Below are 57,671 nucleotides of genomic sequence, written 5' to 3'. Positions count from 1 at the left end.
TTTGGTGATGAAGTTCGCCGCTTCTTTGACCGCGGGAATGGCGTTATCCATCGCCACGCCGACGCCGGCAAACTCAATCATCGCGATATCATTTTCCTGATCGCCAATCGCCATAATCTCTTCCGGTTTGATACCCAGCGCATCGGCCAGGGACTTCACGCCAGTGCCTTTATTGACGCGTTTATCCAGAATTTCGAGGAAGTACGGCGCACTTTTCAGCACGGTGTACTTCTCTTTCACTTCCGCCGGGATACGGGCGATGGCCTTATCCAGGATCGCCGGCTCATCGATCATCATCACCTTCAGCAGCTGGATCTCAGGGTCCATTTTTTCCGCTTCACAGAACACCAGCGGGATGGTCGCCACGTAGGATTCGTGGACGGTGTAGTAGCTGATATCGCGGTTCGCGGTGTAGAGCGTGTTGCGATCGAGCGCGTGGAAGTGAGAGCCAACCTCGCGGGAGAGCTGCTCGAGGAAACGATAGTCGTCATAGCTTAGCGCGGTTTGCGCAACGGTACTGCCGTCACCGGCCTTCTGCACCAGCGCGCCATTGTAGGTAATGCAGTAATCACCCGGCTGCTCCATATGCAGCTCTTTCAGATAGCTGTGGACGCCAGCGTAAGGGCGACCGGTGGTCAGCACCACGTTGACACCCCGCTCGCGCGCCGCGGCAATGGCGGCTTTCACCGCAGGAGAGATGGTATGGTCTGGCAGCAGCAGCGTGCCGTCCATATCGATTGCAATCAGTTTAATAGCCATAGGATCCCCGGGTAAGATGAGTCTTCCCTCATGCTAACGCGATTCCGCTCAAAAAACAGTAAAAGTGTCGGGCAGAAAGGGGGATGGAAGCGGGGGCGAAGAATCCCCTTTTAGCAGCAAAAAAAAGCCCGGTCACGCGATGCGACCGGGCTTACACATCCTGTTGCCCCGGTAAAACGCGTTACCGGGAAATACGCGGCTTAAATATCGATATTCGCCGCTTTCAGGGCGTTCTCTTCGATAAAGGCGCGACGCGGCTCAACGGCATCGCCCATCAGGGTGGTGAACAGCTGGTCGGCAGCGATCGCATCCTTAACGGTTACGCGCAGCATGCGGCGGCTGTCCGGATCCATGGTGGTTTCCCTCAGCTGATCCGGGTTCATCTCGCCCAGACCTTTATAGCGCTGGATGGAGAGACCGCGACGGGACTCCTTCACCAGCCAGTCGAGAGCCTGCTCGAAGCTGGCTACCGGCTGACGGCGTTCGCCGCGCTCGATGTAGGCATCTTCTTCCATCAGGCCGCGCAGTTTCTCGCCCAGGGTGCAGATACGGCGATATTCCGGCCCCATGATGAACTCGTTATCCAGCGGATAGTCGGTATCCACCCCGTGGGTACGGACGCGGATAATCGGCTCAAACTGCTGCAATTCACCGTTCTCGCGGACATCAAATTTCCACTGGCTGCCGTGCTGCTCTTTCTCATTCAGCTCGGAAACCAGGGTGTTCACCCAGCGGGTTACCTTCTGCTCGTCAGCCAGATCGGCCTCGGTCAGGGTCGGCTGATAGATAAGCTCTTTCAGCATCGCTTTCGGGAAGCGGCGCTCCATGCGGCCAATCATTTTCTGGGTGGCGTTGAACTCGGCAACCAGTTTTTCCAGCGGTTCGCCCGCCAGCGCCGGCGCATTGGCGTTGGTATGCAGGGTCGCACCGTCAAGAGCGATAGCGATCTGATACTGATCCATCGCTTCGTCGTCTTTAATGTACTGTTCCTGCTTGCCTTTCTTCACTTTGTACAGCGGCGGCTGGGCAATGTAGACATGGCCGCGTTCGACGATTTCCGGCATCTGACGGTAGAAGAAGGTCAACAGCAGGGTACGAATGTGCGAGCCGTCGACGTCCGCATCGGTCATGATGATGATGCTGTGATAGCGCAGTTTATCCGGGTTGTACTCATCGCGGCCGATGCCGCAGCCAAGGGCGGTGATCAGCGTCGCCACTTCCTGGGAAGAGAGCATTTTATCGAAGCGGGCTTTCTCAACGTTGAGGATTTTACCCTTCAGCGGCAGGATCGCCTGGTTCTTACGGTTACGACCCTGTTTAGCAGAGCCGCCCGCGGAGTCCCCTTCCACGAGGTAGAGTTCAGACAGCGCCGGGTCGCGTTCCTGGCAATCCGCCAGTTTGCCCGGCAGGCCTGCCAGATCCAGCGCGCCTTTACGGCGGGTCATTTCACGGGCGCGACGTGCGGCCTCACGGGCGCGCGCGGCGTCAATAATTTTGCCGACCACGATTTTGGCATCGGATGGGTTTTCCAGCAGGTATTCGCTCAGCAGTTCGTTCATCTGCTGTTCTACCGCCGACTTCACCTCAGAGGAAACCAGCTTGTCTTTGGTCTGTGAGGAGAATTTCGGATCCGGCACTTTCACCGATACTACGGCAATCAGACCTTCACGCGCGTCGTCGCCGGTGGCGCTGACTTTCGCTTTTTTGCTGTAGCCTTCTTTATCCATGTAGGCGTTGAGGGTACGGGTCATCGCCGCGCGGAAGCCCGCCAGGTGAGTACCGCCGTCACGCTGTGGAATGTTGTTGGTAAAGCAGTAGATGTTTTCCTGGAAACCGTCGTTCCACTGCAGCGCCACTTCCACGCCGATACCGTCTTTTTCGGTGGAGAAATAGAAGATATTCGGATGGATCGGCGTTTTGTTCTTGTTGAGATACTCAACGAACGCCTTGATGCCGCCTTCGTAGTGGAAATGATCTTCTTTGCCGTCGCGCTTATCGCGCAGGCGGATAGAGACCCCTGAGTTCAGGAACGACAGCTCGCGCAGACGTTTTGCCAGGATGTCATATTCGAATTCAGTAACGTTGGTGAAGGTTTCATGGCTCGGCCAGAAACGCACCATGGTGCCGGTTTTATCGGTCTCGCCGGTCACCGCCAGCGGCGCCTGCGGTACACCGTGCACATAAATCTGTTTGTGGACTTTGTTATCGCGCTGGATAACCAGCTCCAGCTTCTGCGACAGGGCGTTAACCACCGAGACGCCTACGCCGTGCAGACCGCCGGACACTTTATAGGAGTTATCATCAAATTTACCGCCGGCGTGCAGGACGGTCATGATAACTTCCGCTGCGGAGACGCCCTCTTCCGGGTGAATGCCGGTTGGGATGCCGCGACCGTCATCCTGTACGGAGACGGAGTTATCGCTGTGGATGGTGACAACGATATCTTTGCAGTAACCCGCGAGCGCTTCGTCGATAGCGTTATCCACAACCTCGAATACCATGTGGTGCAGACCGGTGCCGTCATCCGTGTCGCCGATATACATACCCGGGCGCTTACGCACCGCATCCAGCCCTTTCAGGACTTTGATACTGGAGGAGTCATAAGAATTCGACATCAACGTTTCTCGCTCATTTAATCTTGGGTTAATCCGTTATTTTACCTTTTTCCACGCGGAACATCTTCGAATTTTTGTCCGACATGTCCATAACGTGTTCAGCGCTGATCGCGCTGACGAAAACCTGCGACTGCGTCGCTTTCAGGCGGCTGGATAACAGACCGCGGCGGGCATCATCAAGTTCCGAGGCAAAATCATCTATCAGGTACAGGCAGCGCCGCCCGCTGACGCGGGTGAGGAACTCTCCTTGCGCCAGACGCAGGGCGCACATCAGCAGCTTAAGCTGCCCGCGCGACAAGGTATCTTCCACCGGCGCCCCGTCGGCGCGAATACGGAAATCCGCTTTATGCGGGCCGTGGGCGGTGTAGGTTAACATTCTGTCGCGCTCGAAATTCCGCTCCAGCACCTCCGCGTAGTCGGTCTCTTTTTCCCAACCGCGCTGGAAAGAGAAGGTGAGCGTGAATTCCGGTAAAAATTGCTGACAAGTATCCGCCATGTCTTCGACGATAGCGGCGCTGTATTCGGCACGCCAGCGGCTGATTTGTTCCGCCAGCGGAATGAGTTCCAGATCCCACGGTCGCAGCTGGGCATAGCGGCTGACCTGACGCAGCGCGGCGTTGCGCTGCTTGACCAGGCGCTTCAGGTTGCTCCAGGCGGTGAAGAATCCGGCTTCGTTATGAAAACATCCCCAATCGAGGAATGCTCTTCTGTATTTGGGGCCGCCGTTGAGTAAAGTAAACCCCTCCGGCGTAATCAGCTGCATCGGCATCAGGTGCGCCAGCTCCGCCACTTTGTGGCCGTCGGTGCCGTCGATGCGCACCTTGCTGTCACCCTGTTTGTCTTTGGTCAGGCCGATGGCGGTTTCCCGCTCTTCGCCCTGCAGGCGGCCGTGCAGGACAAAAGCCTCCTGCTCGTGGCGGATCACCCGGCCAATTTGCAAACTACGAAACGCCCGGCCATGACCGAGCGTATAGATAGCTTCCAGCACGCTGGTTTTGCCGCTGCCGTTCGCGCCAACCAGGAAGTTAAAGCCGGGAGATAAAGCGAGATCCGCATTTTCAATATTGCGGAAGTCTTTGATGAGCAAGCGCGTCAGTGACATATCAGCGTTCTTTGGGCCAGGGCGTTATCGGCGCAGCCAGTTTCAACGCGGACTGCGCGCAGACCCTGGAGCGTACACGAAGTACGTGACAGGGGCGAGCACAGCCCAGGTTGAAAATGGCAAGTAAGATAGCCTGATATTTTCCACTACAATCTCATAGGCATGACGACATAGGCGGCGGATTGTGAAGCCGCATCCTCAATCTGCACGCTCGACACCGAATCCGTCAGCAGAATGCGCACATTCTCGCATTTCAGCGCATTGAGCACATCCAGCACGTAGCTAACGTTGAAGCCAATCTCCATCTCCGTTCCGGCGTAGGTCACGTCAAGGATCTCTTCCGCCTCTTCCTGCTCCGGGTTGTTAGCGGTGATTTTCAGCTGATTTTCGCTGACGTACAGCCGCACGCCGCGGAATTTCTCGTTCGAGAGGATTGCCGCGCGGGCGAAGGCCTGCTTGAGAATGTCACAGCCAGCATCGAGATGTTTATCCGGATTTTTCGGCAATACGCGGCGATAATCCGGGAAACGGCCATCAACCAGCTTCGACGTAAAGATAAAATCGCCCACATGAGCGCGGATATTGTTGCTGCCAATCTGCACGCGCAGCGGGGTATCGCCGCCGTCGAGCATCCGCATCAACTCAATCACCCCTTTACGCGGCACGATCACCGAATGGTTCGGCAGCGACGCTTCCAGCGGCATCGAACAGACCGCCAGGCGGTGACCATCGGTGGCCACCGTGCGCAGTTCGCTGCCTTCGGTTTCAAACAGCATGCCGTTTAAGTAGTAACGAACATCCTGGTGCGCCATCGAGAACTGAGTGGCTTCGATCAGACGCTTCATGGTCGCCTGCGGCAGGGTAAATTCCACTTCGCTCTGCCAGTCATCCAGATTCGGGAAATCGGCAGCAGGCAGCGTCGACAGCGAGAAGCGGCTGCGGCCGGAACGCACCAGCATCCGATCGCCTTCCAGCTGAACCGCGATCTCCGCGCCTTCCGGCAGGCCGCGGCAGATATCAAAGAATTTACGCGCCGGAACGGTCGTTGCGCCCGCTTCGTGCGGCTGAACCAGCGCCACGCGCGCCACCATCTCCATTTCAAGATCGGTACCGGTCAGCGACAGTGCGCCGTCCGCGACCTGAAGCAGCAGGTTACCGAGAATGGGCAGCGTCGGACGACCACCTAACGGACCGCTCACCTGTTGCAGCGGTTTTAATAAATGTTCACGTTCTACGGTAAATTTCATAGCGTCACGAGGATAATGTTCTGATTAAATTGGAAAAATCTTCTTTAATGTCGTGGCTTTCTTCACGCAACTGCTCAATCTTACGGCAGGCGTGCAGCACGGTGGTATGGTCGCGGCCGCCAAACGCATCGCCGATTTCCGGCAGGCTGTGGTTGGTCAGCTCTTTGGCCAGCGCCATCGCCATCTGGCGAGGACGCGCCACCGAACGGGAGCGGCGCTTGGACAGCAGATCCGCTACCTTAATCTTGTAGTACTCCGCCACCGTCTTTTGAATATTGTCGATGGTGACCAGTTTTTCCTGCAGCGCCAACAGATCGCGCAGCGCTTCGCGCACGAAATCGATGGTGATCGCCCGGCCGGTGAAGTTGGCGTTGGCGATAACGCGGTTCAGCGCCCCCTCCAGCTCACGCACGTTTGAGCGCAGTCGCTTGGCAATAAAGAACGCCACTTCGCCCGGCAGGCGAATGTCGTTTTCATCGGCTTTTTTCATCAGGATCGCGACGCGGGTTTCCAGCTCCGGCGGCTCGATCGCCACCGTCAGACCCCAGCCGAAGCGGGATTTCAGACGATCTTCTACGCCGTTGATCTCTTTTGGATAACGATCCGACGTCAGGATGATCTGCTGATTACCTTCCAGCAGGGCATTGAAGGTGTGGAAAAACTCTTCCTGGGATCGCTCTTTATTAGCAAAGAACTGAATGTCATCGATCAGCAGGGCGTCAACGGATCGGTAGTAGCGTTTAAACTCTTCGATGGCGTTGTTTTGCAGCGCTTTGACCATGTCCTGGACGAAACGCTCGGAGTGCATATAGACCACTTTGGCGTTCGGCTTACGCGCCACAATGCCGTTACCCACCGCGTGCAACAGGTGGGTTTTCCCCAGACCGGTGCCGCCATAAAGGAACAGTGGGTTGTAGGCCCCGCCCGGGTTATCCGCCACCTGACGCGCCGCCGCGCGGGCCAGCTGGTTAGATTTACCTTCGACGAAGTTATCAAACGTGTGTTTCACGTTAACGTTAGAGCGGTAGGTCGGCTCCGCTGGCGCCGGGACATTATCCCAGCCTGGGCGCACGATCGTCGGCGCCACGCGCGCGGTCTGCACCTGCGCCGCCGGAATGGCCGCCGCAGCCGGGCTTACCGCTCCTTTCTGCAGCGAGCTGGCTGGCTTAGCACCCACCTCAAAACGCAGCTGCGGGGCATCAGCACCGCAAAAGTCATTGAGGAGTCCATTGATATTATTGAGATATTTGTCCCTTACCCAGTCGAGCACAAAACGGTTTGGCGCATACAGTGCCAGCGTGTTATCGCTCAGTTCCGCCTGCAATGGGCGGATCCACATGCTGAATTCTGTGGCTGGTAACTCATCCTGCAATCGGGCAAGACACTGCTGCCAAAGCGAAAGTGACACGGCGGACTCCACTCGAACATAAAATCGATATCAAAGAAAAACAGAAACAATCATGATTGTTGGCACACGTCGACAAGACCCTGCATTAGCCGAAAAGCCCCTGCACAAAAGGGGTGACGTGCGAACCGCTATCTGCGGTTATTACCCGTTGCGGATCCGTGGATCGCGATCGGGACCGGGGATCATAGCCTAAACTGAGAAAGAGATCTTGTGTTTCTCAACAGATTCTTCCCGATTTATCCACAGGAAGGATCGAAACCGGGTAAGTGTAATCGATCCTGGGGAGAGTGAAGCACGATTTCCGCCGCATATTGGAAAAATTAATGAGCTATGCTGGTTTTGGGCGGAAACGATCTAACAAAGATCCTTCAGGATCCTTGCGCTTTACTGGCCAGGCCGTATAATCCCCCACCCGGCGCGTAATGCCCGTTTTCGTCACGCGTCTCAGCTTATTTTTTGTGCGACGAGGTGCGAGAAATAAGGAAAGAGAATTGACTCCGGAGTGTACAATTATTACAATCCGGCCTCTTTAATCACCCACGCTGAGGCGTAAGTCGTTCGAAGTTCGTTCGGGTCTACGCAAAAGTCAGTGAATTTATTCAAGTTTAGGTAGAAATCGCCATGAAACGCACTTTTCAACCGTCTGTACTGAAGCGCAACCGTTCTCACGGCTTCCGTGCTCGTATGGCTACTAAAAATGGTCGTCAGGTTCTGGCACGTCGTCGTGCTAAAGGCCGCGCTCGTCTGACCGTTTCCAAGTAATAAAGCTAACCCTGCGTGGTTAAGCTCGCATTTCCCAGGGAGTTACGCTTGTTAACTCCCAGTCATTTCACTTTCGTCTTCCAGCAGCCACAACGGGCTGGCACGCCGCAAATCACCATCCTCGGCCGCCTGAATTCGCTGGGGCATCCCCGCATCGGTCTCACCGTCGCCAAGAAAAACGTGAAACGCGCACATGAACGCAATCGGATTAAACGTCTGACGCGTGAAAGTTTTCGTTTGCGTCAACATGAACTCCCGCCAATGGATTTCGTGGTGGTGGCGAAAAGAGGGGTTGCCGACCTCGATAACCGTGCTCTCTCGGAAGCGTTGGAAAAATTATGGCGCCGCCATTGTCGCCTGGCTCGCGGGTCCTGATCGGCCTGATTAGAGTTTATCAGCGCCTGATTAGTCCGCTACTCGGGCCGCATTGTCGTTTCACCCCAACCTGTTCTCAATACGGAATTGAGGCCTTACGCAGGTTTGGTGTGATAAAAGGCAGTTGGTTGACAATGAAACGCGTATTAAAATGCCACCCTTTACACCCTGGTGGTGACGATCCCGTCCCGCCTGGACCATTTGATACCAGAGAACACTAACGATGGATTCGCAACGCAATCTTCTTATCATCGCTTTGTTGTTCGTGTCTTTCATGATCTGGCAAGCCTGGGAGCAGGACAAAAATCCGCAGCCCCAGCAGCAGACCACGCAGACTACGACCACAGCAGCGGGTAGCGCCGCCGACCAGGGCGTACCGGCCAGTGGCCAGGGGAAACTGATTACGGTTAAAACCGACGTGCTTGAACTGACTATCAACACCAACGGTGGCGATATTGAGCAGGCGCTGCTTCTGGCGTATCCAAAAACGCTGAAGTCGACCGAACCGTTCCAGTTACTGGAAACCACGCCGCAGTTTGTCTACCAGGCGCAGAGCGGCTTAACCGGCCGTGACGGTCCGGATAACCCGGCGAATGGCCCGCGTCCGCTGTACAGCGTCGATAAAGAGGCGTTTGTGCTGGCAGATGGCCAGGATGAAATCGTCATTCCGCTGACCTACACCGACAAAGCCGGCAACGTCTTCACCAAAACCTTCACCCTGAAACGTGGCGGCTATGCGGTGAACGTCGGTTACAGCGTGCAGAACGCCAGCGAGAAGCCTCTGGAAGTCTCGACCTTCGGTCAGTTGAAGCAGACCGCGGCGCTGCCGACCAGTCGCGATACGCAGACCGGCGGCCTGTCCACGATGCATACTTTCCGTGGCGCAGCGTTCTCGACTTCAGATACGAAATACGAAAAATATAAATTCGATACCATTCTGGACAACGAAAACCTGAACGTCAGCACCAAGAACGGTTGGGTTGCCATGCTGCAGCAGTACTTCACCACCGCGTGGGTGCCGCAGAATAATGGAACGAATAACTTCTACACCGCTAACCTCGGCAACGGCATTGTGGCTATTGGCTACAAATCGCAGCCGGTACTGGTGCAGCCTGGTCAAACCGACAAACTGCAGAGCGTGCTGTGGGTCGGCCCGGCTATTCAGGACAAAATGGCTGCCGTTGCGCCGCACCTGGATCTGACCGTCGACTACGGCTGGCTGTGGTTCATCTCCCAACCGCTGTTTAAGCTGCTGAAATTCATCCACAGCTTCCTCGGCAACTGGGGCTTCTCGATCATCGTTATCACCTTTATCGTTCGTGGCATCATGTACCCGCTGACCAAAGCGCAGTACACCTCCATGGCGAAGATGCGTATGCTGCAGCCGAAGATTCAGGCCATGCGTGAGCGTCTGGGCGACGATAAACAACGTCAAAGCCAGGAAATGATGGCGCTATATAAAGCGGAAAAAGTGAACCCACTGGGTGGCTGCTTCCCGCTGATTATTCAGATGCCGATCTTCCTTGCGCTGTACTACATGCTGAGCGCCTCGGTTGAACTGCGTCATGCGCCGTTTATCCTGTGGATCCACGACCTGTCTGCACAAGACCCGTACTACATCCTGCCGATCATCATGGGCGCGACCATGTTCTTCATCCAGAAGATGTCGCCAACCACCGTGACCGACCCGATGCAGCAGAAGATCATGACCTTTATGCCGGTCATCTTCACGGTGTTCTTCCTGTGGTTCCCGTCTGGCCTGGTGGTGTACTACATCGTCAGCAACCTGGTCACCATTATTCAGCAGCAGCTGATTTACCGTGGTCTGGAGAAACGTGGCCTGCATAGCCGCGAGAAGAAGAAATCCTGATACTCTTCATTCTTCAAGCCAACGCATCTGCGACTTGGATAATTTAGAGTAGTTACGGTAACGTTAATGCCAGAGAAGGCGGTCAATGGACCGCCTTTTTTACATCTACATAGAGAGTCACCATGAGCCATAACGACACTATCGTCGCCCAGGCAACCCCTCCGGGACGCGGTGGGGTGGGCATCCTGCGTATCTCCGGCCTTAAGGCGCGCGATGTCGCGCAGGCGGTACTCGGCAAGCTGCCGAAGCCGCGCTATGCCGACTACCTGCCGTTCAACGACGTTGACGGTACGCCGCTGGATCAGGGAATTGCGCTGTGGTTCCCCGGGCCGAACTCCTTTACCGGGGAGGATGTGCTTGAGCTGCAGGGCCACGGCGGCCCGGTCATTCTCGATCTGCTGCTCAAACGTATTCTGACGTTGCCCGGCGTACGCATCGCCAGGCCGGGCGAGTTTTCCGAGCGCGCGTTCCTCAACGACAAGCTCGACCTGGCGCAGGCAGAAGCCATCGCCGACCTCATCGACGCCAGTTCAGAACAGGCGGCGCGCTCGGCGCTGAATTCGCTGCAGGGGGCGTTCTCCGCGCGGGTGAATCATCTTGTGGAAGCGCTCACTCACCTGCGCATCTATGTGGAAGCGGCTATTGACTTCCCGGATGAAGAAATCGATTTCCTCTCAGACGGCAAAATTGAAGCCCAGCTGAACGGCGTGATGGCCGACCTCGACGCCGTCCGCGCGGAAGCTCGCCAGGGCAGTCTGCTGCGCGAAGGGATGAAAGTGGTGATCGCCGGGCGACCAAATGCCGGTAAATCGAGCCTGCTCAACGCCCTGGCGGGCCGCGAAGCGGCGATCGTCACCGACATTGCGGGCACCACCCGCGACGTGCTGCGCGAGCATATCCATATCGACGGCATGCCGCTGCATATCATCGATACCGCGGGCCTGCGCGACGCCAGTGACGAAGTGGAGCGTATCGGCATCGAGCGCGCCTGGCAGGAGATTGAGCAGGCGGATCGGGTGCTGTTTATGGTCGACGGCACCACCACCAGCGCCGTTGATCCGGCGGAGATCTGGCCAGACTTTATCGAGCGCCTGCCCGCTAAACTGCCGATTACCGTGGTGCGCAATAAAGCCGACGTCACTGGCGAAGCGCTGGGTCTCAGCGAAGTCAATGGCCACTCACTGATCCGCCTGTCGGCGCGAACCGGCGAAGGCGTGGAGGTGCTGCGGAACCACCTTAAGCAGAGCATGGGCTTCGATACCAGCATGGAAGGCGGCTTCCTCGCCCGCCGCCGTCACCTGCAGGCGCTGGAAGAGGCGGCGAACCATCTGCAGCAGGGCAAAGCCCAGCTGCTGGGCGCCTGGGCCGGGGAGCTGCTGGCGGAAGAGCTGCGCCTCGCGCAGCAGGCGCTGAGCGAGATCACCGGGGAGTTCACCTCCGACGACCTGCTGGGCCGCATCTTCTCCAGCTTCTGTATCGGCAAATAACGTTTAGTCCGTAAACGTTCACTCACCCGCATTAACGCCGCGTTAATGCGGGTTTTTTCTTGCCCTTTGCGGCGCAACGTTCTCTACTTTTATCTCCCCTTTTACCACGAGACTAAAGCATGACCGTTGAATATACCGTGATCGAGAAGGTGCCCTCCGCCGAAGCGTTTTGCCACCTGCGGGTGGCGGCAGGCATGTCGCCGCGCCCCCTGGAAGGCGCCAGAGCCGGGCTGCCGCATAGCTGTTACGGCGTACATATCCTCTGGCAGGAGACGCCGATCGCGATGGGACGTATCGTCGGCGACGGCGCGATTAATTTCGATATTGTCGACGTCGCCGTCGATCCGGCTCATCAGGGAAAAGGCCTTGGCCGGCTGGTGATGGAGAAGCTGATCGCCTGGCTGGACGCTAACGCCTTTGACGGGGCCTACGTTACGCTGGTGGCGGATGTGCCGGAGCTGTATGCGAAGTTCGGCTTTGAAAGCGTTCGGCCGGAAAGCGAAGGGATGGCCCGCGTCTGGCGTACCCGGAGTCGTTAACTCGCGTTTCCTGCCAGGAAAAGAGTGTTGTCCAAATGGCAACTCGTCTTGTGCCGCGTTCCTCACTATGCTGAACGCCATTCACATCGCGAGGATCCCATGACACGCTTTCTTCTCTGCAGTTTCGCCCTGGTTCTGCTCTATCCCTCTGGCATCGATATGTATCTGGTCGGCCTGCCGCGTATTGCTCAGGACCTGGGGGCCAGCGAGGCACAATTACATATTGCCTTTTCAGTCTATCTGGCCGGTATGGCTTCCGCGATGCTGTTTGCTGGTCGCATCGCCGACCGGTCAGGACGTAAGCCTGTCGCCATTGTGGGCGCGGTGATCTTTGTTGTCGCCTCCCTGCTCTGCGCCCAGGCGCACGCCAGCAGCCACTTCCTCGTCGGACGCTTTATCCAGGGGATCGGCGCCGGCAGCTGCTACGTGGTGGCTTTCGCTATCCTGCGCGATACGCTGGACGATCGCCGCCGCGCCAAGGTGCTGTCGTTGCTCAACGGCATTACCTGCATTATCCCCGTCCTGGCGCCGGTGCTTGGCCACCTGATTATGCTGAAATATCCGTGGCAGAGCCTGTTCTACACCATGACCGGCATGGGCGTCATGGTCGGTTTGCTGTCGGTCTTTATCCTGCGCGAGACGCGCCCGACGGCACCTCCCCAGACTGCGACACCGCAGCATGGCGGCAGTGAGTCGCTGCTGAACCGCTTTTTTCTCAGCCGCATTCTCATTACCACCCTCAGCGTGACGGCGATCCTGACCTACGTGAACGTCTCTCCGGTTCTGATGATGGAAGAGATGGGGTTCGACCGGGGAACTTACTCAATGGCGATGGCCCTGATGGCGATGATCAGCATGGCGGTCTCCTTCTCGACGCCGTTCGCCCTGTCGCTGTTTACCCCCCGTACCTTAATGCTGACCTCGCAGGTACTGTTCCTGGCGGCAGGCCTGGCACTGAGCCTCGCCACCCGCCAGACCCTCACCCTGATCGGGTTGGGCATGATTTGCGCCGGCTTCTCCGTCGGATTCGGCGTCGCAATGAGCCAGGCGCTGGGGCCGTTCACGCTGCGCGCGGGCGTCGCCAGTTCGGTCCTCGGCATCGCGCAGGTGTGCGGTTCATCGCTGTGGATTTGGCTCGCCGCCATCATCGGACTCAGCGCAATGAATATGCTGATCGGGATACTCATTGCCTGTAGCATAGTGAGCCTTGTTTTATTACTGGTCGTCACCCCGCCGCGGGTTGCGCAATACGATGAAGAAGCCGCTGTCGAGTCTTGATCTTAATTTACTCCTCTGCCTGCAGCTCCTGACCCAGGAGCTCAGCGTTACCCGTACGGCGAAGCGGATGAACGTTTCGCCGTCAGCGGTGAGCAAGTCGCTGGCCAAACTGCGCGCCTGGTTTGACGACCCGCTGTTTGTGAAAACCCCGCTGGGTCTGGCGCCTACGCCGCTGGTCAGCAGCATGGAGCAGGATCTGGCGGACTGGATGCAGATGGGCAACCAGATCCTCGATAAACCACACCACACCATGCCCAGCGGCCTCAAATTCGAGCTGGCGGCGGAAACGCCGCTGCTGATGATCCTGTTTAATACCCTCTCCCAGCGCATCTATCAGCGCTATCCGCAGGCATTGATTCGTTTGCGCAACTGGGACTACGACTCGCTGGACGCCATCATTCGCGGCGAGGTGGATATCGGCTTCTGCGGGCGTGAAAGCCATCCACAGTCGCGGGAGCTGCTGAGCCTGCTGCCGTGGTATATCGATTTTGAGGTACTGTTCACCGACCTGCCGCAGGTCTGGCTGCGCGCCGATCATCCAGCGCTCAGGGAAGAGTGGGATCTGGCGGCATTCTTACGCTATCCGCATATCACTATCTGCTGGGAACAACGCGATACCTGGGCGCTGGACGATGTGCTGCAGGAGCTGGGGTATAAGCGTAACGTGGCGCTGACCGTGCCAGGGTTTGAACAATCGCTTTTTATGGCCGCTCAACCGCAACACACCATGCTGGCTACCGCGCCGCGCTACTGCCAGCACTATAATCAGCAGCACCAGCTGCCGCTAGTCTCCCGGCCGCTACCGCTGGAGGCGCAGCATCTGGAAAAGCTGCGCGTTCCCTTCACCCTGCTATGGCATAAGCGCAACAGCTACAACCCGAAGCTCGTCTGGCTTAGAGATACGCTGAAAGCACTCTATTCCGGTACGCTGTAAGCCTTGTTTCGTGTCTATCGCCCCTTATTTGCGCAAGAATTTGTAAAATTCAAACAAATTCCCTTTTCAAGGGGGGATTTCGGCATTAAAACCTGTTAATACCAGGCGATAATAGCGCCCGCAATTTTATCCAGACCATTACTCACGGAGCGACGTATGGCAACGCATTTTGCAAGAGGGATACTTAGTACCGGGGAGCCGCTATCGACACGTTTGTCAGCGGCCTGTCATCAATCCGCACGCCTACTCCCTGAATACCGTCAGGCTCGCTTTCGCGCTTCGCGTTCGCTACTCGCCGAACTGCTGTTTATGCTTTACGGTATCAGCGAGCTGCCTGAAATTATCAATGAAGCCAATGGCCGACCGGTTTTTAGCGATCGTCATCTTCCTCGCTTCTCTATCTCTTATACTGGCAATATTGTTGGCGTCGCGCTGACCACCGAGGGGGATTGTGGCCTCGACATGGAACTGCAGCGCACGGTGCGTGGTCACGACGCCGACCGGCACAATTTCAGTAACAATGAAAATCTGTGGATTAACATTCAGCATGACCCGGATGAAGCGCGTAGCCAGCTGGTGGCCCTGCGGCGAAGCGTGCTGAAACTGACCGGCGAAGCATCAACGCAGCTGCTGCCGGGTTCTGGCCGCCTGCGCACCGCCGGTAGCCAGCCGATCGAAGCCGTCTGTGATGCCGAATCGCTGCTGGTGTGGTCGATTGCCGCCAGCCCAAATATCGGCTCGCTGAAGGTCTGGGAATATGATGCTAAGGGGGGCGAATGGCGCAGCCTGCCGGATGCTCAGCAGCGCGCACGCGAACCGTCGGCCCGTCTGATGCGTTTTACCAGCTTACCGATGGAAAAAACCTTATCCCTCAATTGACCGGTTTTGCCGGCATCATGATACAAAGGAGCAATCATGTCAGATACCTTAAAAGTGGTTACGTTACTCGGCAGCCTGCGCAAAGGGTCGTTTAATGGAATGGTCGCGCGCACCCTGCCCGGCATCGCGCCAGCGGGCATGGATATCTCCGCGCTGCCGTCGATCGGTGATATCCCGCTGTACGATGCTGATATGCAGGAGGAAGAGGGGTTCCCACAGCGCGTGCAGGATATTGCGCAACAGATCCGCGAAGCGGATGGCGTGGTGATCGTCACTCCCGAGTATAACTATTCCGTGCCTGGCGGCCTGAAAAACGCCATCGACTGGCTGTCACGCCTGCCCGAGCAGCCGCTGTCCGGCAAACCGGTACTGATTCAGACCAGCTCAATGGGCGCCATCGGCGGTGCGCGCTGCCAGTATCATTTGCGCCAGATTCTGGTCTTCCTTGATGCGATGGTAATGAATAAACCGGAATTTATGGGCGGCGTCATCCAGAACAAAGTGGATCCGCAGTCGGGTGAAGTAGTCGATCAGAGCACCCTCGACCATCTGCGTGGCCAGCTGACCGCCTTTGGCGACTATATTCGGCGGGTTAAAGCATAAAAAAAGCCCGGCAGCGATGCCGGGCTTTTTCATCATGCGTGCGGATTAATGTGCATCGATAAAGACAATTTTCAGCACGAACAGCAGCGAGACGATAATCACGCACGGGCTGAGCTCGCGCAGACGGCCGGTACCGATCTTCATCACGCAGTAAGAGATAAAGCCTAAGGCGATACCTTCGGTGATTGAGAAGCTAAACGGCATCATCACCGCGGTGATAAACGCCGGTACCGCTTCCGTCAGGTCATCCCACTTCACGCGCGCCAGGCTTGAGGTCATCAGTACGCCAACGTAAATCAGCGCGCCGGCGGCGGCATAGGCCGGAACCATCCCTGCCAACGGTGACAGGAAGATAACCAGCAGGAACAGGATCCCAACGACAACGGCGGTCAGGCCGGTGCGTCCGCCCACGGAAACGCCGGAGGAGGATTCGATATAGGCGGTCACCGAAGAGGTACCAATAAAGGAACCGGCAACGGACGAGACGCTGTCGACAAACAGCGCTTGCTTCATGCGCGGGAATTTACCCTGTGCATCAGCCAGACCCGCTTTATCGGTGACGCCAATCAGCGTCCCGGAGGAGTCAAACAGGTTGACCAGCATAAACGAGAAGATCACGCCGGCCAGGCCCAGGTTCAGGGAGCCAGCCAGATCGACATGACCAATCACCGACGTCACGCTCGGCGGCGCGGAGACGATGCCGGTGTAGTGCACATCGCCCAGCATCCAGCCCAGTAGGGTGGTAACCACAATAGACACCAGGACCGCGGCATGAATGTTACGTGATGCCAGAATCGCGATGATAAAGAAGCCCAGTATGCCCAGCAGCACACTGTGGGAGGTCAGATGACCAATGCTGACCAGCGTTTCCGGATTAGCGACGATAACCCCGGCATTTTTCAGACCCATCATGCCGATAAACAGGCCGATACCGCTGGTGATACCGACGCGCAGGCTCACCGGAATATTGGCGATCATCCAGTAGCGTACACGGAAAATCGTCAGCAGCAGCAGACCGACGGCGCCCCAGAAAATCGCGCCCATGCCTACCTGCCACGGCAGGCCCATCGCCTGCACCACCACAAAGGCGAAGAAGGCGTTCAGACCCATCGCCGGCGCAAGAGCCACCGGCAGGTTCGCGAACAGGCCCATCAGGATACTGCCGAACGCAGCAATCAGACAGGTAGTCACAAACACGGCGCTGGTATCCATGCCCGCTACGCCAAGAATTTGTGGGTTAACAAAAACGATATACACCATCGTCAGGAACGTGGTGAAACCGGCGATCGCTTCCGTACGCACTGTGGTGCCGTGCTCGCGCAGCTTAAATACGCGCTCCAGCAGACCCTGGCCAGAAGACTGGCTGGTTTGTTGTTGACTCATTATCGGTTTCCGAACGTAAAGGAGGGAAAATTCGAGGCTATCCTATACCAAAACAGGGCACCCGGCGCAGTTGTATGGTAATTTTTTTCATTTATTTTGCTTATACGGCAACGATTGCGTCGCGGTATTGGGCATGACGAAAACGTTAAACTTGTTAATACGGAAAGACTATGACTCAACCAGAAGCAGTATTTTTTGACTGTGACGGCACACTGGTCGACAGTGAGGTGATTTGCTCCCGCGCCTACGTTCACATGTTCCAGGAATTCGGCATTACGCTGGACCTTGCCGAGATTTTTAAGCGCTTCAAAGGGGTGAAGCTGTACGAAATTATCGACACCATCAACGCTGAGCATGGCGTTAACCTGCAAAAAGCGACGCTGGAGCCAATTTACCGTGCGGAGGTCGCTCGCCTGTTTGATAGCGAACTGGAGGTGATTGCCGGAGCCCAGGCGCTGCTGGATGCGGTAAGCGTCCCGATGTGCGTGGTTTCCAATGGCCCGGTCAGTAAAATGCAGCACTCTCTTGGCCGCACCGGCCTGCTGCACCATTTCGCTGACCGCTTGTACAGCGGCTATGATATTCAGCGCTGGAAGCCTGACCCGGCGCTGATGTTTCATGCGGCAGAGGCCATGCAGGTAAAAGCCGAAAACTGTATCCTGGTGGATGACTCCAGCGCCGGTGCTCAGTCGGGGATTGCCGCCGGCATGGAGGTGTTTTATTTCTGCGCCGATCCGCATAACCAGCCGATCGATCATCCCAAAGTGACGACCTTTACCGATCTGGCAGAGCTGCCGGCATTGTGGCAAGCGCGCGGCTGGGATATCACGCGTTAAGGGCCTGGTGAGCGGCACGTTGGCATCGATGTAGCCCCGCTAAGCGTCTGTGCAAGCGGGGAATAGAATCAGCGACTGGTTATGGCTGCAATTCAGTGACTGCCGCTTTATCGGCAATAATCACCAGTGAAGGGTGTAATTTGAGCACCGACGCCGGCACCTGCTCGCTGACCGGGCCTTCAACCACCTGCTTAAGGGCTTGCGCCTTCGCCGCGCCGCTCACGATCAACAGCAGATTTTTTGCCGCCATCACGCTTCTCGGCCCCATGGTGACATAGCTATCGGGCACGACGGAAAAATCCCCGCCCATCTCGCCGTTAGCGACAATACCAATCATTTCCCCATGAATCGGCACTTCGACCGTCTGATCATGAAAGCGGGTGGTATTCGGCAGGTTGCCGCAAAAATGGCCGTCAGCCCCCAGCCCCAGCACCATCAGATCAAGGCCGCCAGCCTCTTCCAGCTGGCGATCGTGCTGAGCGGCGTTGTCCAGCGTCAGCTTGTGAATGTTCTCTTCTTTGATCTGCGCCGGGGTAAAAAACAGCTGGCGCAGATTAGATATCGTGACGCCTTCTCGCGACTGGCCGCGAAAGGGGATCTCATCGAAGTTGTAATAGTGCACCCGATCATAGAATGCTTTGCCTTTCACGGCGGCGGTTAGATGCTCATACATCCGCTTTGGCGTGCTGCCGGCCGTCACGGCGAGATTCACCCGCCGCGGTGCCGTGATATAGCCCAGAACATGATGGCTGGCGACCAGGCTCATCTCTTCATAATCTTCGGTCACAATCATTTTCATCTTGTCGTCCTTCACAAGCACAAAACGGGGGCTGAAGGCCCCCCTAACGGTTATTTAAACAGTTTCTGCACAAACTCGGCGTAGGCCGGGCGCCAGACGTCCATTTCATGGTTCAGGCCAGGATACGAGTGATAGTCGAAGTTGATCTTCTGTTTTTCCAGCTCGCGTTTCAGACCCGCGATATCGTTGCCGGTGACGGAATCTTTTTCCCCGACGACCACGGTAAAGTTGCGCAGCTGCTTATTGATCGCGTCAGGCTGCTTCAGCTGCGCTTCCACGCCGGCATTCGGCACTGTCGTGGTCGTGACGCCGCTAAAGGTGGCGAGCCAGCCAAAGCTATCCAGATGGTTCATTCCGGAAACCAGCGCCTGATAACCGCCCTGTGACAGGCCAGCCAGCGCCCGGCCGTCGGCATCTTTACGCACGTTAAACCGGGTATCGATCAGCGGAATGATATCCTGCATCAACTCGTTATCCGCCGCCTGCGCATTGAGCGGATAGAAGTTTTTGCGCCGCTCCTGCGGCGGAAAGTTTTCCGCTATCGCTTCCGGGGTATCGGTTTCGGTATCCGGGACCACCACCAGCATCGGCTTGATTTTGCCCTCCGCCAGCAGGTTATCCATGATCTGCGGGATACGCCCCTGATCGATGGCCGACAGACCGCTGTCGCCAAAGCCATGATAGAAATAGAGCACCGGCAGCGGATCGCCGGTTCCGCTATAGCCCGGCGGCGTCCAGACATAGAGACGACGTTCGGCGTTCAGTGCCTTCGAGTGATAGGTGAGGGTGCGCAGATCGCCATGCGCGACCGCCCGATCGTCGAGAATACTACCAGGTACCAGAATCAAACTGGTATTCACCTGGCGCTGCGGCTTCTGATAGCGGCTGCCGGTATCCACCGAGCGGAAGCCATCCACATCGAAATAGTATTCATAGAGATTGGGTTTCATCGGCTCACTTTTCCATGTCCACACCCCCTGAGCCTCTTTGGTCATGTCGTGTGAGACAAAGGAGTCCGGCGTGGCGCCGGTCACTACCGACACCCGCCGGGCATCAGGAGCAAACAGGCGATAAGTGATACTCTTATCCGCGTTAACCTGGGTAATAAAGTGGCTCACCGGCAGGGTGGGATCCGGCATCGCGGGTAATGGCGCCGCCTGGAGGGTAAATGCCGCGCCCGCCAGCGCCAGTGCGAAATACATTGCATGTCGTTTCATCGTTAGTCCTCTTCCGTTGTGTCCGTTCTGTTATCGTCTTACCACCAGATTTCCGCCTGCGCCCCCACGGCAAACTGATCGTTTTTACCGTCTTCAAAAATGCTGGTGGTATTATTCGCTGCCTTATCCAGGTCGATATCCTTCGCTTTAATATAGGTGGCATAGAAGCGAATTTCCGGGCGCGAGGTCAGCATACTGGTATTGACTTTGAAGGTATGGAACAGCGTGGTCTTGTAGCCGGACTCGTTATATTTCTTGCCGGTAACATCTTTGTTTTGCTGTTTGAAGTATCCCAGCTCAACGCCGGTCTGGTTATATTTATCCCAGATATAAGCCGGTCGCAGGACCGTGCGAATGGATTCAAAATCGGAGTGGGCCCCGGTTTCGTAGCTATAGACATCGTTACCAAAGGAGTAGACGATGGCATTCGCCATAATAACGTCATCGCGTAAATAGGTTTCCCCCTGCGAGGTTAAGCGCACGGCGGTGCCATTGGTATGATCGCCATAATAGCGGCCGTTAAAGGTGGTATAGGGGCTGGATCCGGCATAGCGCGAGAAGCTGCTGGCAATAGAATTATTCGCCAGTAAGAAAGAGAATTCATTAAAGCCGCCGTTTGCCCATTTCTGTGTTAACGAAGTGCCTGCCATCCAGGTATCTTTCCACGGATAATAACCTTCATTGCCCTCTTTATATTTCTCTGAGGAACTTTGATTCGCGGCGACATAGCGTCCGCTGACCATCAGGCTGGCTTTATCCCACAGCGGAATCTCTTTGTAGCGAACGTCCAGAGTATTGGTGTTAATTTGCTGCTTATTGCTCAAAGAACGATCGTAATCATCGACATCTTCGCGGACCAATGCGATATCGAATTTCCCGGCGCCCACCTGCCAGTTTTCCAGCCCCACGCCGGCCGCCGCATCGGTTCTCTGCGTTTTCCAGTCCAGCATCTGGATTTCGATTTTTGGCGCCCCGTGTTTGCCGACCCAGAAATCGGCTTCCGGGGCAAACGGCAGGAACCCTTTGGTGTTAACGTACATATCCGAGAACTGGATGTAGTTTTCGCCGCCGGTATTGTCACCAAACCAGCCTGAGGAGTACTGCTGGCCGACGTTCCCGTCGAGCATCACGATGGCATCAACGCGTTTATCACCTTCCTGAAACACCCGCTGCTTCAGCTGCAGATCGAACCAGCCGGAATATTCATTGCCCAGGCGGCCAAGCGAACCGATCGCCCACGATTTTGGCGAGCCGTGCGAGGCGGTGCCCCAGCCGGAACGGAAGTAGCCGTTATAGCTGAAGCCAATTTCATCTTTCACGAACGTGCTAAAATCTTTCAGCGTCATCGCGCTGTAGGCTGGCGCGCCATCCGTGGCAGGTTGTTGATTTTTAACCAGCACCGCATCCGGTTTAACCGCCGTTTTCGGACCGGCGGCCGCCACCCCTGTCTTACGCTTCTGACCTTCCGCAGGAGGAGACCATGAGGCCCAAATCTGGTCTCTTTTTCTCTCCTGGTCCTGATATTTTTTGAGCTCTTTTTGCGTGTCTTTGAGCGCTTTCTCCAGCAGCTCAAGTCGTTGCTCCACCGTCAACGGGCTTGCTATCAGAGTGGTGGAATAACAAAGAGGCGCCAGCAAGACTATCGCCGAAGCGATCCTGTTTTTTCTCATCATAATATTCCTTTATATAAGCATTGGCGTAAATAAAACACGACAGCAACAACCATCCCGCGCAGGTTCTAATAGCCCTATCCATACCGTTTGAGGTCGCGGCGGCTGTTATTTTTGCAGTTAGACAAAAGCAAAAAAAAACCTGAAGAAGACCATCTGCCTTAACAGATAATCCTCTTCAGGTTTTGCCCGCACATCGCGGTAGCAACCCTCATTCAGCCATTATTGGCCCGCATAAAACAAAAAAACCTGATACCGCCGCCGTAGGGGCAATATCAGGTTTTGCCTGCTGTCGCAGTCACAATCCGTTTAAACCACCCTGAGCGTTTAAGCTCAGGAGTGGGCGTTGATTGTTACGCGATAAAATGAATAACTCAAACGGGCAGATTGTTAATTGTGACGATAATCTCAGCAATCTCGCTGCCACGAGATAAATCATATCTAATTCTGATAAAGCCATTTACCAGAATTAGACAGAATGATTATTACTCTTTCGGATCTTTGCCGGCGAGCAGTTTATCCAGCTCATCGCCGCCAACGTGACGGAAATCCTGACCTTTGACGAAGTAGAAAATATATTCGCAGATATTCTGGCAGCGGTCGCCAATACGCTCGATGGAGCGCGCGCAGAACAGCGCGGTCAGGACGCTGGGGATAGTGCGCGAGTCTTCCATCATGTAGGTCATCAGCTGGCGTACGATGCCTTCATACTCCTGGTCGACTTTTTTATCTTCGCGATAGATACGTACCGCTTCGTCGAGATCCATACGCGCAAACGCATCCAGTACGTCATGCAGCATCTGCACCGTGTGACGGCCCAGCGATTCGAGGCTCACCAGCAGCGGCTGGTGCTGCTGGGAAAACTTCTCCAGCGCGGTGCGGCAGATTTTATCCGCCACGTCGCCGATGCGTTCCAGCTCAGCGATAGTCTTGATGATCGCCATCACCAGGCGCAGGTCGCTGGCGGTCGGCTGGCGCTTGGCGATGATGCGCACGCAGGCCTCGTCGATCGCCACTTCCATCATGTTGACCTGCTTGTCGCCGTCGATGACGCGTTTCGCCAGATCGCTGTCCTGGTTATGCATGGCGGTGATCGCATCAGAAAGCTGTTGCTCCACCAGCCCACCCATGGTCATCACCTGGGTGCGGATATACTCCAGTTCAGCGTTGAACTGGCCGGAAATATGTTTGTTAAGATTTAGGTTGTCCATGGTGTCTCCTGATTGCCCAACTGGTGAGAGCCTGAAAGCACAAGGGCAAATCAACCGTAGCGGCCAGTAATATAATCTTCAGTTTGTTTCTTCGCGGGCTTGGTAAACAGGTCGTCCGTGTTGCTGAACTCAATCAGCTCGCCAAGATACATAAATGCCGTATGGTCGGAGCAACGCGCAGCCTGCTGCATGTTGTGAGTCACGATAACGACGGTGTAGTCCTGTTTCAGCTCGGTGATCAGCTCTTCGATACGCCCGGTGGAGATCGGGTCCAGCGCGGAGCACGGCTCATCAAGCAGCAGCACTTCCGGGCGGATCGCGATACCGCGGGCAATACACAGACGCTGCTGCTGACCCCCGGAGAGAGAATACCCGCTCTGGTGCAGTTTATCTTTGGTTTCGTTCCATAATGCGGCTTTGGTCAGCGCCCACTGCACGCGCTCGTCCATATCGGCACGGGACAGCTTTTCAAACAGGCGCACGCCGAAGGCGATATTGTCATAAATGGACATCGGGAACGGCGTTGGTTTCTGGAACACCATGCCAACCTTAGCGCGCAGCAGGGCGATATCCTGGGTGTTGGTCAGAATGTTGTCGCCATCCAGCAGGATCTCGCCTTCCGCACGCTGCTCCGGATACAGTTCGAACATTTTGTTGAACGTGCGCAGCAGGGTGGATTTACCACAGCCTGACGGACCGATAAACGCCGTCACCTGGTTTTTGGTGATATCCAGGTTGATGTTCTTCAGGGCATGGAATTTGCCGTAGTAGAAGTTCAGGTTACGAACTGAAATCTTACCCGGAGCTGTATTCACCATACTCATCTCTATCTCTTCCTCATTCAGCGCAGCAGTCGCTGCGCCGCAAAAAATTAACCGTGTTTCTTCTTGGCGAAGATAACGCGCGCCAGGATGTTCAGCAGCAAGACGCACAGGGTGATAATCAATACCCCGGCCCATGCCAGTTGCTGCCACTCCGCAAACGGACTCATGGCAAATTTGAAAATGGTCACCGGCAGGTTAGCAATCGGCTGCATCATGTCGGTGCTCCAGAACTGGTTGGACAGCGCAGTGAACAGCAGCGGCGCCGTTTCCCCGGCGATACGGGCGATAGCCAGCAGGATCCCGGTCATAATCCCTGAGACGGACGCTTTCAGGGTGATCGCCGAGATCATCTTCCACTTCGGCGTCCCCAGCGCATAGGCCGCTTCACGCAGGCTATCCGGCACCAGCTTCAGCATGTTTTCGGTGGTACGAATAACGATAGGCACCTGCAGCAGCGCCAGTGCGATAACGCCCGCCCAGCCCGAGAAGTGCTGCATCTGCGCCACCACGATGGTGTAGACAAACAGGCCGACCACGATAGACGGCGCGGAAAGCAGAATATCGTTGATAAAACGGATGATTTCCGCCAGCACCGATTTGCGGCCATACTCCGCCAGATAAATTCCGGCAAGGATACCCAGCGGCGTACCAAAGACGGTTGCCCACAGGATCAGCAGGCCGCTGCCGGCGAGGGCGTTAGCCAGGCCACCGCCCGCCGTATTCGGCGGCGGCGTCATTTCGGTGAAGAGCGCCAGACTCATGCCATCGAAACCGCGGGTTATCGTCGCCATCAGGATCCAGATAAGCCAGAACAAACCAAACGCCATGGTCGCCATCGACAGCGCCAGAGCGATACGGTTCTTCATACGACGTTTGGCCTGCATCTTGCGACGGGACTCCGCCAGCTCGGTAGAGATTTGCAATTCAATGGTCGCCATTAGCGTGCCCCCTCATTCTTCGCGAGGCGCATAATCATGAACTTAGACGCGGCCAGAACGATAAAGGTGATAACGAACAGGATCAGGCCCAGCTCCATCAGCGCCGCCACGTGCAGGCCGGTTTCCGCTTCGGCGAACTCATTAGCCAGCGCGGAGGTAATACTATTCCCTGGCATATACAACGAGATGCTGTCGAGCTGGTAGGTGTTGCCGATAATAAAAGTTACCGCCATGGTTTCACCCAGCGCGCGGCCCAGACCGAGCATCACCCCGCCGATCACCCCATTCTTGGTGAACGGTAAGACAATGCGCCAGATCACCTCCCAGGTGGTGCAGCCGATGCCATAGGCCGACTCTTTCATCATCACCGGCGTCTGTTCGAAAACATCACGCATGACCGCGGCGATATAAGGGATGATCATGATGGCCAGAATGACGCCAGCGGCGAGAATACCGATACCAAACGCCGGGCCGGCAAACAGCGCGCCGACGAACGGGATGCTCGACAGGACGTTACCGACCGGCTCCTGGAAGTAAGTCGCAAACAGCGGGGCGAAAATAAACAGGCCCCACATGCCGTACACGATACTCGGGATTGCCGCCAGCAGCTCAATCGCAATGCCCAGCGGACGCTTGAGCCAGGCGGGGGACAGTTCGGTCAGAAACAGCGCGATGCCAAAGCTCACTGGGACGGCGATCAGCAGCGCGATAAAGGAGGTCACCAGGGTTCCGTAAATCGGTACCAGCGCGCCGAAGATTTCGTTGGGCGCATCCCACTCTTTGGTCCACAAAAAAGCAAAGCCAAACTTTTGAATGCTCGGCCAGGAAGAGATGATCAGGGAAACGATGATGCCGCCCAGCATCAATAGCACAATCAGCGCAGCCAGTTTTACCAGCGCACTGAAAATCATGTCACCCTTTTTCCCCGGAGGGGTAAATGCAGGCTTGGTTGCAGCCATAGATTACTCTTTACGTATTAAAACTTGTTCGAATAAATGCCCGGTGGCGTTCGCTCCCGGGCCTACAGTCTGAACCGTAGGGCGGGCAGCGCCTGAACGCCCCCGCCATCTTCGTCAAAAATCTACTGTTAGTACAGCGCTTTACCGCTGCTGTCTTTGACGTTGGTTTTCCATGCCGCGCGAACCTGCTCTACCACGCTTTCCGGCAGCGTCGCGTAATCCAGCGCATTCGCTTCTTTCCCGCCGTTTTTATACGCCCAGTCGAAGAACTTCAGCACTTCAGCGGTCTGTTCCGGCTTGTTGGTCGCCTTATGCACCAGGATGAAGGTGGTTGAGGTGATCGGCCATGCATTTTCGCCTTTCTGGTTGGTCAGGTCCTGAGCGAAAGACTTGCTCCAGTCAACGCCTTTTGCGGCGTTAGCGAAGTTGTCTTCAGTCGGGCTAACCGGCTTGCCGTCGGCAGAGACCAGCTTGGTATACGCGAGGTTGTTTTGCTTGGCGTAAGCGTATTCAACGTAACCAATCGAGCCCGGCAGACGCTGAACAAAGGCGGCGATACCGTCGTTGCCTTTACCGCCCAGGCCGGTTGGCCAGTTAACGGTAGAGCCGGCGCCGATTTTCGATTTCCACTCTTCATTCACTTTGGACAGGTAGCTGGTGAAGACGAAGGAGGTACCGGAACCATCGGCGCGGCGGACCACGGCGATGTTCTGCGACGGCAGCTTCAGGCCCGGGTTGAGTTTAGCGATCGCTGCGTCATCCCATTTTTTAATTTTACCCAGGTAGATATCACCGAGGGTTTTGCCATCCAGCACCAGTTCGCCGGATTTCACGCCAGGCAGGTTAACCGCCAGTACCACGCCGCCAATCACGGTCGGGAACTGGAACAGACCTTCCTGGGTCAGTTTGTCATCAGCCAGCGGAGCATCAGAAGCACCGAAATCAACGGTGTTGGCAATAATCTGCTTAACGCCACCAGAGGAACCAATACCCTGGTAGTTCACTTTATTGCCGGTTTCTTTCTGATAGGTGTCAGCCCATTTGGCATACACCGGCGCAGGGAAAGTTGCGCCTGCGCCAGTCAGGCTTGCTGCTGCGAAGGCAGAGAAAGCGCTCATCGATAAGGTCGCGGCGACAACTGTTGCGACGGTGGTACGCATAACGTTCATAATGTCTCCTGCTGGGATTCGTAAATCATTGTTTCGAGGCTATGGTGAGCAAAATAGGTCAAAGAGGTGACAGTAAAATGTACGAATTATGACAGTTTTATGACAGGCAGAAAGAAGGGATTTTACAGCAAATAATAAATATATAACTCAGATAGTTATCTGTAATCATGACCGTGCAATGACAGAATAATTTTCTTTTTATGACAGCGAAATCGGACCGCAAAACGTTCGTTTGTCACCTACCGCCAGCCAAAATATTTCGCGCAAGTTCGGTAATAAACAGCAGGTGAAAATAAAAAGGGCCGCCGCCGGCAGCCCTTTGCAAGTAATGATGGTTTTACTCAACCGTTACCGATTTCGCCAGGTTACGCGGCTGGTCAACGTCAGTGCCTTTGATCAGCGCGACGTGATAAGCCAACAGCTGCAGCGGTACCGTATAGAAGATAGGGGCGATCGTCTCTTCGACATGCGGCATCTCGATGATGTGCATGTTGTCGCTACCGTTGAAGCCGGCTTCACCGTCGGCGAAGACATACAGCTCACCGCCGCGGGCACGAACCTCTTCGATGTTGGATTTCAGTTTTTCCAGCAACTCGTTGTTCGGCGCCACCACAATCACCGGCATTTCCGCATCAATCAGCGCCAGCGGGCCGTGCTTAAGCTCGCCCGCCGCATAGGCTTCCGCGTGAATGTAGGAGATCTCTTTCAGCTTCAGCGCCCCTTCCATGGCGATCGGGTACTGATCGCCGCGGCCAAGGAACAGCGCATGGTGCTTATCAGAGAAACGCTCCGCCAGCTGCTCAATACGCTTGTCCTGGGAGAGCATCTGCTCGATACGGTTCGGCAGGGCCTGAAGGCCGTGCACGATATCATGCTCGATAGACGCATCCTGACCTTTCAGTCGCGCCAGCTTCGCCACCAGCATCAACAGCACGGTTAGCTGAGTGGTAAAGGCTTTGGTCGAGGCCACGCCGATTTCCGTTCCGGCTTTGGTCATCAGCGCCAGATCGGACTCACGCACCAGTGACGAGCCCGGTACGTTGCAGATAGCCAGCGAGCCGAGATAGCCCAGCTCTTTCGACAGACGCAGCGCCGCCAGGGTATCGGCGGTTTCACCCGACTGGGAGAGGGTGATCATCAGGCTATTGCGACGCACCGCGGACTTGCGATAGCGGAATTCCGAGGCGATTTCTACATCGCATGGGACGCCGGCTAATGCTTCGAACCAGTAACGGGAGACCATCCCGGAGTTATAGGAAGTCCCGCAGGCAACAATCTGAATATGTTCAACCTGAGCCAGCATTTCATTGGCGTTCGGCCCCAGCTCGCTGAGATCCACTTCGCCATGGCTGATGCGCCCGGTCAGGGTGTTCTTAATCGCGTTCGGCTGCTCGAAAATCTCTTTCTGCATATAGTGGCGGTAGATACCTTTATCGCCAGCGTCATACTGCAGATTGGATTCGATCTCCTGGCGTTTCACTTCCGCGCCGGATTTATCGAAAATCACCACCGAGCGGCGAGTGACTTCGGCAATATCGCCCTCTTCGAGGAAGATAAAGCGGCGGGTCACTGGCAGCAATGCCAGCTGGTCGGAAGCGATAAAGTTTTCGCCCATTCCCAGGCCAATCACCAGCGGGCTACCGGAGCGAGCCGCCAGCAGGGTTCCCGGGTCACGGGTATCCATGATCACCGTACCGTAGGCGCCGCGCAGCTGTGGAATAGCGCGCAGCACGGCTTCACGCAAGGTACCGCCTTGTTCCAGCTCCCAGTGCACCAGATGGGCGATAACTTCGGTATCGGTCTCGGTGACGAAGACATAGCCGCGAGACTGCAGCAGGGCACGCAGCGGCTCATGGTTCTCAATGATCCCATTATGGACCACCACAATGTGTTCAGAAACATGCGGATGCGCATTGCTCTCGGACGGTTCGCCGTGCGTCGCCCAGCGAGTATGGGCGATCCCGGTACCACCATGTAACGGCTGCTCTTCTACCGCCTGAGCCAGCATCTGAACTTTACCCAGGCGACGCACGCGGGTCATATGACCTTCGCTGTCGACCACCGCCAGACCGGCAGAGTCATACCCACGGTATTCCAGACGACGTAAACCTTCGAGAAGGATTTCAGCAATATCACGCTGCGCGACTGCGCCAACAATTCCACACATAGTTAAATTTCCTGATAATGGCGATATGCCATGCGTTGTCGCTGACCTGTATTTGCCCGTTTTCCGGGCGCCCCGAGCCTTGTAGAGAGTGGGGTTATTGTTATGGTACTGCCTGCGGACGGGGGTCTATATTGACCCTCTCATCCTGGTTCGCCGGGCATATTTCCCCGGCGATAATCCAAATTATTTCTTCTTCACCGGACGCTGCCAGCCCTGTTTGTGGACCTGCGGTACGCGGCTCAACACCAGTTCGTTATCGGCGATATTGCGCGTGACGGTGGTCCCGGCGGCGATAGTGACGCCGTTGCCTACCGTGACGGGCGCCACCAGCTGGGTATCCGAGCCGACAAAGACATCATCGCCAATAATCGTTTTATGCTTGTTCGCACCATCGTAGTTGCAGGTGATGGTGCCCGCGCCGATATTGACGTTATCACCGATCTCCGCATCGCCCAGATAGGTCAGATGACCCGCCTTGGAGCCTTTCCCGAGACGCGCTTTTTTCATTTCCACGAAGTTGCCAACGTGGGCGCCTTCCAGCAGTTCGGCGCCTGGACGCAGACGGGCAAATGGGCCGATGGTGCAGGCAGCCTGCAGCTGGGCATCTTCCACCACGCTATAGGGGCTAATTTCGCAGTCATCGCCGATGGTGCTGTTTTTGATCACGCAGCCGGCGCCGATTTTCACACGATCGCCCAGCACCACATTGCCTTCCAGAATAACGTTAGTATCGATCTCCACATCGCGCCCGTGCTGCAGCGTACCGCGCAGATCGAAACGCGCCGGATCGCGCAGCATCACGCCCGCCAGCAGTAATTTTTCTGCCTGCTCAGCCTGGTAGACGCGCTCCAGGCGCGCAAGCTGCAGGCGATTGTTGACGCCTTCGACTTCGCTCAGGCGCTGCGGATGCACCGCGACGATCTCGCGCCCTTCCTGATACGCCATGGCGATGATATCGGTGATGTAGTATTCGCCCTGAGCGTTGTTATTGGTGAGCTTCGCCAGCCAGCGCTTGAGGTCTGCTCCGCCGGCGATCAGGATCCCGGTGTTGATTTCCTGGATCTGGCGCTGGGCCTCGCTGGCATCTTTGTGCTCAACGATGCCCGTCACCTGGTCATTTTCACGGGTAATGCGGCCGTAGCCCGTTGGGTCATCCAGCTTCACCGTCAGCAGACCAATGCCACCCAGTGGTTTCGCGGCGCGCAGGCGCTGTAGCGTCTCAACCGAGATCAGCGGCACGTCGCCATAGAGCATCAGAATGTCTTCATCATCATTGAAGAAGGGTGCGGCCTGCTGCATAGCGTGTCCGGTTCCGAGCTGCTCAGCCTGCAGCACCCAGTTCAGGTTGTCTTCATGGAGGGTCTGACGCAGCAGATCGCCACCGTGACCGTACACCAGATGCACCGCACATGCGCCTAAATCGTTAGCGGCATCAATGACATGCTGCACCATTGGCTTCCCGGCCAGGGTATGCAGCACCTTAGGAAGATCGGAATACATGCGGGTCCCTTTGCCTGCGGCAAGGATAACCACGCTCATCGCACTATTTGACATACTCATCCTGACGGTAGTTAGAACGGAAAGTAAAAGCCTTTCACGTTGAAATTTCTACATATTTTTCATCATAAAACGAGACGTGGAGAAAACGCCCAAGCCCGCGGTTATACACCATTTTATGACGCTATTTTTAACCACTGCAAATCAGTTTAACGCTGAAAAAGGGGGGTGGGGAGGGTAATCATTGACTATCTCACTGCTTTTGCTGTTTTTTCGCCACCTGAATAAAGCGGCAGAGCGCGGCCCTATTGGCGGAGATCAACAGGAGATGAGCCGACTGAGTGTAAATCAGCCGCAGGCAGGGAAGAGCTGAAGTGATTGGTGGCATCAATAAAATACAAAAGGCCACCGCCAGGTGACCTTCATTTACCGGTTGCACATCGCCAGTGTTGTCGTTTTGATGGGCGATACGTCGTGCAAGCCGGGGAATAGCGCGTGGCTTAGAAGCTCAGTACGCTGAATTTGGCGATGATTTTATGGAACAGTTTCATGATGATTTCCTGACGCAGGTGCAGTTTGATAACGCTCTTTATGTGACATACATCACAAAAATAGAGTCTACGCCTCATCATTTAACTAATCAATAACAATTAAGGGTGGATCCTGTTTTCACTTTATCCGCTCGCCAGCCGCTGGCCATAAAAAAAGCCAGCCTGGAAACCAGACTGGCTTTTTACGTTCAAGCCGGTGTTACATCGCTTTTTTGGTCAACTCGATAACGCGCAGTTTAGCGATCGCTTTGGCCAGTTCCGCAGACGCCTGAGCGTAATCCACATCGCCATGGGAGCTCTTAATGTGCTCTTCGGCTTTGCGTTTCGCTTCCAGCGCTCGCGCTTCGTCGAGGTCCTGACCGCGAATTGCGGTATCCGCCAGAACGGTCACGCTGCCAGGCTGCACTTCAAGAATGCCGCCAGACAGATAGATAAACTCTTCATGACCGTGCTGTTTAACGATGCGAATCATACCAGGCTTAATGGCGGTGAGCAGCGGCGCGTGTCCCGGGTAAATACCCAGTTCACCTTCGCTACCCGTTACCTGGATTTTTTCGACCAGACCAGAGAACATTTGTAACTCTGCGCTGACGACGTCCAGGTGGTAAGTCATTGCCATATCACCCTCCGATTAAGGCGTTAAAGTTTTTTGGCTTTTTCCACGGCTTCGTCGATGGAACCGACCATGTAGAACGCCTGCTCTGGCAGGTGATCGTATTCGCCTTCCATGATGCCTTTAAAGCCACGGATAGTGTCTTTCAGCGCCACGTATTTGCCCGGAGAACCGGTAAAGACTTCTGCTACGAAGAACGGCTGGGACAGGAAGCGCTGGATCTTACGTGCGCGAGCTACCACCAGTTTGTCTTCTTCAGACAGTTCGTCCATACCGAGGATGGCGATGATATCTTTCAGTTCCTGATAACGCTGCAGGATGGACTGAACGCCACGCGCGGTGTCGTAGTGTTCCTGACCAACAACCAGCGGATCCAGCTGACGGCTGGTGGAGTCCAGCGGGTCAACGGCCGGGTAAATACCCAGGGAAGCGATCTGACGGCTCAGTACTACTGTTGCATCTAAGTGAGCAAAGGTAGTGGCTGGGGATGGGTCAGTTAAGTCATCCGCCGGTACGTATACCGCCTGTACGGAGGTGATAGAACCGGTTTTGGTGGAGGTGATACGTTCCTGCAGAACGCCCATCTCTTCCGCCAGAGTCGGCTGATAACCTACCGCTGAAGGCATACGACCCAGCAGTGCGGATACTTCAGTACCGGCCAGGGTGTAACGATAGATGTTATCGACGAACAGCAGAACGTCACGACCTTCGTCACGGAATTTCTCAGCCATGGTCAGGCCGGTCAGCGCAACGCGCAGACGGTTTCCCGGCGGCTCGTTCATCTGGCCGTACACCAGGGATACTTTATCGATAACGTTGGAGTCGGTCATTTCGTGGTAGAAGTCGTTACCCTCACGAGTACGCTCACCGACGCCCGCAAACACAGAGTAACCGGAGTGCTCGATCGCGATGTTACGGATCAGCTCCATCATGTTTACGGTTTTACCTACACCCGCACCACCGAACAGACCAACTTTACCGCCCTTCGCGAACGGACACATCAGGTCGATAACTTTGATACCGGTTTCCAGCAGTTCCTGAGAGCTGGACAGCTCTTCATAGGAAGGTGCTGCGCGGTGGATAGCCCAACGCTCTTCTTCACCGATGTCGCCTTTCATGTCGACCGGCTGACCCAGTACGTTCATGATACGACCCAGTGTAGCTTTACCTACCGGGACTTCGATTGGGTGCTCGAGGTCTTTTACTTCCAGACCGCGGCGAAGACCATCGGAAGACCCCATGGCGATGGTACGAACGATACCGCCGCCGAGCTGCTGCTGAACTTCCAGCACCAGAACTTCTTTACCATTCTGCACCTCAAGAGCTTCGTACACGCGCGGTACGGCATCCTGAGGGAATTCGACGTCAACTACGGCGCCGATTACCTGGACAATTTTTCCAGTAGCCATCTTGAATCCTCTACGAATTAACCTGGTTATACCGCGGATGCACCACCGACGATCTCGGTGAGTTCCTGAGTAATGCTGGCCTGTCGAGCTTTGTTGTATACCAACTGCAGCTCTTTAATCAGGCTGCCGCCATTGTCGGTCGCGGCTTTCATCGCCACCATACGTGCGGCCTGCTCGCTGGCCAGGTTTTCTACCACGCCCTGATAGACCTGAGATTCGACATAACGACGCAGGAGGGTATCCAGCAGCGCTTTCGGATCGGGTTCGTACAGGTAATCCCAGGATTTACGTTTCAGATCAGCGTCTTCTGATGCCGGTAACGGCAGCAGCTGAGTGATCGTCGGAACCTGAGACATGGTGTTAATAAATTTGTTGCTGACAACGTACAGCTTGTCCAGACGGCCTTCATCATAGGCCTGCAACATCACTTTTACCGGGCCGATCAGTTCGGACAGGGAGGGGTTATCCCCCATACCGGTCACCTGTGCAACCACGTTACCGCCAACGGCGTTAAAGAAAGAGACGCCCTTAGAGCCGATCATTGCGAGGTCGCACTGAACGCCTTTATCGGACCATGCTTTCATTTCCGCCAGCAGTTTCTTGAACAGGTTAATGTTCAAGCCGCCGCACAGACCACGGTCGGTCGACACCACCAGGTAGCCCACGCGCTTAACGTCGCGTTCTTCCAGGTAAGGGTGCTTATATTCCAGATTACCGTTCGCAAGGTGACCAATCACTTTGCGCATAGTATCTGCGTAAGGACGGCTGGCCGCCATACGCTCCTGCGATTTACGCATTTTGGAAGCGGCGACCATCTCCATCGCTTTAGTGATCTTTTGCGTGTTCTGGACGCTTGCGATCTTACTACGTATCTCTTTTGCGCCGGCCATGAGCTTCTCCTCAATGCCTTGCGGCCTGCCCTAAGACAGACCGCCAGACGTTACCAGGACTGGGTTGCTTTGAAGGAATCGAGGATGCCTTTCAGCTTGCCTTCGATTTCGTCGTTATAGCCACCGGACTGGTTAATCTCTTGCATCAGCGGAGCGTGATCACGGTCGACGTAAGCCAGCAGAGCGGCTTCGAAGCTACCGATTTTCGCCAGTTCTACATCAGCCAGGTAACCACGTTCTGCTGCGAACAGAACCAGAGACTGCTGCGCAACGGACATCGGCGCATACTGTTTCTGTTTCAGCAGTTCGGTCACTTTCTGACCGTGGTCCAGCTGTTTGCGCGTTGCATCGTCAAGGTCGGATGCAAACTGGGAGAACGCTGCCAGTTCACGATACTGCGCCAGTGCGGTACGGATACCACCGGACAGTTTCTTCATGATCTTGGTCTGCGCTGCACCACCAACACGGGATACGGAGATACCCGGGTTAACCGCAGGACGAATACCGGCGTTGAACAGGTTGGTTTCCAGGAAGATCTGACCATCGGTAATGGAGATTACGTTGGTCGGAACGAATGCAGAAACGTCACCCGCCTGCGTTTCGATAATCGGCAGTGCGGTCAGAGAACCGGTTTTCCCTTTCACTTCACCTTTGGTGAAAGCTTCAACGTATTCGGCGTTAACACGCGCAGCACGCTCCAGCAGACGAGAGTGGAGGTAGAATACGTCGCCCGGGAAGGCTTCACGTCCTGGCGGACGACGGAGCAGCAGGGAGATCTGACGATAAGCAACAGCCTGTTTAGACAGGTCATCGTAAATGATCAGCGCATCTTCACCGCGGTCGCGGAAGTATTCGCCCATTGCGCAACCCGCGTATGGCGCCAGGTATTGCAGTGCAGCAGATTCGGATGCAGTCGCTACCACCACAATGGTGTTAGCCAGCGCGCCGTGCTCTTCCAGTTTACGCACCACGTTAGAGATGGTGGACGCTTTCTGGCCGATAGCAACATAGACGCACTTGATACCGGAATCACGCTGGTTGATGATGGCATCGATAGCCAGCGCAGTTTTACCGGTCTGACGGTCGCCGATGATCAGTTCACGCTGACCACGACCGATTGGGATCATGGCGTCAACGGATTTATAACCGGTCTGTACCGGCTGATCGACGGACTGACGTTCGATGACGCCCGGTGCGATCGCTTCTACGGCGGAGAAACCGTCGTTTTCCAGCGGACCTTTACCATCAATTGGCGCGCCCAGGGTGTTAACCACACGGCCCAGCAGGCCACGGCCAACCGGAACTTCCAGGATACGGCCAGTACATTTAACCTTCATGCCTTCGGCGAGGTCAGCATACGGACCCATCACCACGGCACCAACGGAGTCACGCTCCAGGTTCAATGCGATAGCGTAACGGTTACCCGGCAGGGAGATCATCTCACCCTGCATACATTCGGCAAGGCCGTGGATGCGGATAACACCGTCACTTACAGAAACAATAGTACCTTCGTTATGAGCTTCGCTCACAACATTGAACTGAGCAATGCGCTGCTTGATCAGTTCGCTGATTTCGGTGGAATTCAGTTGCATGCTCCAGTCCCCTTAAGACTGCAAGACGTCTGCAAGGCGATCAAGACGGCCGCGTACGCTGCCATCAATGACCATATCACCCGCACGGATGATAATACCTGCCATAACAGACTTATCGATTTTGCAATTCAGCTTAACTTTGCGTGACAGACGTTTTTCCATCGCGCTGACGATCCTGGCAAGCTGTTCATCACTCAGTTGGTTGGCAGATATTACTTCTACCTCTGCGATGGCCTCACTGGCCGCGCGCAGGTGAATGAATTGCTCAAGAACGTCCGGGAGCACCTTCAGACGATTGTTTTCCGCCATCACCTTAATCAGGTTCTGGCCGTTTTCGTCGAGTTGCTCACCGCAGATAGCGATAAACGCTTCTGAGAGCGTTTCCGGCGCCAAAGCACCGGAGAGAAGCTCTGCCATTTGGTCGTTTTTGGTCACTTCGGCGGCAAACGCCAGCATATCCTGCCAGCGTTCAACACTGTTGTGTTCGACGGCAAAGTCAAAAGCTGCTTTGGCGTAGGGGCGAGCTACCGTTACAAATTCAGACATCAGCCCCTCCCTCCTTACAGTTCAGCGACAAGTTTATCCACGATGTCGCTGTTAGCAGCTTCATCCACGGAACGTTCGATGATCTTCTCGGCGCCAGCAACAGCCAGGATAGCGACCTGCTTACGCAGCTCCTCACGTGCACGTTTACGCTCAGCATCAATTTCAGCCTGCGCTTGTGCAACGATTTTGGTGCGTTCCTGTTCTGCTTCAGCTTTAGCTTCGTCCAGAATCTGAGAGCGACGCTTGTTCGCCTGCTCAATGATTACCTGGGCTTCCGCTTTCGCTTTTTTCAGCTGGTCGGTCGCGTTGGCCTGTGCAAGGTCCAAATCTTTCTTAGCGCGTTCTGCAGAAGCTAAACCGTCAGAAATCTCTTTCTGGCGTTTTTCGATGGCAGCCATTAAAGGCGGCCATACGTACTTCATGCAGAACCATACGAAGATAACAAACGCGATGGCCTGGCCGAGGATTGTTGCGTTCATGTTCACAGCACAATACCTCTTTAATTAACTCTGTGGCTTAGGTTTCTAACAACTTACTACGCGACGGCGAACATCACGTACAGACCCAGACCTACAGCGATCATCGGGATAGCATCCACCAGACCCATAACGATAAAGAACTGAGTACGCAGCAGAGGAATCAGATCCGGTTGACGCGCTGCGCCTTCCAGGAATTTACCTCCGAGGATGCCGATACCGATCGCAGCACCGATTGCCGCCAGACCCATCATCACAGCGGCAGCCATGTACAGCAGATCCATATTCAGGTTTTCCATGACAGTCTCCAGTTTGTTTCAGTTAAAACGTAGTAGTGTTGGTAAAAATCAATGCTCTTCAGACGCCATCGACAGATAGACAATCGTCAGAACCATGAAGATGAAGGCTTGCAGCGTAATAATCAGGATGTGGAAAATGGCCCAAGGCACATTCAGAACCCACTGTGACCACCACGGCAACAGACCAGCAATCAGAATGAAAATCAGCTCACCGGCATACATGTTGCCGAACAGTCGCAGACCGAGAGAAACCGGTTTGGACAGCAGGCTTACCCCTTCAAGGATTAAGTTGACAGGAATGAACGCCCAGTGATTGAACGGCTGCATGGTCAGTTCTTTAACGAACCCACCTACGCCTTTCATTTTGATGCTGTAGAAAATAATCAGGATGAACACGCCAAGCGCCATCGACAGGGTGATGTTCACGTCGGCAGACGGAACCACGCGCAGTGCAGGCAGGCCGAAAATGTGTTCGCCGATATAAGGAATCAGGTCGATTGGCAGCAGGTCCATCAGGTTCATCAGGAAGACCCAGACGAACACGGTCAGCGCCAGCGGCGCGATAACCTTGCTCTTGCCATGGTACATGTCTTTGACGCTGCCATGGACGAAGCCGATGATCATTTCGATGAAGGTCTGGAATTTCCCTGGTACGCCGCTGGTCGCTTTCTTAGCAACGCTACGGAACATGGCCAGGAACAGCAGACCGAGAACCACCGAGAAGAACATGGAGTCAATGTTGAGCGTCCAGAAGGTGGCCGGGGGGTTGTGCGGATCCACCAGCGAGAAAGTACGCAAGTCAATCTGAAGGTTGTTCAGATGGTGACTTATGTATTCCTGCGGCGTCATATTTTCTGAAGCCATGATGCCTTTTACCCTTTGTTGTTGATTACAGCTGGCGCCAGAACTTGTACCACCAGCACCAAAACCCACGTCACGATCAGCGGCATAAATACCACTTTTAAAACAGCCAGCGCCATCGCCAGAAGGGCGAAGGTCAGCAACACCTTGAAGGCTTCACCGAAGGCGAAGGTCCAGGCCACACGGCCTTTTGCTGGTGTATGCGCCTGATGACGCCAGGCAAAAATCATAAACATCAGGTTCGGCAAAACCACCGCCAAACCGCCGCATACTGCGGAAATGCCCCAGAAGGGGTCTTTGAGGCTGAACAGCAGTCCACTTGCTATTACTGCCAGTAACTGAATAAACAGAAGCTTGCGAGCAACGTTTCGACTCAAGAGCGACACTGACATCACGTTTTTACTCCTGCTCCCTTTGAGGTATGTCGCGTGTCGTATAAAACGTCCTTTAAGACGAAGAGTCAAGCATCAAAAAGCGGACAAATTATACGGTGACGCCCCGTGATTTCAAACAATAAGTAGCAAAATAGTGAATAAATGTTTAATTATTTTCCAACGGACAACTTTCCGTGCATTTCAGCGTTCTGTGAGCAGTCATACAAAACTGCAAATAACGTGGAAACACGGCAATTAAAGCGTGCATTAGATCACATAATAAACATTTCAAGCGCCCTTTAATGAATCAAGGACATAAAACACTATTTTTCATGCTTTTGATATTCAAGATAAAAAGTGAGGACATTATCTAAAACAACCTCACATACAATAAAAACCTTTTATTGACATTTATAATAAAAATTTAACATCACTATGCTGTTTATCTGTGTCGATTTTTAGCACACTGATATTTTCAAAGTTGACTATTTTGTCAGTGAATCACTTACGCTAAGTTAACTGCAAGAAAAGCCATAGTAAAAACATGGTTAAATGCAGCCCGATAATATCGGGAGGTGACCTTTATTTTTGTAACATCCGCAGGCCACATTTTTTCCACATTTTTTGATAAAAACTAACGCGATTTTGGCGTGATCACCACCAGGTGCCGCTCCCCTTCCAACTGAGGAACATGCAGCTCAATCACCTCAGCAATGGCATATCCTTCCGGCAGGTTTTCCATTTCGTCTTTTTGCGCTAACCCTTTGAGTGCATAGAAGTGACCGTTCGCTGCCGGCAGATGATGGCACCAGCTCACCATATCATTGAGCGATGCGAAGGCGCGGCTTATCACACCGTCAAACGGCGGTTCGGCCGGGAAGGCTTCCACGCGGCTCTGCACCGGGGTGACATTATCCAGCTTCAGCTCATGCTGCACCTGACGCAGGAAGCGCACGCGCTTGCCGAGACTGTCGAGCAGGGTGAAATGCGACTCCGGACGCACGATGGCCAGTGGAATGCCAGGGAGCCCCGGTCCGGTCCCGACATCGATAAAGCGCGAGCCCTGCAGATAAGGCGCCACGATGATGCTGTCGAGGATATGACGCACCAGCATCTCATTCGGATCGCGAACGGAGGTCAGGTTATAGGCTTTGTTCCACTTATCGAGCAGCCCGACGTAGGCCACCAGCTGGTTTTTCTGGTGATCGGTGAGCGAAATACCCGCTTCATCCAGCAGACGAGAAAGTTTGTTGAGCACAGTCTGTACCTTCAAAAAATAATGAGCCCGGAGGCGCTAACGCTTACCGGGCTATGAATGATAAAGGCGAACGCTGATTATGCAACAGTGAAATCAGCGCAGGCAGGCGGCCGCAATCAGGCGCTGCGGCGCAGCATCCCCTGCTTTTTCAGCCAAACCAACAAAATAGAGATCGCCGCCGGCGTGATCCCGGAAATGCGTGACGCCTGCCCTATCGACGACGGCTTATGGTCGTTCAGTTTGGCGATCACTTCGTTAGACAGCCCGGTGACCTGGCGGTAATCGAGCGTCGCCGGCAGCACGGTATTCTCATTACGCTGCTGTTTCTCGATCTCATCCTGCTGGCGAGCGATGTAACCTTCATACTTCACCTGGATCTCTACCTGCTCGGCCGCTTGTTGATCTTCCAGTCCCGGTGCGAACGGCGACAGCTGAATCAGTTGCTCGTAGGTCATTTCCGGACGACGCAGTAGATCTTCACCACTCGCTTCACGCGACAGCGGCGCCGTCAGGTGAGCATTCACTTCGGCGGCGCTCTCTGCCTGCGGGTTCACCCAGGTCGATTTCAGACGCTGACGTTCACGTTCAATGCTTTCCAGCTTTTCGTTGTACCGCGCCCAGCGTTCATCGTCCACCAGACCCAGCTCACGCCCCTGTTCGGTCAGGCGCAGGTCGGCGTTATCTTCGCGCAGCATCAGACGATATTCGGCACGGGAGGTAAACATGCGGTACGGTTCTTTGGTACCCAGGGTGCACAGGTCATCCACCAGCACGCCGAGATAAGCCTGATCGCGACGCGGCGCCCAGCCCTCTTTTTCCGCAGAGAAGCGGGCAGCGTTAAGTCCAGCCAGCAGACCCTGAGCAGCGGCTTCTTCATAACCGGTGGTACCGTTGATCTGGCCGGCGAAGAACAGACCCTGAATAAATTTGCTCTCAAGCGTTGGCTTCAGATCGCGTGGGTCGAAGAAATCGTACTCAATGGCGTAGCCAGGACGGACGATCCGCGCGTTCTCCATCCCCTGCATTGAGCGGACGATTTGCATTTGCACATCAAACGGCAGGCTGGTGGAGATACCGTTCGGATAAATTTCGTTTGAGGTCAGGCCTTCCGGTTCAAGGAAAATCTGATGTTGGTTGCGATCGGCAAAGCGCATGACTTTGTCTTCGATCGACGGACAATAGCGTGGCCCGATCCCTTCGATCACCCCAGCGTACATTGGGCTGCGATCGAGGTTATTACGGATCACGTCATGGGTTTTCTCGTTGGTGTGGGTGATATAGCACGGCACCTGGCGCGGATGCTGATCCGCGGATCCCATGAACGAGAAGACCGGCATTGGGTTATCGCCGTGCTGTTGCGCCAGCACGCTGAAATCGATGGTGCGGGCGTCAATACGCGGTGGGGTTCCGGTTTTCAGGCGGCTTACGCGCAGCGGCAGCTCACGCAGACGACGAGACAGTGGAATTGACGGCGGATCGCCGGCACGCCCGCCGCTGTAGTTATCCAGACCAATATGGATTTTGCCATCGAGGAAGGTTCCGACGGTCAGCACCACCGCTTTGGCACGGAATTTGAGGCCCATCTGAGTGACGGCGCCCACGACGCGATCGTTTTCCACAATCAGATCTTCCACTGCCTGCTGGAAGATCATCAGGTTCGGCTGGTTCTCCAGCGCGGTGCGTACCGCCTGACGATACAGCACGCGGTCTGCCTGGGCGCGAGTGGCACGTACCGCGGGCCCTTTGCTGGCGTTTAGTATTCTAAACTGAATACCCGCCTGATCGATCGCGGTTGCCATCAATCCGCCGAGTGCGTCCACTTCTTTTACCAGGTGTCCTTTCCCAATGCCGCCAATCGCCGGGTTGCAGCTCATCTGCCCCAGCGTGTCGATATTGTGTGTCAAAAGCAGGGTTTGTTGGCCCATTCGTGCTGCGGCCATCGCGGCCTCAGTGCCTGCATGACCCCCGCCAATGATAATGACGTCAAAAGGATCCTGATAAAACATGGTGATCTGCCTCGCATAACGCGGTTTGAAAATGGATTGAAGCCCGGGCCGTGGATTCTACTCGGCTTTGGTCTTTTGAGAAAGACTCCGGGATCCTGAGTATTAAAAAGAAGATCTTTATATAGAGATCTGTTCTATTGTGATCTCTTATTAGGATCGACTCTCTTTGTGGATAAGTCGGATCCACGATGTAAGATCAAAAGCTTAAGAAGGATCACTATCTGTGAATGATCGGTGATCCTGGTCCGTATAAGCTGGGATCAAAATGAAGGGTTATACACAGCACAAAAACCATACGACGGTTATTCTTTGGATAACTACCGGTTGATCCAAGCTTTTAAGCATGGTTATCCACAGAAGATCCGACGATCTTTACAATTCTCAGAGCAAATTTTTCCAGGATCCCAGCCAGATTTCCGCTGGATCCTCCGGAATTTCATGTTCCAGTACGTTAATTTTCAGCGTTTCGCCGATCTGTTTTGCGCCGCTGGCCTTCAATGCTGCTTCTAATTTATCGATCGCCCCGCAGAAGGTGTCGTATTCGCGGCTGCCGATCCCGATGGCGCCAAAGCGCACGGCGGAAAGATCGGCCTTCTGCTCCAGCAATGCGTCATAGAAGGGAACCAGGTTGTCGGGAATGTCGCCGGCGCCATGCGTTGAAGAGATAACTAACCAGATCCCTTCCGCCTGCAGATCGTCAACCAGCGGACCGTGCTGGATTTCAGTGCTGTAGCCGGCTTCTTCCAGCTTTTCCGCCAGATGCTCTGCTACATATTCCGCACTGCCCAGGGTGCTGCCGCTGATAAGTGTAATGTCTGCCATGATCGCCGATCGCCCGCTCAACTGTTCAGAGTGGCGTATTGTACGCTGTGAGCGAGCTGGGATCTACCTGTGGAAAAATGTGGGATTAAAAAAAGCGATCAGGGCTTGATGGTACGCATGATCGGGTTCTGCAGCACGATCAGCGTCTCGGTGGACTGAATTTCATCAATTGTTTGGATCTTGTTGATAAGTACCTGCTGCAGGGCATCGATGGATTTACACATCACCTTAATAAAGATGCTGTAGTGGCCGGTGGTGTAATAAGCCTCGGTGACCTCCTCCAGGCTTTCCAGGCGGGCAAGGGCGGAAGGGTAGTCCTTGGCGCTCTTGAGAATAATGCCGATAAAGCAGCCGACATCATAGCCCAGCTGCTTGGGGCTGACGTCAATGCGCGCACCGGTAATGATACCCGCCTGTTTCATCTTTTCGACGCGCACATGAATGGTGCCCGGGCTGACGCTGAACTGTTTAGCCAGTTCGGCATAGGCGGTACGGGCGTTGGCCATCAGCGCATCGAGAATGCCGCGGTCCAGATTGTCGATCTGATAATTTTCCATATCTTTTTCTTATGAAGTTTGAGGGTTCTTGCTATTTTAGCTTCATATTTTGATGAATTAAAAGTCGATGCGGCTTTTTATTGATTGATTATTGTATTGCGGCCCTGTTTTGTTGCTTAATCAATGGCAACAGGACGCAGGAGTTATAAAAATGAAAACCGCATATATCGCAAAACAACGCCAGATCAGTTTCGTTAAATCCCACTTTTCCCGTCAGCTGGAAGAGAAGCTTGGCCTGATTGAAGTCCAGGCGCCAATCTTAAGCCGCGTGGGCGATGGGACGCAGGATAACTTGTCCGGCTGCGAGAAAGCGGTTCAGGTAAAAGTGAAAACACTGCCCGACGCCCAGTTCGAAGTGGTTCATTCGCTGGCGAAGTGGAAGCGTCAAACCCTGGGACAACACGACTTCAGCGCGGGCGAAGGGCTGTACACGCACATGAAGGCCCTTCGCCCCGATGAAGACCGTCTGACGCCTATCCATTCCGTCTATGTCGACCAGTGGGACTGGGAGCGCGTGATGGGCGATGAAGAGCGTCACGTCGGCACTCTGAAGGCAACCGTCGAGGCGATCTACGCCGGGATCAAAGCTACCGAGCTGGCGGTCAGCCAGGAATTTGGCCTGAAGCCTTTTCTGCCGGAACAGATCCATTTTGTTCACAGCCAGGAGCTGCTGAGCCGCTATCCCGATCTTGATGCCAAAGGCCGTGAGCGAGCCATTGCCAAAGAGTTGGGGGCCGTCTTCTTAATTGGTATCGGCGGCAAACTGTCTAACGGTAAGCGCCACGATGTGCGTGCGCCGGATTACGATGACTGGAGCACAGAGGTTTCTGAAGGCTTTGCCGGTCTGAACGGCGATATCCTGGTATGGAACCCGGTGCTGGAAGATGCCTTCGAGATCTCCTCAATGGGGATCCGCGTTGACGCCGAAGCGCTGAAGCGCCAGCTGGCCGTGACTGGCGATGAAGATCGCCTACAGCTTGAATGGCACCAGGCGCTGCTGCGCGGCGAGATGCCGCAGACTATCGGCGGCGGCATTGGCCAGTCTCGTCTGACGATGCTGCTGCTGCAGCTTGACCATATCGGCCAGGTACAGTGCGGCGTATGGCCGGCCCAGGTTCGCGAAAGCGTTTCCGCGCTGCTGTAATGAATTAGCGTCGCCAGCGTCGCAGCAGGCGGCTTCGCAGCCCGGTATCAAAGCGCCAGATATGATCGAAGATGCGCATGATGCCGGGTTTGCCGTGTACCGACATCGCCACCGCGTGAAAACGGTGCTGGTGCTTACGCTGTAACTCCCCCACCTGAGCAATCACCTCATCCGGCAACCGCTGGGCGATAAAGTCAGAGATCACGACGGCATCCGCATCCACCCACTGGGGGTTTTGCAGACGTTCAATAATGGCGCGAAAACAGCTGGCCAGATCGGTACCGCCGCGAAAGCGCTGGCTTAAAAAGCGGATCGCCTGCTCCAGCCCGCGCTCGCTGGTCAGTTCGTAATGCACCACTTCGCTGGAGAACAGCATAATAAAGCAGCGACGGTTATCGGCCAGCGCGACGCGCATGAGGGCCAGACAAAAGGCCTTAGCGCACTGCTCGTTAAAACCGCCCATCGACCCTGACGTATCGACGCAGACAATGAACGGCCCGCGCGGTTGCTCATCAAAATCCTGCCGTGTTACCGGGCGTTCGGTGATTTTCTCACGCCAGGCGTCGCCATGCAGCCGGTAGGTGAGCAGCTGCTTCTCCACCAGCTTGCGATAAAATTCAAACTCCAGCTCCGTGATGCCGAGCGTCGCCAGCTCCGGCGGCAGCAGCCGCAGAATGTCGTCACTCTGCTGGAGGCCGTCGACTTGCTCCGGTACTGTCGCCGGCTCGCGCACCAGGCTGCGAAAGGTTTCCATCGGGGCGTCTTTCTTCGGCACCGATTTCGCTTCCCGTGAACGTCCGAGTTGTTCCGCCAGCTGCAGTAGCTCCGGTTGCTGGTTGAGAAAATCGCCATAGCGCACGATCAGCTGATAGTCGCCGCGTTTGAGTTCGCCAGCGCTCATATCCCACAGACGCCCGGCGGCAGTGTCATTTTCCGCCAGTACCGGATCGAGCTGACCGCTGAGCGTCATTCGTTCCTGGACCTCACTGAGTAACTGATCGCGTTCTTCATCCAGCAACTGCTGGTTAAGGCTGGTGGCTTGCACCACCAGGCTCAGGCGCCAGCGCTGTAAAAACAGCGTATGCAACGCCGGGGTAAAGGTGGCATTGTCATCCACCAGCTTCTGCGCCTGAGCGGCAAAAGGAGACTGTAGCTGGTGCAGTTTGCCGAGGATCTGCGGGAGCTGGACGATAAACTGCGAGGTAGAGAGTAGCTGAGCCTGCTGATAGGTTTGCACTTCGGCGTCCAGATCCGGCGGGACGTTAACTTCTTTCAAACGGGCGCGAACGGCTTCACGCCAGCGTGGAATATCCGCCGCGATGATGTTTTTCAGGCGGGGGAATTTCTCAAAGAACACCGCCAACTGAGGAGAGGCCAGCAGCGCCAGCAGCATCTCCTCGATCATTCCCTCTTCGCTGACTGCCAGCATGACATTCAGCATATCGAGCGTCATGGCTGCTTCGCCTGTTTAATCTGCGCGCCGACGTCCTGCAGGCTGGCTTCGATTCTTCCCAGCCACTCGACCGGGATAAACAGACACTTTTGCTGCTCGCTGAAGCGGTTGTGTTGCTGGTGCCACTCATCATCGAGCGCCTCCAGCTGTTGGCGAATTTCTGCCGGCATGTTCTCCTGCGATGCGCTACCGGGCAGCGCGAGGCGTGAGCCCTGCAGGCTGACGTCGCGGACGACCAGGTGCTGGCTGGTGTCGACATCCATATTGAGCAGTTGGGCAAAGCCGATCCCGTTGAGCTTACCGCGGATCTCACCGCCCTTTTCCAGCCAGTTGGCTAACGCCTCGCGTTCAAAAGTAATGTGGATCACTTCCATATCGTGAAGTTTGAGCGGCTGCTGCAGCAGCAGCGTCAGGGTGGTCCCCTGGATCTCCGCCGGCAATTCATAATGCGGTTTGCGGCTAAACATCCCGCCAAGGCGGGTGACCTTCAACGCCGTTTTGTCGCTTTGCTGCTGTTGGATCTGAATGCGTCTCTGGACAATGGCCCCCAGCCGCGTCAGCATCGCCTGCTGTTGCCAGGCGTGACAGGTCATGAGCGTTTCCAGCTGCTGCGACATCAGGTTCATGCTCTCGACGTTGTGCCACAGACAATCTTTCAGCAGGATCAGATCTATCGGCGCGATGCTGTCGCGCCCGCTGAAGAAGGCGCTGGCCTGCAGCAGGCGAATGGCCTTTTTCCAGCGGCGATCCGAGACGTACGGCGCATTTGGCAGGGCATCCAGCTGCTGGCGGAGCTGGAATATCAGCTCAAACACCGCGTCTGGCAGTTTGATATTGCCGATCTGCTGCTGCCATTGGGTAAACTCTTCGTCGCTAACCTGCAGCGCGCTGGGCACTGGATTGATGTTTTCATCCTGCTGGCTGACCAGCATTGAACGGAAATTACCTTTATCCTGCACTTTATCAAGCCACAGACGGATCAGCATTCGGTCATACAGCGCTTCCAGACTGCTGTCGGCTTCGGGGAGTTCGTTCGACGCGGCCACCAGCAGGCGCATCGGGATTTTCTCTTCGTGCGCCCCATTGCGGAAGTGACGTTCGTTAATCGCCGTCAGCAGGGTGTTGAGGATCGCCGGACCCGCTTTCCATATTTCATCGAGAAAGACGATTTCGGCTTCCGGCAGGTAGCCGGCGGTTAAACGTTCGTAACGGCCTTCATCCTTCAGTGCCTGAATGGACAGTGGCCCAAAAACTTCTTCCGGGGTGGAGAAGCGGGTCATCAGGTATTCAAAAGCGCGCGCCTGCTGGAAGGCGAATTTGAGGCGGCGGGCAATCAGGCTTTTGGCGATCCCCGGTGGGCCGAGCAAAAAAACGCTCTCGCCGCTGAGCGCCGCCAGCAGGCAGAGGCGTATCGCGTGGCTGCGTTCAAAGAGTCCTTTTTCGAGTGCCGCGCTGAGCCGGGAAATTCTTTCAGCCAGTAAATGTGTTTGAGCCATAATTGAGTTGCGTGCTTTGTCATGTATCGTTATTGGGTCGAGTATAGATGTTAGAGCAGGGGCGGTAATAGCCTGAAGAATCGATTTATTTTTTTTGAGCCAGGTTAATATGGTGTCTGTTAGGGGTACGATTTCGCAAATAATCGTGCATACTGTGCGCTTTTTGTGGGCCAAGGGACTAGGCACACATTTGTTTTATAAACGAAAAGACTAGTCTATGAGCACTGATAATAAACAATCGTTGCCGGCATTAACGTTGGCGGCCATCGGCGTGGTGTACGGCGATATCGGTACCAGTCCACTGTATACCTTGCGCGAATGCCTGTCAGGTCAGTTTGGCTTTGGCGTTGAACGCGACGCCGTGTTTGGCTTTTTGTCGCTGATTTTCTGGCTGTTGATCTTTACCGTATCGATTAAATACATCACGTTCGTGATGCGGGCGGATAACGCCGGGGAAGGCGGGATCTTAACGCTGATGTCGCTGGCCGGACGTAATACCTCGGCCCGAATGACCTCCGTACTGGTGATCCTCGGCCTGATCGGCGGTAGCTTCTTCTATGGCGAAGTGGTGATTACGCCGGCGATTTCCGTTATGTCGGCGATAGAGGGGTTAGAAATTATCGCCCCGCAGCTTGATACCTGGATTGTCCCTATTTCCATTATCGTGCTGACTCTGCTGTTTGTGATCCAGAAGCACGGGACCGGCATGGTCGGTAAGCTGTTTGCGCCGATTATGCTGATCTGGTTCCTGTTGCTGGCGGTGCTGGGCGCGCGAAGCATTTACGCTAACCCGGAAGTTCTTCAGGCGCTAAATCCCTACTGGGCGGTGCATTTCTTCCTGCAGTACAAAACGGTTTCCTTTATTGCGCTCGGCGCGGTGGTGCTGTCGATTACCGGGGTGGAAGCGCTGTACGCCGATATGGGTCACTTCGGCAAACTGCCGATCCGCGTGGCCTGGTTCTCCGTCGTGCTGCCCTCGCTGGTGCTGAACTATTTTGGCCAGGGCGCGCTGCTGCTGAAGCACCCGGAAGCGATTAAAAACCCGTTCTTCCTGCTGGCGCCGGAGTGGGCGCTGATCCCGATGCTGATTATCGCCACGCTGGCGACGGTTATCGCCTCGCAGGCGGTGATCTCCGGGGTCTTCTCCCTGACCCGTCAGGCAGTGCGTCTGGGCTATCTGTCGCCGATGCGCATTATCCACACCTCGGAAATGGAGTCCGGACAGATTTACATCCCGTTCATTAACTGGCTGCTGTACGTTTCTGTGGTCATCGTTATTGTCAGCTTTGAGCATTCGTCTAATCTGGCGGCGGCGTATGGTATTGCGGTCACGGGCACCATGGTGCTGACCTCCATTCTGTCGGCAACGGTGGCGCGCAAAAACTGGCACTGGAATAAGCTGTTTGTCGGCCTGATGCTGGTGGCCTTCCTGTGTATCGATATTCCGCTGTTCTCGGCGAACCTCGATAAGATTGTCTCCGGCGGTTGGCTACCGTTGTCTCTGGGGCTGGTGATGTTTACGGTGATGACCACCTGGAAGAGCGAGCGTTTCCGCCTGCTGCGCCGGATGCACGAGCACGGCAATTCGCTGGAAGCGATGATCTCTTCGCTGGAGAAGTCACCGCCGGTGCGTGTGCCGGGTACCGCGGTGTATATGTCCCGCGCCCTGAACGTGATCCCGTTTGCCCTGTTGCATAACCTGAAGCACAACAAGGTGCTGCATGAGCGAGTGATTCTTCTGACTCTGCGCACCGAAGATGCGCCTTACGTGCATAACGTTCGCCGGGTGCAGATCGAGCAGCTGTCGCCGTCGTTCTGGCGGGTGGTGGCCAGCTACGGCTGGCGGGAAACGCCAAACGTTGAAGAAGTATTCCATCGCTGTGGCCTGGAAGGACTCAGCTGCCGGATGATGGAGACCTCGTTCTTCATGTCGCATGAGTCGCTGATTATCGGCAAACGACCGTGGTATCTGCGCCTGCGCGGCAAGCTTTATCTGCTGCTGCAGCGTAACGCCCTGCGGGCGCCGGATCAGTTTGAAATCCCGCCAAACCGGGTTATCGAGCTCGGTACCCAGGTCGAAATCTGATGTCAAAAAAGCCCTTCCATTGCGAAGGGCTTTTTGTTTCTCACTCCGGCTGTCATCTCCTGCCGTTGCCTTGCGAAACGTTTCGATGGCGATCACATTTCTCTCTTCTGGTGATGGTTTTCTGCTCACACATTGATAATAATTATTTTAGCGAAACGTTTCGCTAGTGGAGCAAAAGAGAAAAATGAAAAAAGGCACCGTACTTAACGCTGATATTTCCGCGGTCATTTCCCGCCTGGGCCACACCGATACGCTGGTGGTCTGCGATGCCGGATTACCGGTTCCCCGCAGCAGCACGCGCATTGATATGGCGCTGACTCAGGGCGTACCTTCCTTTATGCAGGTGCTGGAAGTGGTGACGACGGAAATGCAGGTTGAAGCGGCTGTTATCGCGGAAGAGATTAAAACCCATAATCCGCAGCTCCACGCGACGTTGCTCACTCACCTCGAGCAGCTGCAGCAGCACCAGGGAAATACCATTGAAATTCGTTACACCAGCCATGAGCAGTTCAAAAAACAAACCGCAGACAGTCAGGCGGTAATTCGCAGCGGGGAGTGTTCCCCGTTTGCGAATATCATTCTCTGTGCCGGCGTCACGTTCTGAGGTCGCCGCCATGGAAGCCTTATTGCAACTAAAAGGGATCGATAAAGCGTTCCCTGGCGTCAAGGCGCTCTCCGGCGCGGCGCTGAATGTCTATGCCGGTCGGGTGATGGCGCTGGTAGGGGAAAATGGCGCCGGCAAGTCCACCATGATGAAGGTGCTGACCGGGATCTACACCCGTGATGCCGGCTCTTTGCTGTGGTTAGGCAAAGAGACGACCTTTAACGGCCCCAAATCCTCCCAGGAAGCCGGGATCGGTATCATCCACCAGGAACTGAACCTGATCCCGCAATTGACGATTGCCGAGAACATCTTCCTTGGTCGCGAATTTGTTAACCGTTTTGGCAAAATCGACTGGAAGCAGATGTATGCCGAAGCCGACAAGCTGCTGGCAAAGCTGAATCTCCGCTTTAACAGCCAGAAGCTTGTGGGCGATCTGTCGATTGGCGATCAGCAAATGGTGGAGATCGCCAAAGTGCTGAGCTTTGAATCGAAAGTCATCATTATGGATGAACCGACCGATGCGCTGACCGATACCGAAACCGAATCGCTGTTCCGCGTCATCCGCGAACTGAAGTCGCAGGGGCGCGGCATCGTCTATATCTCCCACCGTATGAAAGAGATCTTCGAGATTTGCGACGACGTGACCGTCTTTCGTGACGGGCAGTTTATCGCCGAGCGCGAAGTGGCTTCGCTGGATGAGGACCGACTGATCGAGATGATGGTCGGCCGTAAGCTGGAAGATCAATATCCACATCTCGATAAGGCGCCGGGCGCGGTGCGCCTGAAGGTCGATAATCTCTGCGGCCCGGGCGTGGAAAACGTGACCTTTACCTTGCGCCAGGGGGAAATCCTGGGTGTCGCCGGGCTGATGGGCGCCGGACGGACCGAACTGATGAAAGTGCTGTACGGCGCGCTGCCGCGCAGCAGCGGCTCCGTGACGCTGGATGGCCATGAAGTGGTGACCCGCTCGCCGCAGGACGGTCTGGCGAACGGCATTGTCTATATCTCCGAAGATCGTAAGCGCGATGGCCTGGTTCTCGGGATGTCGGTAAAAGAAAATATGTCCCTGACGGCGCTACGCTACTTCAGCCGGGCGGGCGGCAGCCTTAAGCATAAAGATGAACAGCAGGCGGTCAGTGATTTCATTCGGCTGTTTAACGTCAAAACGCCGTCCATGGAGCAGGCAATCGGCCTGCTTTCCGGCGGCAACCAGCAAAAGGTCGCCATTGCCCGCGGGCTGATGACCCGGCCAAAGGTGCTGATCCTTGATGAACCGACCCGCGGCGTCGACGTCGGGGCGAAGAAAGAGATCTACCAGCTCATCAATCAGTTCAAAGCCGATGGCCTGAGCATCATTCTGGTCTCCTCTGAGATGCCGGAGGTGTTGGGCATGAGCGATCGCATCATTGTGATGCATGAAGGGCATCTCGGCGGTGAATTCACACGCGAGCAGGCCACCCAGGAAGTATTGATGGCTGCCGCTGTGGGCAAGCTTAACCGTGTGAATCAGGAGTAAGAAAGATGACAACCCAGGCTGTTACTGGTCGCCGTTATTTCACGAAAGCGTGGCTGATGGAGCAAAAATCGCTGATTGCCCTGCTGGTGCTGATCGCGGTGGTATCGACCATGAGCCCCAACTTTTTTACCGTCAATAACCTGTTCAATATCCTGCAACAGACCTCCGTTAACGCCATCATGGCGGTAGGGATGACGCTGGTTATACTGACCTCGGGGATCGACCTGTCCGTCGGCTCCCTGTTGGCGCTCACCGGTGCGGTGGCAGCGTCGATTGTTGGCATTGAGGTTAATGCGCTGGTGGCGGTCGCTGCTGCCCTCGCATTGGGTGCCGCGATCGGCGCAGTCACCGGGGTGATTGTGGCGAAAGGCCGCGTGCAGGCCTTCATCGCTACCCTGGTGATGATGCTGCTGCTGCGCGGCGTGACCATGGTGTACACCAATGGCAGTCCGATCAACACCGGCTTTAGCGATAACGCCGATCTGTTTGGCTGGTTTGGCATCGGGCGTCCGCTGGGGATCCCGACGCCGGTATGGATCATGGCGATTGTCTTCCTGGCGGCCTGGTACATGCTGCACCATACTCGCCTGGGCCGTTATATTTACGCGCTGGGCGGTAATGAAGCGGCGACGCGTCTGTCCGGGATTAGCGTCAATAAAGTCAAAATTATCGTCTACGCCTTGTGCGGGATGCTGGCGTCGCTGGCCGGGATCATCGAAGTGGCGCGTCTCTCCTCCGCGCAGCCGACGGCGGGGACGGGCTATGAGCTGGACGCCATTGCGGCGGTGGTGCTCGGTGGCACCAGCCTCGCGGGCGGCAAAGGACGCATTGTCGGCACGCTGATTGGCGCGCTGATCCTTGGCTTCCTGAATAATGGTCTTAATCTTTTAGGCGTTTCTTCCTATTACCAGATGATCGTTAAAGCGGTGGTGATTTTGCTGGCGGTACTGGTAGATAACAAAAAGCAGTAACTGAGAACTCTACAGGACATCTTAACTATGAATATGAAAAAACTGGCGACCCTGGTCTCTGCTGTTGCGCTAAGTGCGACCGTCAGCGCAAACGCGATGGCCAAAGACACCATCGCTCTGGTTATCTCTACCCTGAATAACCCGTTCTTCGTGTCGCTGAAAGACGGCGCGCAAAAAGAAGCTGACAAGCTGGGCTACAACCTGGTGGTGCTGGACTCCCAGAACAACCCGGCGAAAGAGCTGGCGAACGTCCAGGATTTGACGGTGCGCGGCGCCAAGCTGCTGCTGATCAACCCCACCGACTCTGATGCCGTCGGCAACGCCGTGAAGATGGCAAACCAGGCGAAAATCCCGGTCATCACCCTTGACCGTCAGGCCACAAAAGGCGATGTCGTGAGCCACATTGCGTCTGACAACGTGCAGGGCGGAAAAATGGCTGGCGATTACATCGCGAAAAAAGTGGGTGAAAGTGCGAAAGTCATTGAGCTGCAGGGCATTGCCGGGACTTCTGCGGCGCGCGAGCGCGGCGAAGGCTTTAAACAGGCCGTGGCGGCGCACAAGTTTAACGTCCTGGCCAGCCAACCAGCCGATTTCGACCGTACCAAAGGGCTGAACGTGATGCAGAACCTGCTGACCGCGCATCCTGACGTGCAGGCGGTATTCGCGCAAAATGATGAAATGGCGCTGGGCGCCCTGCGCGCGCTGCAGACCGCAGGCAAGTCCGATGTGATGGTGGTTGGATTTGACGGCACTCCGGATGGCGAAAAAGCAGTAAACAGTGGCAAACTGGCGGCGACCGTCGCACAGTTGCCGGAGCAGATCGGCGCGAAAGGCGTTGAGACGGCTGATAAGGTACTGAAGGGCGAAAAAGTGGAAGCTAACTACCCGGTTGAGCTGAAGCTGGTCGTTAAGCAGTAAAATGCGATTCGGACTGGCAACGGTCCGAGGGACAATATAAAAAAAGAAAAGCAGGGCATGCGCCACCGGATCCCGGTGGCGCGCTTTCCCGGGAACAGAAATGATGAAAACTGCAGGCAAACTTGTCGTCCTTGGCAGTATCAATGCCGATCACATTCTTAACCTTGACGCTTTCCCGACGCCGGGCGAAACCGTCACCGGCAACCATTATCAGGTGGCTTTCGGTGGTAAAGGGGCCAACCAGGCGGTCGCCGCCGGGCGCAGCGGAGCGGATATCGCGTTTATCGCCTGCACCGGCGATGACGACATCGGTGAACGCATCCGCCGCCAGCTGGCGAGCGATAAAATCGACGTGGCGCCTGTGCGCGCAGTCGCCGGGGAAGCGACCGGCGTGGCGTTAATCTTCGTTAACGCCGAAGGTGAGAATGTCATCGGTATTCATGCCGGCGCCAATGCGGCGCTTTCCGTCTCCCAGGTTGAGGCGGAAAAGGAACGTATCGCTAGCGCACAGGCGCTGTTAATGCAGCTGGAGTCGCCGCTGGAGAGCGTGTTGGCGGCGGCGAAAATCGCCCATCACCATCAGACCACCGTGGTGCTTAATCCCGCGCCAGCGCGTGAACTGTCCGATGAACTGCTGGCGCTGGTGGATATCATTACCCCCAACGAAACCGAAGCGGAAAAGCTGACCGGTATTCGCGTTGAGAGCGACGAGGATGCGGCAAAAGCCGCCGACGTGCTGCATGCCAAAGGCATTGGTACGGTGATGATCACCCTCGGCAGCCGCGGCGTCTGGCTCAGTGCCGAAGGCGAAAGCCGTCGGATCCCGGGCTTTCGTGTGCAGGCCATTGATACTATCGCTGCCGGCGATACCTTTAACGGCGCGCTGGTAACCGCGTTGCTGGAAGGGACTTCCCTGCCGGAAGCGATCCGTTTTGCGCATGCCGCGGCGGCGATCGCCGTGACCCGCAAAGGCGCGCAGCCATCCGTGCCGTGGCGCACAGAGATTGATGAATTTTTAGCGCAACAGGGGTAATGCTTGGCTACGATGAAAGATGTGGCCCGCGTCGCGGGCGTTTCCACATCGACGGTGTCACACGTCATCAATAAGGACCGCTTTGTCAGTGAGGCGATTACCGCCAAAGTAGACGCTGCGATCAAAAGCCTCAACTACGCCCCCTCTGCGCTGGCGCGTAGCCTTAAGCTTAATCAAACCCGTACCATCGGCATGCTCATCACTGCCAGTACCAATCCGTTTTATTCGGAGCTGGTGCGGGGCGTGGAGCGCAGCTGTTTTGAGCGGGGTTATAGCCTCGTACTCTGTAATACGGAAGGTGATGAGCAGCGAATGAATCGTAATCTGGAGACGCTAATGCAAAAACGCGTCGATGGACTACTGCTGCTGTGCACGGAGACCCATCAGCCCTCTCCGGAAATTATGCAGCGCTATCCATCGGTACCGACGGTCATGATGGACTGGGCTCCCTTTGATGGCGATAGCGATCTGATTCAGGATAACTCGCTGCTTGGCGGCGATATGGCGACCCAGTATCTGATTGACCAGGGGCATTCGCGCATTGCCTGTATTGCCGGCCCGCTGGATAAAACCCCGGCGCGTCTGCGCCTTGAAGGTTACCATGCTGCGATGGCGCGCTGCGGCCTGCCGGTTGCCGACGGATACGTGGTGACCAGTGATTTTGAGTTTGGCGGCGGGTTTAGCGCGATGCAGCAGCTGCTGGCTTTGCCGCAGCGGCCGCAGGCGGTATTTGTCGGCAACGATGCCATGGCGGTTGGCGCTTATCAGGCGTTGTACCAGGCCGGTTTGCACATTCCGCAGGACATGGCGCTGGTGGGCTACGATGATATTGAGCTCGCACGCTATATGACACCGCCGTTGACCACCATTCACCAGCCAAAAGATGAGCTGGGAGAACTGGCCATCGATGTGCTGATCCATCGAATGGCCGATCCGCAGCAAAAGCAGCAACGCGTTCAGTTAACGCCGGAGCTGGTGGTTCGTGGCTCCGCTTAGCGTTTGTGCCGCTCGCTAATCAGATTACGGCCATCTTTCGCTCTTAACAGCATAAACATCAGCGCCGACACGATGGTGATCACGCCCATGGTTATAAAGGTGTAGTGAAACTGCTGTACCGTGCTGGCATTGTCAAAACCTTCATAGAAGCGCAGCACCGCAGCGCTGATGGCCACCCCGAGACTGATTGAAAGCTGCTGGGTCACCGCCAGCAGGCTGTTACCGCTGCTGGCATTGTCATCCGTCAGATCGGCCAGCGTAATGGTATTCATCGAGGTGAACTGCGTGGACATCGCCATCCCCAGCACAAACAGTGGCAGAAGAAGCATCCACAGCGGCATCTCTGGCGACTGCAGCGAGAACTGGGCAATCATGAGGCCAATAAATACCGTGATCCCCACCAGGGTCTTACGATAGCCAAACCAGCGCAGCACCTGGGTAACGGTAGATTTCGCAATAATGGAGCCGATAGCGGTAGGGGCAATCATACAGCCGGCGATAATGGCCGGATAGCCGAAGCCAACCTGCAGCATCAGCGGCATCAGAAATGGCACACAGCCGGTACCCAAACGCGTGGCAAGGTTGCCAGCAATGCCGACTGAGAAAGTATGCGTCTTAAATAAAGAGAGCGAGATAAGCGGCGCCGGATGGCGGCGCGCGTGGCGAACATAGGCCACGAGCAGTAACAGACTGACGGCAATCACGGCCAGCGCCAGCCATGTCGCCACGATTTTTTCTCCAAACAGTTCAATACCGCTGGAAAACAGTACCAGGCTTAAGCCAAATAACAGAAAACCGGTTATATCGAAGCGCCTGCGCGGCGTCGTGAAATTTGGCATGAATTTGCGGGCATACAGAATGCCAATCACCCCGATGGGAATGTTTATCAGGAAAATCCAATGCCAGCTGGCCCAGGTGACAAACACCCCGCCGAGCACCGGGCCCAGTATCGGCCCCACCAGACCTGGCATGGTCACAAAGTTCAGTACCGGAAGCAGCTCGCTGCGGGGATAGGCGCGCAGCAGCGCCAGCCTCGCCACCGGCATCATCATCGCCCCGCCGATCCCCTGAATCACCCGAAAAATGACCAGCTCCATTAATGAGCTGGAGAGCGCGCAGGCGAGAGACCCCAAAGTGAACAAGCTAACAGCGATGATAAAGACCCGGCGCGTGCCGAAGCGATCGGCCAGCCAGCCGCTGACCGGGATCAGCATCGCTACCGTCAGCGTATAGCTGATAATGGCCGACTGCATCGCTAAGGGAGAACGATTAAGACTGTGGGCAATAGCCGGGAGGGCGGTGTTAAGAATGGTGGCATCCAGCGCCTGCATAAAGAAGGCCATCGCCGCGATCCACGGCAGGCCAGCCATACTGCGCCCTTTTTTTCCGCTCATGCCAATTCCTTGTTATTGATTTACGGGGTGAGGGGCGTTCAACAACGCCTGGCAGGCGAGCAAGGCACCTGGCGCATCACTGTTGAGAATGGCATCGACAATCGCCTGGTGGAGATCCAGCTTCACTACTTCATTTTGCGTAATCGACGTGAAGTAGGTGTGGTAGACGGAATGAAATAAAGAAGCGAATGAGCTGAGGAAAGGATTACCGCTCATTTCATAGATATGTTCATGCCAGGCCATATCGACCTCTATCCAGCGATCGCGCTGAAAATGACGTTTCAAGGCAATCATCTCTTCCATTAAAGTATTGAGCTGCGCTTTTTGTTCTGCGGTGCCGTTAGCGGCAGCGAGAAAACAGGCCTGGGGCTCCAGGCTGCTGCGCATGACGAGAAAGTGGCTCACCACTTCTTCGAAGTTATCTTCTGTTAGCCACCAGGACAGGAGTTCCTTATCCAGGAAGTTCCAACTGCTGCGCGGCATCACCCGGGTGCCAATGCGAGGGCGGGGCAGCAACATGCCTTTTGCCGTTAGCGTCTTCACCGCTTCACGGACGGCGGTACGGCTCACACCGAACTGCTCCCCCAACTCCATCTCGCCGGGAAGAATGCTTTCAGGCTGATATTCGCCAGTCAGTATTTTTTGGGCGAGCTTCTCGGCCAGTACCCAGGAGATGTTCTTTTGTGCCGCCAGTTGCTGTGCGCTTAAAGACATAAATGCCGTTCCTTTCTTTTCTTTACTCTAACAGTATGCCACCAGGCGTCCCGTTTCGTCGGTTAAAACAGCAAAACGGCGGTTTTTTGCGACATTCCTCGCCGCATTGTTGAAAAAAGAGACGGTTGAAAAGTTTTTTTGAATTTCCCCTTGTCACCTCAGAATTACTCCCTATAATGCGCCTCCACTGACACGGAACAACGGCAAACAAGCCGCCGGGTCAGCGGGGTTCCGGTGAGAACCTCGCAGAGAAAAGCAAAAATAAATGCTTGACTCTGAGGCGGGAAAGCGTAATATGCACACCCCGCGCCGCAGCGAAAAACGAAGCGGCACTGCTCTTTAACAATTTATCAGACAATCTGTGTGGGCACTCAAAGTGACATGGATTCTTAACGTCCTCGGACGAAAAATGAATACCAAGTCTCTGAGTGAACATGCGTAATTCATTACGAAGTTTAATTCACGAGCATCAAACTTAAATTGAAGAGTTTGATCATGGCTCAGATTGAACGCTGGCGGCAGGCCTAACACATGCAAGTCGAGCGGTAGCACAGAGAGCTTGCT

At 55.4% G+C, this 57,671-nt stretch carries 52 protein-coding genes and 1 other annotated feature (1 of these 53 running past the window's edge); of the genes, 19 read left to right on the top strand and 33 right to left on the bottom strand.

All coding sequences use genetic code 11. The features are described 5' to 3' along the window. The 5 genes from yidA to dnaA all read right to left on the bottom strand — a co-directional run. On the bottom strand, nt 1–759 hold the 5' portion of the coding sequence (yidA, locus tag DTA24_RS00280) for a sugar-phosphatase (RefSeq protein ID WP_008806746.1). The gene continues 54 nt to the left of window position 1, outside the view; 759 of the gene's 813 nt are visible here — the first part of the coding sequence; it begins with the start codon at nt 757–759; its stop codon lies beyond the left edge, outside the window. 200 nt (nt 760–959) lie between these two features. Beyond that, nucleotides 960–3,374: a DNA topoisomerase (ATP-hydrolyzing) subunit B gene (gyrB, locus tag DTA24_RS00275; protein ID WP_123836510.1), complete on the bottom strand. Its 2,415-nt coding sequence runs from the start codon at nt 3,372–3,374 to the stop codon at nt 960–962. Nucleotides 3,375–3,402: 28 nt separating this feature from the next. Next, the gene (recF, locus tag DTA24_RS00270; protein WP_012967007.1) at nt 3,403–4,476 is read right to left on the bottom strand and encodes a DNA replication/repair protein RecF; all 1,074 of its coding nucleotides are present in this window, start codon (nt 4,474–4,476) and stop codon (nt 3,403–3,405) included. Nucleotides 4,477–4,622: 146 nt separating this feature from the next. Then, the gene (gene dnaN / locus DTA24_RS00265; RefSeq protein WP_008806743.1) at nt 4,623–5,723 is read right to left on the bottom strand and encodes a DNA polymerase III subunit beta; all 1,101 of its coding nucleotides are present in this window, start codon (nt 5,721–5,723) and stop codon (nt 4,623–4,625) included. Between the two features lie 4 nt (nt 5,724–5,727). Then, nucleotides 5,728–7,131 carry a chromosomal replication initiator protein DnaA gene (gene dnaA / locus DTA24_RS00260; protein ID WP_012540254.1) on the bottom strand — a complete coding sequence of 468 codons (1,404 nt, stop codon included), beginning with the start codon at nt 7,129–7,131 and terminating at the stop codon, nt 5,728–5,730. A gap of 621 nt (nt 7,132–7,752) precedes the next feature. On the opposite strand from dnaA, the gene rpmH reads away from it, so the two are divergent. The 10 genes from rpmH to DTA24_RS00210 all read left to right on the top strand — a co-directional run bounded on the left by rpmH (nt 7,753) and on the right by DTA24_RS00210 (nt 15,858). Then, a complete protein-coding gene (rpmH, locus tag DTA24_RS00255) occupies nt 7,753–7,893 on the top strand; it encodes a 50S ribosomal protein L34 (protein ID WP_000831330.1) in 141 nt (46 codons plus the stop codon). A gap of 15 nt (nt 7,894–7,908) precedes the next feature. After that, a complete protein-coding gene (gene rnpA / locus DTA24_RS00250) occupies nt 7,909–8,268 on the top strand; it encodes a ribonuclease P protein component (RefSeq protein ID WP_004151535.1) in 360 nt (119 codons plus the stop codon). Further along, nucleotides 8,232–8,489 (top strand): membrane protein insertion efficiency factor YidD, encoded by a 258-nt coding sequence (gene yidD, locus DTA24_RS00245; protein ID WP_004151536.1) that lies wholly within the window; start codon nt 8,232–8,234, stop codon nt 8,487–8,489. Before rnpA ends, yidD begins: the two co-directional genes overlap by 37 nt. 2 nt (nt 8,490–8,491) lie before the next feature. Further along, on the top strand, nt 8,492–10,138 hold the full coding sequence (gene yidC / locus DTA24_RS00240) for a membrane protein insertase YidC (RefSeq protein WP_008806741.1): 1,647 nt from the start codon (nt 8,492–8,494) through the stop codon (nt 10,136–10,138). 122 nt (nt 10,139–10,260) lie between these two features. Next, entirely contained in the window at nt 10,261–11,625 is a 1,365-nt protein-coding gene (gene mnmE / locus DTA24_RS00235; protein WP_008806740.1) for a tRNA uridine-5-carboxymethylaminomethyl(34) synthesis GTPase MnmE, read from the top strand. Nucleotides 11,626–11,744: 119 nt separating this feature from the next. Further along, the gene (locus DTA24_RS00230; protein ID WP_012969248.1) at nt 11,745–12,164 is read left to right on the top strand and encodes a GNAT family N-acetyltransferase; all 420 of its coding nucleotides are present in this window, start codon (nt 11,745–11,747) and stop codon (nt 12,162–12,164) included. A 99-nt stretch (nt 12,165–12,263) separates the two neighbouring features. Then, nucleotides 12,264–13,442 carry an MFS transporter gene (locus DTA24_RS00225; protein ID WP_016162022.1) on the top strand — a complete coding sequence of 393 codons (1,179 nt, stop codon included), beginning with the start codon at nt 12,264–12,266 and terminating at the stop codon, nt 13,440–13,442. After that, entirely contained in the window at nt 13,417–14,376 is a 960-nt protein-coding gene (gene yidZ / locus DTA24_RS00220; protein WP_004151541.1) for an HTH-type transcriptional regulator YidZ, read from the top strand. The genes DTA24_RS00225 and yidZ overlap by 26 nt, the downstream gene beginning before the upstream one ends. A gap of 309 nt (nt 14,377–14,685) precedes the next feature. Further along, a complete protein-coding gene (locus tag DTA24_RS00215; protein WP_162493349.1) occupies nt 14,686–15,255 on the top strand; it encodes a 4'-phosphopantetheinyl transferase family protein in 570 nt (189 codons plus the stop codon). 36 nt (nt 15,256–15,291) lie between these two features. Next, nucleotides 15,292–15,858, top strand: a complete 567-nt coding sequence (locus DTA24_RS00210) for an NADPH-dependent FMN reductase (RefSeq protein ID WP_008806736.1) — start codon at nt 15,292–15,294, stop codon at nt 15,856–15,858. 45 nt (nt 15,859–15,903) lie between these two features. Here the strand turns inward: DTA24_RS00210 and DTA24_RS00205 are convergent, their stop codons facing one another. Then, complete coding sequence (locus DTA24_RS00205) at nt 15,904–17,241, bottom strand: NCS2 family permease (RefSeq protein WP_008806735.1); 1,338 nt, start codon at nt 17,239–17,241, stop codon at nt 15,904–15,906. Nucleotides 17,242–17,411: 170 nt separating this feature from the next. Here DTA24_RS00205 and yieH point away from each other — a divergent pair, with 170 nt between their 5' ends. Beyond that, nucleotides 17,412–18,077 (top strand): 6-phosphogluconate phosphatase, encoded by a 666-nt coding sequence (gene yieH, locus DTA24_RS00195; protein WP_008806734.1) that lies wholly within the window; start codon nt 17,412–17,414, stop codon nt 18,075–18,077. A 79-nt stretch (nt 18,078–18,156) separates the two neighbouring features. On the opposite strand, the gene DTA24_RS00190 is transcribed toward yieH, so the two are convergent. The 23 genes from DTA24_RS00190 to asnC form a co-directional block, all read right to left on the bottom strand. Then, entirely contained in the window at nt 18,157–18,876 is a 720-nt protein-coding gene (locus DTA24_RS00190) for a glucosamine-6-phosphate deaminase (RefSeq protein WP_008806733.1), read from the bottom strand. 50 nt (nt 18,877–18,926) lie between these two features. Next, on the bottom strand, nt 18,927–20,093 hold the full coding sequence (locus DTA24_RS00185; protein WP_012969244.1) for an alpha/beta hydrolase-fold protein: 1,167 nt from the start codon (nt 20,091–20,093) through the stop codon (nt 18,927–18,929). 38 nt (nt 20,094–20,131) lie between these two features. After that, on the bottom strand, nt 20,132–21,766 hold the full coding sequence (locus DTA24_RS00180; protein WP_123836509.1) for a carbohydrate porin: 1,635 nt from the start codon (nt 21,764–21,766) through the stop codon (nt 20,132–20,134). A 482-nt stretch (nt 21,767–22,248) separates the two neighbouring features. Next, nucleotides 22,249–22,974, bottom strand: coding sequence for a phosphate signaling complex protein PhoU (gene phoU, locus DTA24_RS00170; protein ID WP_004145007.1), 726 nt, complete (start codon nt 22,972–22,974; stop codon nt 22,249–22,251). A gap of 50 nt (nt 22,975–23,024) precedes the next feature. After that, on the bottom strand, nt 23,025–23,798 hold the full coding sequence (gene pstB, locus DTA24_RS00165) for a phosphate ABC transporter ATP-binding protein PstB (protein WP_004145006.1): 774 nt from the start codon (nt 23,796–23,798) through the stop codon (nt 23,025–23,027). A gap of 47 nt (nt 23,799–23,845) precedes the next feature. Further along, entirely contained in the window at nt 23,846–24,736 is an 891-nt protein-coding gene (gene pstA, locus DTA24_RS00160; RefSeq protein WP_123836508.1) for a phosphate ABC transporter permease PstA, read from the bottom strand. Then, on the bottom strand, nt 24,736–25,695 hold the full coding sequence (pstC, locus tag DTA24_RS00155; protein WP_123836507.1) for a phosphate ABC transporter permease PstC: 960 nt from the start codon (nt 25,693–25,695) through the stop codon (nt 24,736–24,738). The genes pstA and pstC overlap by 1 nt, the downstream gene beginning before the upstream one ends. 128 nt (nt 25,696–25,823) lie before the next feature. After that, nucleotides 25,824–26,864, bottom strand: a complete 1,041-nt coding sequence (gene pstS, locus DTA24_RS00150) for a phosphate ABC transporter substrate-binding protein PstS (protein WP_012543307.1) — start codon at nt 26,862–26,864, stop codon at nt 25,824–25,826. A 337-nt stretch (nt 26,865–27,201) separates the two neighbouring features. Then, nucleotides 27,202–29,031, bottom strand: coding sequence for a glutamine--fructose-6-phosphate transaminase (isomerizing) (gene glmS / locus DTA24_RS00145; RefSeq protein WP_008806727.1), 1,830 nt, complete (start codon nt 29,029–29,031; stop codon nt 27,202–27,204). A gap of 183 nt (nt 29,032–29,214) precedes the next feature. Then, the gene (gene glmU, locus DTA24_RS00140) at nt 29,215–30,585 is read right to left on the bottom strand and encodes a bifunctional UDP-N-acetylglucosamine diphosphorylase/glucosamine-1-phosphate N-acetyltransferase GlmU (RefSeq protein ID WP_016162025.1); all 1,371 of its coding nucleotides are present in this window, start codon (nt 30,583–30,585) and stop codon (nt 29,215–29,217) included. 693 nt (nt 30,586–31,278) lie between these two features. Next, nucleotides 31,279–31,698 (bottom strand): F0F1 ATP synthase subunit epsilon, encoded by a 420-nt coding sequence (locus DTA24_RS00125; RefSeq protein WP_008806724.1) that lies wholly within the window; start codon nt 31,696–31,698, stop codon nt 31,279–31,281. 20 nt (nt 31,699–31,718) lie between these two features. Beyond that, on the bottom strand, nt 31,719–33,101 hold the full coding sequence (gene atpD / locus DTA24_RS00120) for a F0F1 ATP synthase subunit beta (RefSeq protein WP_008806723.1): 1,383 nt from the start codon (nt 33,099–33,101) through the stop codon (nt 31,719–31,721). A gap of 26 nt (nt 33,102–33,127) precedes the next feature. Next, the gene (atpG, locus tag DTA24_RS00115) at nt 33,128–33,991 is read right to left on the bottom strand and encodes a F0F1 ATP synthase subunit gamma (RefSeq protein ID WP_008806722.1); all 864 of its coding nucleotides are present in this window, start codon (nt 33,989–33,991) and stop codon (nt 33,128–33,130) included. Between the two features lie 50 nt (nt 33,992–34,041). Further along, the gene (gene atpA, locus DTA24_RS00110; RefSeq protein ID WP_012543303.1) at nt 34,042–35,583 is read right to left on the bottom strand and encodes a F0F1 ATP synthase subunit alpha; all 1,542 of its coding nucleotides are present in this window, start codon (nt 35,581–35,583) and stop codon (nt 34,042–34,044) included. A 12-nt stretch (nt 35,584–35,595) separates the two neighbouring features. Beyond that, on the bottom strand, nt 35,596–36,129 hold the full coding sequence (gene atpH / locus DTA24_RS00105; RefSeq protein WP_004202307.1) for a F0F1 ATP synthase subunit delta: 534 nt from the start codon (nt 36,127–36,129) through the stop codon (nt 35,596–35,598). Nucleotides 36,130–36,143: 14 nt separating this feature from the next. Next, nucleotides 36,144–36,614, bottom strand: a complete 471-nt coding sequence (gene atpF, locus DTA24_RS00100; protein ID WP_004107293.1) for a F0F1 ATP synthase subunit B — start codon at nt 36,612–36,614, stop codon at nt 36,144–36,146. A 50-nt stretch (nt 36,615–36,664) separates the two neighbouring features. Next, nucleotides 36,665–36,904, bottom strand: a complete 240-nt coding sequence (gene atpE / locus DTA24_RS00095; protein WP_000429386.1) for a F0F1 ATP synthase subunit C — start codon at nt 36,902–36,904, stop codon at nt 36,665–36,667. 48 nt (nt 36,905–36,952) lie between these two features. Further along, nucleotides 36,953–37,768 carry a F0F1 ATP synthase subunit A gene (gene atpB, locus DTA24_RS00090; RefSeq protein WP_012969241.1) on the bottom strand — a complete coding sequence of 272 codons (816 nt, stop codon included), beginning with the start codon at nt 37,766–37,768 and terminating at the stop codon, nt 36,953–36,955. An 8-nt stretch (nt 37,769–37,776) separates the two neighbouring features. After that, complete coding sequence (atpI, locus tag DTA24_RS00085; RefSeq protein WP_008806719.1) at nt 37,777–38,157, bottom strand: F0F1 ATP synthase subunit I; 381 nt, start codon at nt 38,155–38,157, stop codon at nt 37,777–37,779. A gap of 616 nt (nt 38,158–38,773) precedes the next feature. Continuing rightward, nucleotides 38,774–39,397, bottom strand: coding sequence for a 16S rRNA (guanine(527)-N(7))-methyltransferase RsmG (rsmG, locus tag DTA24_RS00080; RefSeq protein ID WP_016162027.1), 624 nt, complete (start codon nt 39,395–39,397; stop codon nt 38,774–38,776). Nucleotides 39,398–39,513: 116 nt separating this feature from the next. Next, nucleotides 39,514–41,403: a tRNA uridine-5-carboxymethylaminomethyl(34) synthesis enzyme MnmG gene (gene mnmG / locus DTA24_RS00075; RefSeq protein WP_012543302.1), complete on the bottom strand. Its 1,890-nt coding sequence runs from the start codon at nt 41,401–41,403 to the stop codon at nt 39,514–39,516. Between the two features lie 381 nt (nt 41,404–41,784). Beyond that, a complete protein-coding gene (gene mioC / locus DTA24_RS00070; protein WP_008806716.1) occupies nt 41,785–42,225 on the bottom strand; it encodes an FMN-binding protein MioC in 441 nt (146 codons plus the stop codon). A gap of 98 nt (nt 42,226–42,323) precedes the next feature. Then, a complete protein-coding gene (gene asnC / locus DTA24_RS00065) occupies nt 42,324–42,782 on the bottom strand; it encodes a transcriptional regulator AsnC (RefSeq protein WP_002882510.1) in 459 nt (152 codons plus the stop codon). Nucleotides 42,783–42,933: 151 nt separating this feature from the next. Here asnC and asnA point away from each other — a divergent pair, with 151 nt between their 5' ends. Continuing rightward, on the top strand, nt 42,934–43,926 hold the full coding sequence (gene asnA, locus DTA24_RS00060; protein ID WP_012543301.1) for an aspartate--ammonia ligase: 993 nt from the start codon (nt 42,934–42,936) through the stop codon (nt 43,924–43,926). Nucleotides 43,927–43,930: 4 nt separating this feature from the next. Here the strand turns inward: asnA and viaA are convergent, their stop codons facing one another. Continuing rightward, complete coding sequence (viaA, locus tag DTA24_RS00055) at nt 43,931–45,379, bottom strand: ATPase RavA stimulator ViaA (RefSeq protein ID WP_008806714.1); 1,449 nt, start codon at nt 45,377–45,379, stop codon at nt 43,931–43,933. Further along, the gene (ravA, locus tag DTA24_RS00050; RefSeq protein WP_016162028.1) at nt 45,376–46,875 is read right to left on the bottom strand and encodes an ATPase RavA; all 1,500 of its coding nucleotides are present in this window, start codon (nt 46,873–46,875) and stop codon (nt 45,376–45,378) included. The genes viaA and ravA overlap by 4 nt, the downstream gene beginning before the upstream one ends. Nucleotides 46,876–47,092: 217 nt before the next feature. On the opposite strand from ravA, the gene kup reads away from it, so the two are divergent. The 7 genes from kup to rbsR all read left to right on the top strand — a co-directional run bounded on the left by kup (nt 47,093) and on the right by rbsR (nt 54,999). Next, nucleotides 47,093–48,961, top strand: a complete 1,869-nt coding sequence (kup, locus tag DTA24_RS00045) for a low affinity potassium transporter Kup (protein ID WP_008806712.1) — start codon at nt 47,093–47,095, stop codon at nt 48,959–48,961. 184 nt (nt 48,962–49,145) lie between these two features. Next, complete coding sequence (gene rbsD / locus DTA24_RS00040; RefSeq protein ID WP_002882527.1) at nt 49,146–49,565, top strand: D-ribose pyranase; 420 nt, start codon at nt 49,146–49,148, stop codon at nt 49,563–49,565. 10 nt (nt 49,566–49,575) lie between these two features. Then, complete coding sequence (gene rbsA, locus DTA24_RS00035) at nt 49,576–51,081, top strand: ribose ABC transporter ATP-binding protein RbsA (protein ID WP_012543297.1); 1,506 nt, start codon at nt 49,576–49,578, stop codon at nt 51,079–51,081. A 5-nt stretch (nt 51,082–51,086) separates the two neighbouring features. Beyond that, nucleotides 51,087–52,052, top strand: a complete 966-nt coding sequence (rbsC, locus tag DTA24_RS00030) for a ribose ABC transporter permease (RefSeq protein WP_008806709.1) — start codon at nt 51,087–51,089, stop codon at nt 52,050–52,052. A gap of 27 nt (nt 52,053–52,079) precedes the next feature. Next, nucleotides 52,080–52,970 carry a ribose ABC transporter substrate-binding protein RbsB gene (gene rbsB, locus DTA24_RS00025; protein WP_012969238.1) on the top strand — a complete coding sequence of 297 codons (891 nt, stop codon included), beginning with the start codon at nt 52,080–52,082 and terminating at the stop codon, nt 52,968–52,970. Nucleotides 52,971–53,070: 100 nt separating this feature from the next. Continuing rightward, nucleotides 53,071–54,003, top strand: coding sequence for a ribokinase (gene rbsK, locus DTA24_RS00020; protein WP_023340863.1), 933 nt, complete (start codon nt 53,071–53,073; stop codon nt 54,001–54,003). A 3-nt stretch (nt 54,004–54,006) separates the two neighbouring features. Next, nucleotides 54,007–54,999 carry a ribose operon transcriptional repressor RbsR gene (gene rbsR, locus DTA24_RS00015; protein WP_012543295.1) on the top strand — a complete coding sequence of 331 codons (993 nt, stop codon included), beginning with the start codon at nt 54,007–54,009 and terminating at the stop codon, nt 54,997–54,999. Here the strand turns inward: rbsR and mdtD are convergent. Together mdtD and DTA24_RS00005 are read right to left on the bottom strand one after the other, a co-directional pair. Further along, the gene (gene mdtD / locus DTA24_RS00010; protein ID WP_023298394.1) at nt 54,996–56,393 is read right to left on the bottom strand and encodes a multidrug transporter subunit MdtD; all 1,398 of its coding nucleotides are present in this window, start codon (nt 56,391–56,393) and stop codon (nt 54,996–54,998) included. The genes rbsR and mdtD overlap by 4 nt on opposite strands. 12 nt (nt 56,394–56,405) lie before the next feature. Continuing rightward, nucleotides 56,406–57,107 carry a FadR/GntR family transcriptional regulator gene (locus DTA24_RS00005; RefSeq protein ID WP_008806704.1) on the bottom strand — a complete coding sequence of 234 codons (702 nt, stop codon included), beginning with the start codon at nt 57,105–57,107 and terminating at the stop codon, nt 56,406–56,408. A gap of 477 nt (nt 57,108–57,584) precedes the next feature. Further along, nucleotides 57,585–57,671: a sequence feature (16S ribosomal RNA rRNA prediction is too short), on the top strand.

This window comes from Klebsiella sp. P1CD1 (genome assembly GCF_003790505.1).
GTDB classification, from domain to species: Bacteria; Pseudomonadota; Gammaproteobacteria; order Enterobacterales; family Enterobacteriaceae; genus Klebsiella; species Klebsiella variicola.
Note: the sequence above shows the minus strand (reverse complement) of the source record. Positions and strands in the feature narration are given on the sequence as shown.

Coding starts and splice junctions, on each gene's coding strand:
- gyrB (WP_123836510.1), bottom strand. CDS start 3,374: ATGTCGAATTCTTATGACTCCTCCAGTATCAAAGTCCTGAAAGGGCTG.
- recF (WP_012967007.1), bottom strand. CDS start 4,476: ATGTCACTGACGCGCTTGCTCATCAAAGACTTCCGCAATATTGAAAAT.
- dnaN (WP_008806743.1), bottom strand. CDS start 5,723: ATGAAATTTACCGTAGAACGTGAACATTTATTAAAACCGCTGCAACAG.
- rpmH (WP_000831330.1), top strand. CDS start 7,753: ATGAAACGCACTTTTCAACCGTCTGTACTGAAGCGCAACCGTTCTCAC.
- yidD (WP_004151536.1), top strand. CDS start 8,232: ATGGCGCCGCCATTGTCGCCTGGCTCGCGGGTCCTGATCGGCCTGATT.
- yidC (WP_008806741.1), top strand. CDS start 8,492: ATGGATTCGCAACGCAATCTTCTTATCATCGCTTTGTTGTTCGTGTCT.
- mnmE (WP_008806740.1), top strand. CDS start 10,261: ATGAGCCATAACGACACTATCGTCGCCCAGGCAACCCCTCCGGGACGC.
- DTA24_RS00230 (WP_012969248.1), top strand. CDS start 11,745: ATGACCGTTGAATATACCGTGATCGAGAAGGTGCCCTCCGCCGAAGCG.
- DTA24_RS00225 (WP_016162022.1), top strand. CDS start 12,264: ATGACACGCTTTCTTCTCTGCAGTTTCGCCCTGGTTCTGCTCTATCCC.
- yidZ (WP_004151541.1), top strand. CDS start 13,417: ATGAAGAAGCCGCTGTCGAGTCTTGATCTTAATTTACTCCTCTGCCTG.
- DTA24_RS00215 (WP_162493349.1), top strand. CDS start 14,686: ATGCTTTACGGTATCAGCGAGCTGCCTGAAATTATCAATGAAGCCAAT.
- DTA24_RS00210 (WP_008806736.1), top strand. CDS start 15,292: ATGTCAGATACCTTAAAAGTGGTTACGTTACTCGGCAGCCTGCGCAAA.
- DTA24_RS00205 (WP_008806735.1), bottom strand. CDS start 17,241: ATGAGTCAACAACAAACCAGCCAGTCTTCTGGCCAGGGTCTGCTGGAG.
- yieH (WP_008806734.1), top strand. CDS start 17,412: ATGACTCAACCAGAAGCAGTATTTTTTGACTGTGACGGCACACTGGTC.
- DTA24_RS00190 (WP_008806733.1), bottom strand. CDS start 18,876: ATGAAAATGATTGTGACCGAAGATTATGAAGAGATGAGCCTGGTCGCC.
- DTA24_RS00185 (WP_012969244.1), bottom strand. CDS start 20,093: ATGAAACGACATGCAATGTATTTCGCACTGGCGCTGGCGGGCGCGGCA.
- DTA24_RS00180 (WP_123836509.1), bottom strand. CDS start 21,766: ATGATGAGAAAAAACAGGATCGCTTCGGCGATAGTCTTGCTGGCGCCT.
- phoU (WP_004145007.1), bottom strand. CDS start 22,974: ATGGACAACCTAAATCTTAACAAACATATTTCCGGCCAGTTCAACGCT.
- pstB (WP_004145006.1), bottom strand. CDS start 23,798: ATGAGTATGGTGAATACAGCTCCGGGTAAGATTTCAGTTCGTAACCTG.
- pstA (WP_123836508.1), bottom strand. CDS start 24,736: ATGGCGACCATTGAATTGCAAATCTCTACCGAGCTGGCGGAGTCCCGT.
- pstC (WP_123836507.1), bottom strand. CDS start 25,695: ATGGCTGCAACCAAGCCTGCATTTACCCCTCCGGGGAAAAAGGGTGAC.
- pstS (WP_012543307.1), bottom strand. CDS start 26,864: ATGAACGTTATGCGTACCACCGTCGCAACAGTTGTCGCCGCGACCTTA.
- glmS (WP_008806727.1), bottom strand. CDS start 29,031: ATGTGTGGAATTGTTGGCGCAGTCGCGCAGCGTGATATTGCTGAAATC.
- glmU (WP_016162025.1), bottom strand. CDS start 30,585: ATGTCAAATAGTGCGATGAGCGTGGTTATCCTTGCCGCAGGCAAAGGG.
- DTA24_RS00125 (WP_008806724.1), bottom strand. CDS start 31,698: ATGGCAATGACTTACCACCTGGACGTCGTCAGCGCAGAGTTACAAATG.
- atpD (WP_008806723.1), bottom strand. CDS start 33,101: ATGGCTACTGGAAAAATTGTCCAGGTAATCGGCGCCGTAGTTGACGTC.
- atpG (WP_008806722.1), bottom strand. CDS start 33,991: ATGGCCGGCGCAAAAGAGATACGTAGTAAGATCGCAAGCGTCCAGAAC.
- atpA (WP_012543303.1), bottom strand. CDS start 35,583: ATGCAACTGAATTCCACCGAAATCAGCGAACTGATCAAGCAGCGCATT.
- atpH (WP_004202307.1), bottom strand. CDS start 36,129: ATGTCTGAATTTGTAACGGTAGCTCGCCCCTACGCCAAAGCAGCTTTT.
- atpE (WP_000429386.1), bottom strand. CDS start 36,904: ATGGAAAACCTGAATATGGATCTGCTGTACATGGCTGCCGCTGTGATG.
- atpB (WP_012969241.1), bottom strand. CDS start 37,768: ATGGCTTCAGAAAATATGACGCCGCAGGAATACATAAGTCACCATCTG.
- atpI (WP_008806719.1), bottom strand. CDS start 38,157: ATGTCAGTGTCGCTCTTGAGTCGAAACGTTGCTCGCAAGCTTCTGTTT.
- mnmG (WP_012543302.1), bottom strand. CDS start 41,403: ATGTTTTATCAGGATCCTTTTGACGTCATTATCATTGGCGGGGGTCAT.
- mioC (WP_008806716.1), bottom strand. CDS start 42,225: ATGGCAGACATTACACTTATCAGCGGCAGCACCCTGGGCAGTGCGGAA.
- asnC (WP_002882510.1), bottom strand. CDS start 42,782: ATGGAAAATTATCAGATCGACAATCTGGACCGCGGCATTCTCGATGCG.
- asnA (WP_012543301.1), top strand. CDS start 42,934: ATGAAAACCGCATATATCGCAAAACAACGCCAGATCAGTTTCGTTAAA.
- viaA (WP_008806714.1), bottom strand. CDS start 45,379: ATGACGCTCGATATGCTGAATGTCATGCTGGCAGTCAGCGAAGAGGGA.
- ravA (WP_016162028.1), bottom strand. CDS start 46,875: ATGGCTCAAACACATTTACTGGCTGAAAGAATTTCCCGGCTCAGCGCG.
- kup (WP_008806712.1), top strand. CDS start 47,093: ATGAGCACTGATAATAAACAATCGTTGCCGGCATTAACGTTGGCGGCC.
- rbsD (WP_002882527.1), top strand. CDS start 49,146: ATGAAAAAAGGCACCGTACTTAACGCTGATATTTCCGCGGTCATTTCC.
- rbsA (WP_012543297.1), top strand. CDS start 49,576: ATGGAAGCCTTATTGCAACTAAAAGGGATCGATAAAGCGTTCCCTGGC.
- rbsC (WP_008806709.1), top strand. CDS start 51,087: ATGACAACCCAGGCTGTTACTGGTCGCCGTTATTTCACGAAAGCGTGG.
- rbsB (WP_012969238.1), top strand. CDS start 52,080: ATGAATATGAAAAAACTGGCGACCCTGGTCTCTGCTGTTGCGCTAAGT.
- rbsK (WP_023340863.1), top strand. CDS start 53,071: ATGATGAAAACTGCAGGCAAACTTGTCGTCCTTGGCAGTATCAATGCC.
- mdtD (WP_023298394.1), bottom strand. CDS start 56,393: ATGAGCGGAAAAAAAGGGCGCAGTATGGCTGGCCTGCCGTGGATCGCG.
- DTA24_RS00005 (WP_008806704.1), bottom strand. CDS start 57,107: ATGTCTTTAAGCGCACAGCAACTGGCGGCACAAAAGAACATCTCCTGG.